The 57671-nt window shown below is 44.7% G+C and carries 45 protein-coding genes (2 of these 45 cut by a window edge); 10 read left to right on the forward strand and 35 right to left on the reverse strand.

Translation table 11 applies throughout. The features are described from left to right. Positions 1-1470: the 3' portion of a histidine kinase N-terminal 7TM domain-containing protein gene (locus ACQKMP_RS07545; RefSeq protein ID WP_427469100.1), read on the forward strand. 96 nt of this gene lie to the left of the window's left edge; only the last 1470 of its 1566 coding nucleotides appear in the window; the start codon falls outside the window, past its left edge; its stop codon occupies positions 1468-1470. A 367-nt stretch (positions 1471-1837) separates the two neighbouring features. On the opposite strand, the gene sigK (ACQKMP_RS07550) is transcribed toward ACQKMP_RS07545, so the two are convergent. From sigK (ACQKMP_RS07550) to ACQKMP_RS07590, 9 genes are all read right to left on the reverse strand, one after another. Next, a complete protein-coding gene (gene sigK, locus ACQKMP_RS07550) occupies positions 1838-2368 on the reverse strand; it encodes an RNA polymerase sporulation sigma factor SigK (RefSeq protein WP_427469101.1) in 531 nt (176 codons plus the stop codon). 137 nt (positions 2369-2505) lie between these two features. Next, entirely contained in the window at positions 2506-8115 is a 5610-nt protein-coding gene (locus ACQKMP_RS07555; protein ID WP_427469102.1) for an S-layer homology domain-containing protein, read from the reverse strand. A 193-nt stretch (positions 8116-8308) separates the two neighbouring features. Beyond that, positions 8309-10588, reverse strand: coding sequence for a GH32 C-terminal domain-containing protein (locus ACQKMP_RS07560; protein WP_427469103.1), 2280 nt, complete (start codon positions 10586-10588; stop codon positions 8309-8311). Positions 10589-10602: 14 nt separating this feature from the next. Then, on the reverse strand, positions 10603-13053 hold the full coding sequence (locus ACQKMP_RS07565; RefSeq protein ID WP_427469104.1) for a PfkB family carbohydrate kinase: 2451 nt from the start codon (positions 13051-13053) through the stop codon (positions 10603-10605). Positions 13054-13081: 28 nt separating this feature from the next. Then, positions 13082-14707: an ABC transporter substrate-binding protein gene (locus tag ACQKMP_RS07570; RefSeq protein ID WP_379422868.1), complete on the reverse strand. Its 1626-nt coding sequence runs from the start codon at positions 14705-14707 to the stop codon at positions 13082-13084. Positions 14708-14813: 106 nt separating this feature from the next. Further along, a complete protein-coding gene (locus ACQKMP_RS07575) occupies positions 14814-15710 on the reverse strand; it encodes a carbohydrate ABC transporter permease (RefSeq protein WP_379422870.1) in 897 nt (298 codons plus the stop codon). Between the two features lie 13 nt (positions 15711-15723). Continuing rightward, positions 15724-16692 carry an ABC transporter permease gene (locus ACQKMP_RS07580; RefSeq protein ID WP_379422872.1) on the reverse strand — a complete coding sequence of 323 codons (969 nt, stop codon included), beginning with the start codon at positions 16690-16692 and terminating at the stop codon, positions 15724-15726. Between the two features lie 223 nt (positions 16693-16915). Then, entirely contained in the window at positions 16916-17884 is a 969-nt protein-coding gene (locus tag ACQKMP_RS07585) for a LacI family DNA-binding transcriptional regulator (protein WP_427469105.1), read from the reverse strand. A 251-nt stretch (positions 17885-18135) separates the two neighbouring features. Next, entirely contained in the window at positions 18136-18858 is a 723-nt protein-coding gene (locus ACQKMP_RS07590) for an NADPH-dependent F420 reductase (RefSeq protein ID WP_379422876.1), read from the reverse strand. 130 nt (positions 18859-18988) lie between these two features. Here ACQKMP_RS07590 and ACQKMP_RS07595 point away from each other — a divergent pair, with 130 nt between their 5' ends. Next, positions 18989-19354: a winged helix-turn-helix transcriptional regulator gene (locus ACQKMP_RS07595; protein ID WP_379423554.1), complete on the forward strand. Its 366-nt coding sequence runs from the start codon at positions 18989-18991 to the stop codon at positions 19352-19354. Between the two features lie 1056 nt (positions 19355-20410). On the opposite strand, the gene sigK (ACQKMP_RS07600) is transcribed toward ACQKMP_RS07595, so the two are convergent. Further along, positions 20411-21112: an RNA polymerase sporulation sigma factor SigK gene (sigK, locus tag ACQKMP_RS07600; RefSeq protein WP_042125228.1), complete on the reverse strand. Its 702-nt coding sequence runs from the start codon at positions 21110-21112 to the stop codon at positions 20411-20413. Between the two features lie 481 nt (positions 21113-21593). Here sigK (ACQKMP_RS07600) and nrdI point away from each other — a divergent pair, with 481 nt between their 5' ends. The 3 genes from nrdI to nrdF are packed head-to-tail and all read left to right on the forward strand — an operon-like array spanning position 21594 to position 25023. Continuing rightward, on the forward strand, positions 21594-21953 hold the full coding sequence (gene nrdI / locus ACQKMP_RS07605) for a class Ib ribonucleoside-diphosphate reductase assembly flavoprotein NrdI (RefSeq protein ID WP_042185827.1): 360 nt from the start codon (positions 21594-21596) through the stop codon (positions 21951-21953). Beyond that, positions 21940-24024, forward strand: coding sequence for a class 1b ribonucleoside-diphosphate reductase subunit alpha (nrdE, locus tag ACQKMP_RS07610; protein ID WP_427469106.1), 2085 nt, complete (start codon positions 21940-21942; stop codon positions 24022-24024). Before nrdI ends, nrdE begins: the two co-directional genes overlap by 14 nt. A 39-nt stretch (positions 24025-24063) precedes the next feature. Continuing rightward, complete coding sequence (nrdF, locus tag ACQKMP_RS07615; RefSeq protein ID WP_042185822.1) at positions 24064-25023, forward strand: class 1b ribonucleoside-diphosphate reductase subunit beta; 960 nt, start codon at positions 24064-24066, stop codon at positions 25021-25023. Between the two features lie 64 nt (positions 25024-25087). On the opposite strand, the gene ACQKMP_RS07620 is transcribed toward nrdF, so the two are convergent. From ACQKMP_RS07620 to ACQKMP_RS07640, 5 genes are all read right to left on the reverse strand, one after another. After that, on the reverse strand, positions 25088-25447 hold the full coding sequence (locus ACQKMP_RS07620) for a hypothetical protein (protein WP_042185820.1): 360 nt from the start codon (positions 25445-25447) through the stop codon (positions 25088-25090). A 467-nt stretch (positions 25448-25914) separates the two neighbouring features. Further along, complete coding sequence (locus ACQKMP_RS07625; protein WP_042185818.1) at positions 25915-26688, reverse strand: SDR family NAD(P)-dependent oxidoreductase; 774 nt, start codon at positions 26686-26688, stop codon at positions 25915-25917. Positions 26689-26990: 302 nt separating this feature from the next. Continuing rightward, positions 26991-27221, reverse strand: a complete 231-nt coding sequence (locus tag ACQKMP_RS07630; RefSeq protein WP_379422882.1) for a hypothetical protein — start codon at positions 27219-27221, stop codon at positions 26991-26993. A 5-nt stretch (positions 27222-27226) separates the two neighbouring features. Beyond that, on the reverse strand, positions 27227-28450 hold the full coding sequence (locus ACQKMP_RS07635) for a Ger(x)C family spore germination protein (protein WP_339245929.1): 1224 nt from the start codon (positions 28448-28450) through the stop codon (positions 27227-27229). Further along, positions 28447-29961, reverse strand: coding sequence for a spore germination protein (locus ACQKMP_RS07640; RefSeq protein ID WP_427469107.1), 1515 nt, complete (start codon positions 29959-29961; stop codon positions 28447-28449). Before ACQKMP_RS07640 ends, ACQKMP_RS07635 begins: the two co-directional genes overlap by 4 nt. A 144-nt stretch (positions 29962-30105) precedes the next feature. On the opposite strand from ACQKMP_RS07640, the gene ACQKMP_RS07645 reads away from it, so the two are divergent. Next, positions 30106-31209, forward strand: coding sequence for a GerAB/ArcD/ProY family transporter (locus ACQKMP_RS07645; protein WP_427469108.1), 1104 nt, complete (start codon positions 30106-30108; stop codon positions 31207-31209). A gap of 79 nt (positions 31210-31288) precedes the next feature. On the opposite strand, the gene ACQKMP_RS07650 is transcribed toward ACQKMP_RS07645, so the two are convergent. Next, positions 31289-31702 (reverse strand): zinc ribbon domain-containing protein, encoded by a 414-nt coding sequence (locus ACQKMP_RS07650; protein WP_076286297.1) that lies wholly within the window; start codon positions 31700-31702, stop codon positions 31289-31291. A gap of 287 nt (positions 31703-31989) precedes the next feature. Here ACQKMP_RS07650 and ACQKMP_RS07655 point away from each other — a divergent pair, with 287 nt between their 5' ends. Further along, on the forward strand, positions 31990-32208 hold the full coding sequence (locus ACQKMP_RS07655) for a PspC domain-containing protein (protein WP_042185808.1): 219 nt from the start codon (positions 31990-31992) through the stop codon (positions 32206-32208). Between the two features lie 47 nt (positions 32209-32255). Beyond that, positions 32256-32933 carry a PspA/IM30 family protein gene (locus ACQKMP_RS07660; protein WP_427469109.1) on the forward strand — a complete coding sequence of 226 codons (678 nt, stop codon included), beginning with the start codon at positions 32256-32258 and terminating at the stop codon, positions 32931-32933. 36 nt (positions 32934-32969) lie between these two features. Here the strand turns inward: ACQKMP_RS07660 and ACQKMP_RS07665 are convergent, their stop codons facing one another. Then, positions 32970-33674 carry a DNA alkylation repair protein gene (locus ACQKMP_RS07665; protein ID WP_076286299.1) on the reverse strand — a complete coding sequence of 235 codons (705 nt, stop codon included), beginning with the start codon at positions 33672-33674 and terminating at the stop codon, positions 32970-32972. A 22-nt stretch (positions 33675-33696) separates the two neighbouring features. Further along, the gene (locus tag ACQKMP_RS07670) at positions 33697-34314 is read right to left on the reverse strand and encodes a DNA-3-methyladenine glycosylase family protein (protein WP_427469110.1); all 618 of its coding nucleotides are present in this window, start codon (positions 34312-34314) and stop codon (positions 33697-33699) included. A 243-nt stretch (positions 34315-34557) separates the two neighbouring features. On the opposite strand from ACQKMP_RS07670, the gene ACQKMP_RS07675 reads away from it, so the two are divergent. Beyond that, positions 34558-35196: a 3'-5' exonuclease gene (locus ACQKMP_RS07675; RefSeq protein ID WP_076286301.1), complete on the forward strand. Its 639-nt coding sequence runs from the start codon at positions 34558-34560 to the stop codon at positions 35194-35196. A 336-nt stretch (positions 35197-35532) separates the two neighbouring features. Here ACQKMP_RS07675 and ACQKMP_RS07680 read toward each other — a convergent pair whose 3' ends face one another. Then, positions 35533-36489, reverse strand: a complete 957-nt coding sequence (locus ACQKMP_RS07680; protein WP_042185798.1) for a 3'-5' exoribonuclease YhaM family protein — start codon at positions 36487-36489, stop codon at positions 35533-35535. A gap of 199 nt (positions 36490-36688) precedes the next feature. Then, the gene (locus ACQKMP_RS07685; protein ID WP_427469111.1) at positions 36689-38980 is read right to left on the reverse strand and encodes an FMN-binding protein; all 2292 of its coding nucleotides are present in this window, start codon (positions 38978-38980) and stop codon (positions 36689-36691) included. A gap of 493 nt (positions 38981-39473) precedes the next feature. On the opposite strand from ACQKMP_RS07685, the gene hemH reads away from it, so the two are divergent. After that, on the forward strand, positions 39474-40487 hold the full coding sequence (gene hemH, locus ACQKMP_RS07690; RefSeq protein ID WP_427469112.1) for a ferrochelatase: 1014 nt from the start codon (positions 39474-39476) through the stop codon (positions 40485-40487). Positions 40488-40579: 92 nt separating this feature from the next. Here hemH and ACQKMP_RS07695 read toward each other — a convergent pair whose 3' ends face one another. The 15 genes from ACQKMP_RS07695 to ACQKMP_RS07765 all read right to left on the reverse strand — a co-directional run. Next, entirely contained in the window at positions 40580-41032 is a 453-nt protein-coding gene (locus tag ACQKMP_RS07695; protein WP_042185792.1) for an IDEAL domain-containing protein, read from the reverse strand. Between the two features lie 322 nt (positions 41033-41354). Continuing rightward, positions 41355-43166 (reverse strand): adenine deaminase, encoded by a 1812-nt coding sequence (gene ade / locus ACQKMP_RS07700; protein ID WP_427469113.1) that lies wholly within the window; start codon positions 43164-43166, stop codon positions 41355-41357. Positions 43167-43403: 237 nt separating this feature from the next. Further along, a complete protein-coding gene (locus tag ACQKMP_RS07705; protein WP_427469114.1) occupies positions 43404-44636 on the reverse strand; it encodes a pyridoxal-phosphate-dependent aminotransferase family protein in 1233 nt (410 codons plus the stop codon). 133 nt (positions 44637-44769) lie between these two features. Continuing rightward, complete coding sequence (locus ACQKMP_RS07710) at positions 44770-46011, reverse strand: M20 family metallo-hydrolase (RefSeq protein WP_427469115.1); 1242 nt, start codon at positions 46009-46011, stop codon at positions 44770-44772. Further along, positions 46008-47402 (reverse strand): allantoinase, encoded by a 1395-nt coding sequence (locus ACQKMP_RS07715; RefSeq protein WP_427469116.1) that lies wholly within the window; start codon positions 47400-47402, stop codon positions 46008-46010. Before ACQKMP_RS07715 ends, ACQKMP_RS07710 begins: the two co-directional genes overlap by 4 nt. Positions 47403-47435: 33 nt before the next feature. Further along, positions 47436-47810 (reverse strand): hydroxyisourate hydrolase, encoded by a 375-nt coding sequence (uraH, locus tag ACQKMP_RS07720; protein ID WP_427469117.1) that lies wholly within the window; start codon positions 47808-47810, stop codon positions 47436-47438. Continuing rightward, positions 47810-48760 carry a factor-independent urate hydroxylase gene (gene pucL / locus ACQKMP_RS07725; protein ID WP_427469118.1) on the reverse strand — a complete coding sequence of 317 codons (951 nt, stop codon included), beginning with the start codon at positions 48758-48760 and terminating at the stop codon, positions 47810-47812. Before pucL ends, uraH begins: the two co-directional genes overlap by 1 nt. Before the next feature lie 35 nt (positions 48761-48795). Then, on the reverse strand, positions 48796-49308 hold the full coding sequence (gene uraD / locus ACQKMP_RS07730) for a 2-oxo-4-hydroxy-4-carboxy-5-ureidoimidazoline decarboxylase (protein ID WP_076286310.1): 513 nt from the start codon (positions 49306-49308) through the stop codon (positions 48796-48798). Between the two features lie 4 nt (positions 49309-49312). Further along, on the reverse strand, positions 49313-49849 hold the full coding sequence (locus ACQKMP_RS07735) for a (2Fe-2S)-binding protein (RefSeq protein ID WP_081383303.1): 537 nt from the start codon (positions 49847-49849) through the stop codon (positions 49313-49315). Further along, positions 49836-52130 carry a xanthine dehydrogenase subunit D gene (gene pucD / locus ACQKMP_RS07740; RefSeq protein WP_427469119.1) on the reverse strand — a complete coding sequence of 765 codons (2295 nt, stop codon included), beginning with the start codon at positions 52128-52130 and terminating at the stop codon, positions 49836-49838. Before pucD ends, ACQKMP_RS07735 begins: the two co-directional genes overlap by 14 nt. 34 nt (positions 52131-52164) lie before the next feature. After that, positions 52165-53064 (reverse strand): FAD binding domain-containing protein, encoded by a 900-nt coding sequence (locus tag ACQKMP_RS07745; RefSeq protein ID WP_427469120.1) that lies wholly within the window; start codon positions 53062-53064, stop codon positions 52165-52167. Positions 53065-53122: 58 nt separating this feature from the next. Further along, positions 53123-54052, reverse strand: coding sequence for an ABC transporter permease (locus ACQKMP_RS07750; protein ID WP_042185778.1), 930 nt, complete (start codon positions 54050-54052; stop codon positions 53123-53125). Between the two features lie 3 nt (positions 54053-54055). Continuing rightward, positions 54056-55198: an ABC transporter permease gene (locus ACQKMP_RS07755; RefSeq protein WP_038569246.1), complete on the reverse strand. Its 1143-nt coding sequence runs from the start codon at positions 55196-55198 to the stop codon at positions 54056-54058. After that, positions 55195-56727, reverse strand: coding sequence for an ABC transporter ATP-binding protein (locus ACQKMP_RS07760; protein WP_042185775.1), 1533 nt, complete (start codon positions 56725-56727; stop codon positions 55195-55197). Before ACQKMP_RS07760 ends, ACQKMP_RS07755 begins: the two co-directional genes overlap by 4 nt. Positions 56728-56836: 109 nt before the next feature. Next, positions 56837-57671, reverse strand: the 3' portion of a protein-coding gene (locus tag ACQKMP_RS07765) for a BMP family ABC transporter substrate-binding protein (protein WP_042185773.1). It continues 326 nt past the right edge of the window; only the last 835 of its 1161 coding nucleotides appear in the window; the start codon falls outside the window, past its right edge — the gene reads right to left on this strand; it ends in the stop codon at positions 56837-56839.

Here is a 57671-nt window from a genome sequence, read left to right on the forward strand (position 1 = left end):
TATACAAATATCGCTAATTTGTTCATGTGGAATACATTAACTTCAATGATTTATTGCTTTGGTTATGCCTTTAGCTTAACATCGACTTCGTTAGAACAGCTTAGATTTTGGAATATTGTACAGTATGCAGGGATGCCATTTTTCCCTCCGTTAGGATTAATGTTTGTCATGCAATATTTGGGTTATAAAATAACGAGAAAAAGAATAATCGTGCTACTTACAATGCCTTGTATTACTTTTCTCATCAATGTAACTAATGAATCCCATCATTTTTACTATAGAATATATGATATCCATTCGGTGCTTGGGGCTCCATATAGTGAGATTGAGTATGGGGCATGGTTTGCCGTACATAATATTTACATTTTCTGTTGTATGTTAGCTGCGCTCTTATTGCTGCTTTCACGCTGGAAGGAAACCGTTAGTGTATATCGATCTCAATTATTTGCCCTCATCTGCGGTCAACTGCTTCCAATAATGACTGCATTTTTATTATTCATAGGAGTGACACCCGATGGTATCGATCCTGTACCCATGGTTATTTGGTTTTCTTCTGTTTTGTACCTTTGGTCTATTACCTCCTCTCGAATGTTATCAATAATGCCAATTGCGAAGGAAACGATCTTTAATAGTATGAACGATGGTGTCATTGTGCTTAATGATACCTATCAATTAATCGAATATAATCAAGCTTGTAAAAGTATGTTTAGTGAATTGGATCGATCAACGTTAGGGCAGCCATTTGATCAAGTTTGGTATATGCTAACGGATCAATCATTCCCTGTTCAATTAGATTCGATCTCAGATAAATTGAATGTTACGATTCATCAAGGTAATTATATATATCAGCTACGTATTTCTATGCTTCAACAATCTAATAATAACCCTGGCTTACTAATTATATTTACGGATATAACAGAGCTACATACATTACAACAAAAGTTAGAGCATCAAGCCTATTATGATGATCTTACACAAATATACAATCGTCGTGCCTTTTTCCAGAAAAGTGAGCAAAGCTTAATGAAAGCAAAGGGTGAATTATCATCCTTTGTGATTATTCTATTTGATATTGATTTTTTCAAAAAAGTGAACGACACTTATGGGCATCAAACCGGAGATCAAATGCTAGTACATGTGGCTCAAATATGTAAGGCTGAGATGGGAGAACATATACTATTTGCTAGATATGGTGGTGAAGAATTTGTACTCGCTTTACCTGGTTATACACTAGCGGAAGGGGAAAACTTCGCTAATTACCTTAGATTTTGCATTGAACAGAAGCCTCTAGTTGAAAATGAAAAATTGGTAACGATCACCTCTAGTTTTGGGGTATCCGTAACGACAGGAGCTGTGGAGGAAACAATCCATCAACTTCTTCATAAAGCTGATGAAGCACTTTATGCTGCCAAAAGAGCTGGTCGAAATCAAGTGCGGGTTTTTAATGAAAAGTACGAATATGTGGAATAGTACAGCAAATTAAAATAGAGGCGTACATCGGAGCCGTGCTTAGTTTAGTAACTTGGTGGATTGAGAGCAAAATGCCTATCAATCAAGAAGAAATATACTTATGAGTGACTGTTTCAACAGGATATAACAGTCAGTTATTCTGATATTGAAGGATCATATGCTAGTGATGCTATTAGGCAATTTACAGAAAGAGGAATTGTAAACGGTATAGGTATGAGAATTACCTGTATTTCGCTCTATAGATGTTACGGTGAACCGTATCATAAGTAGGGTGAACCTTATCTACACAAAAAACGACTCATCCTTAGACAAGTCGCTTTTCAAGTTTTATTATTAATGGATTATTACTGTGTAATTGTCATCAGTCCTACCGCTTCGCCTTATAAAACTCATGATACAACTTCATGAGCGCCCTCTTCTCTATCCGCGAAACATAACTCCGCGAGATCCCCAACTCCTTGGCAATCTCCCGCTGCGTCCTCTCTTCTCCACCTGTATCCAGCCCAAACCTACCCACCACAACTTCTTTCTCTCGGTCATCCAGAATATCAAGATTACGATAAATCTTGCTCTTCTCAGTCTTCAGATCCACTTCCTTGATCACATCATCCGCTTCCGAGCCAAGGATATCGATCAATGTAATCTCGTTACCTTCCTTGTCTGTCCCAATCGGATCGTGGAGGGAAACATCCTTACGTGTTTTCCTCAAAGATCTAAGGTGCATCAGGATTTCGTTTTCAATACAACGAGCAGCAAAAGTGGCCAGCTTTGTGCCTTTGTTTGGACGATAGCTCTCGATGGCTTTAATCAGGCCGATCGTGCCGATGGAGATCAGATCCTCCATGTCTTCCCCAGTATTATCGAATTTTTTGAGGTTGTGGACACAACACGATGTCATTTAGTTAAAGAGTTTTTTGGTGACATCAAAGGCGATTGAGAAAAATAAAAATGTATGTTGATAATACAACAAAGAAAGCCGGAGTCATGGCGAAGGCTGACATCAACTTACTCCCCCGGCTTTCCTTTAGCAGTTATTTATTTGACTTTATCAAGCAATAGCGAGATGACTTGAGCACTTTCTGCACGATTTACATTTTCATGCGGCATGAACAATTGGTTCCCACGGCCGCTGATTAGGCCAAGCTCCTGTACAGCAGCGACTGCATTTGCAGCCCAGACGCTGATCGTATCGGCATCCTTAAAATTACTCATGCGGTTAACTGCAGCGTTCTGTCCTGTATGAAACAGATACGCTTTGTAAATCATGGCCGCCATTTCTTCACGGCTTATGGTTTCCTCCGGCGCAAAAGTATCTATACTTCTTCCGGAAACAATTCCCGCTTCGAATGCTGCAGCGATGGAAGAAGCGTACCACTTCGTGGATCCCACATCCTTGAATGTAGCTGAATTCGATGCTTTTATTCCCAGTGCACTAGTGATCAAGGAAGAGAATTCAGCTCTGCTCACATTTTTCTTCGGTGCAAATGCCGTCTCACTTACACCTAAAATAATTTGCTTCGCAGCCATCTTTTTAATTACTTCATTGGCCCAGTAAGATGAATTAACATCTTCGAACGATTTGTCATAGGTAAGAACGGAAAAATTACTAGAATGGCTCACATTTGCCGTCCATTTATCACCTGAAAAGGTTCCACCGACATACTTCAAGCTGCCGTCATCCGCGATGTAATAAATGCCAGTCAGATCCTGGCGAGAATTCTCCTTTACATTCATCTTGATGGTGACGGGTTTGGAGAATTTTTCAAGCGATAACACCGTTCCATCGGCCTTTACAATAGATAATTTGAAGCCGTAGATTTTTCCGGTTGCAGAAATGTTTGCGTGATTTTTTCGTCCAGTTCGTTCAAGCAGTTCTTTGCTTTGCTCTACAGATAAAGCTTCCAGTTCAAAAGATATTTTCGCTTGTTCAAGCTCGCTGCCCATAACCAGCGCTTGTAATTCCTTCAATATCTCTGCGGGAACTTCGATCTCCACATCTGTGTTTTTAACCTTTAGCGCATTCTTGCCGTCATTTGCTGCCAAGTTTACCGGAAAGAGTGCCTTCCATTCTCCCTTTGCCAACTCGAATGACAAGCTGCGCTGACTATCCGGTTTGCTTGCAGGAATCGCAGACTGACTCGGAGGATCGGTTGGACTAGTGGGATTCGTCGGATTCTGCATCTTAACCGGCACATTAAAATCATCAACATTAATATGTCCGAAGCCTCCTGTAGATTGGTCAACCACCTTGATATAAAGCTCCTGACCAATATACTGTGATGCATCCCAGATCTTCCGTTGATACTCCTCATAATTAGTTGCAGTTTCTTTAAATAGTTCTTTTCCGTCTGATGCCCGGACCAGCGCAACATACAGTTTATCGATATCACGCCCTCCGCTGACTAAGAAGTTGATCTTTCCATTCCCGCCAAGAACAAAATTCTGCGATTTCAGCGTTCCAGTTAAGCTATCACCACCAGCTTGCTCGTTGAAGCCCCACAAATGATAGCCACCCGGAATTTTATGCGACGGATTGAAGTAGATCGTTTCCCAGAAAAATTGGGCATCGGTCACATGAGCATCCTGGAAAGCGTCTCCTTCTGCAGTCCAGCCTGTTAAATCGCCTGTGGCAAAGTCATGGTTAGTCAGTTCCGTAATATCGGTATACACGGAGATATCCCAATTGTCAGGTACATCGACCGGAGCAGCCGGTTCACCCGTCAAGGCATTCATATTCCATACTTCCATCGACTTGACCGTAATATTGTTGTCGGCCCAGACCTGCAACCCCAAGGAATCGTATCTTCCTACGTAGACACGTGTGGTCAGTTTTTTCTTGTTATTGGCAAAGGCTTCGACCACTGAACGGTCCAGGAAGATATGCAACTTCAGGTTCTCTCCGTCCAGATCCACATATCCGCCTTGGATGCCATCCACGCGAACATCCGGATCAATGCTGCTCTTAGTCCGGTCCACATTGAAGGTCCCGTCCATCTTATCATAGTAAATAAGCGTTTCCTCCTGGCCGTTATCGGAGCGTCGCACCTTAAGACCGAATTTCTGGGCTTCACCAGGATTAATTTCCATCACAATCTCCATCATGTCACTTTTGATATTCTGGATCAATTGATTGGCAGTCTGCAAATTTTTGTCTACAAAATCAACTAATTTTGTGCCTCGTAAACTCTGCAATTCTTGAATCGGCTCAATGCGTAATTCATCATGCTCATCCAGACTTAATGATATCGGCAGTGCTAGATTATGAGCCCATCCAGCTTGATATTCAGCCTGAGGCGTTCTTACATTCTGCACCATGGAATAAACAACCGTTCTTCCGTCGGGGGTGACCATACCGCTCTCTGCAGTTAAATAGCCGTCGCCTACATCCATTTTGGAAGGTGCGTCCTGATCAGGTATAAATTTATAGTTATCCCGGTCCCAGGTTCCAATCCAGTAAAAAACTTCAACATCTCTTTGTACATCGTTTGCCGGCGGTACTTGCTCTGGCTTTTCATGTGGATTGATTATGAAGATATACTTTTGTTTGCCCAAACTATCCTTGCCTAACGGCAGGAGTACCGGCAGTTCCCATACCGTGCCAAGCTCTGGGTAAAAGCTTCTGTCACTGACGTATAAAGGTCCTTTATACTCCCAGTTGTACATATCGTCGGATACATATACCAAAGCTGTACCGCTGCTGAAGTCTTTAAGACCGGATGTTACTAGCTGATACCACTTGTCTATTTCTTTGTCATACCAAACAAACGGGTCCCTGAACTCGTTATGAATACCGTTTCCGTTTTGCTCAGTTACAGGTTCAGGATATTTTTTCCATTCTTTCAAGTTAGGGTCTGACAAATCAGCCGGAGTTGCCAGCCCCGTTCTTTGATTCGGCGACAAAGAATCGTTACCGGCGGTATAGAAAAGAACAGGGTTTCCGTTGCGATCATATGCTGCACTGCCTGACCAAGCGCCATCCGGATCAAGGGTACCCGCTTCTGGCGCAAGCGCAGGTCTCACATTTTCCCAATGCACCATATCATCGCTCACCCAATGCCCCCAATGAATTTGATGCCAGTATGGGCCTTGCGGATTATGCTGATAAAATAAATGATATTGGCCGTTATAATAAATCGGTGCGTGAGCCTCATTCATCCAGTTTTGCGGAGGCATCGCATGATATTGCGGACGATGCTGATCACCGTCAAACACACTGGGGTCCTCATCAATATCCTCATTTGGAATTAACGGAACTGTGCCACCGTGAAGCGTCTTTACACTCTCATATTCAGTAAGAATTTCTTGACCTGTGAGTGCTTTGTTCTGCAGTTTAACTTCATCAATAAGTCCACTGAACATATTGTAAGAAAACAGACCTGCCAGCTCTACAGGTTTATTATTTTTTCCGATAACCAGGCTTGCTGTAGATGATGTGATTGGAACATTGAGGGGGGTTGCCTGAGAAGCTACTTCTTCACCGTTCAGGTACAATTTAATCTGTCCATCCTTCTTGTCGAAGGTAGCAGCTATATAATTCCATTTGTATTTCTCGAGCGGATGATCATTAACCCATACTTGAATCCACTGGCCACCAATCCCTACCTGCATGGACCACGTGCCGTGCCGGTACATCCCAAGGGAGAAGCCTTCAGCCTTATCCTGATCAGACTGATTCACAATTGCAGACAGCTTATTGCCGTCTCCCCATTCATAGCTGCGCGGAGCAACCCATGCTTCGATCGTTAGCGCATCGCTTACTGGAATCGTATCCTTTGCATTGACCTCAATATCATTCGAGTATCCATCAAACAGAAGTGCGCCGCCTTTTACACCGCGCTGAGTCCATCTAGGATCCTTGGAGGCCATATACCTTGCGTCGCTAAACACATAATTCACATTATGTTGAACATTTTGCATTTCCTCAAGCGCCTTCTTTCCTGCGCCTTCATCAAATTTCATATGAAAAATGTTACCCGTACCATTTGCTTGAAAAGCATCAACGGAGATACTAGCCTGATCAGATTGATCGACAACCTTGATATAAAGCCTCTTATTATAATATTTTTGCATTTCCCAAGAAATCTTCTCATTGGAACCGACAGCCCCAGTTTTTGCAAGTTGGGCGTTGGTGGTAGCATCATATAACGCGACATAGGCATCCTCCGGATGAACGATATCTACAACGGTGAAAGTAATCGTTCCATTCCCCTGAAGTGTGAAGGCACTGGAAGTTAATGAGCCCTCCCCTTCCTTGCTGGACTTGGCATAGTAGCTGCCTTCTTTGCCGGATCCACCTTCATCTGTCACTTGAAATGCATCTCCCTCAACCGTCCAGCCCTCAAAATTTCCGGTTTCAAAGCCGTGATTGGCAATTTCGGTTGGGATGATGTTATCAGCCATAACCCCTTCTTCCGGTACAATTTCATTAAAGGTATTGAAGGCATCCGCAAATATCACCCCCCAATCCGATTGTGCATGGTCGACGATCTCTACATACAATTTCTTGCCGATATACTTGGATAGGTCAGCTTTATACTGCTCCATATTCGCGAGTCTCAAGCCCTGTGCCGGATCTGGGAACCCGGAATCATTAAATTCGCTGTTGCCGTATCTGGCAATTAAGTTTCCTGTATCCGCATCAATGATGCTGACATATGCCTGATCTGTATGCTTGCCTCCGCCTATTCTGAAGGTTATCCAGCCAGTACCTCCTAACTCAAAGGTGCTGGAACGAAGCACTCCTGTTGCCACTTCGTTGTATTTCCAGCCGTTTAGATGGTAAACGCCTTCCTGATTATACGGAATTTGTTCTGCCCACCAGGTGCTTTCGTCTGATACACTGTCTGGTCCAAACGCCTCACCTTCCACTACGGTCCACCCGGTCAAATCCCCTGTTTCAAAGCTTGGATTCTCGATTTGATATCGCTTGAAATCCGGCTTGATATCAGTGGCAATGATCCCTTCGGCAGGCTCGGAATCATAATACATAAAGAATGCATCTGCAAAAATCAATCCCCAGTCCGAGGTCGCATTATCTACTATCTCCACATAAAGCTTGTGCCCCAAATAATTGGACAGATTCGCCTTGTACTGCTCCATATTGGCAAGCCGCATACCCTGAGCGGGATTCGGAAAGCCTACGTCTGTAAATGCCTTATTTCCATATCTGGCAATCACTTGACCTGTATCCGCTTCCACGATATTTAAGTATACCTTGTCAGGATTTTTTGCACCACCAAGCTTAAAGCTGATCCAACCGCTGCCTCCCAGCTCAAAAGTGCTGGACCGGAGCACTCCTGTAGTAGCCTCGTCATACTTCCAGCCATTTAAATGATAAGTGCCTTCTTGGTTATATGGGATTTGTTCTGCCCACCATGTGTTCTCATCCGATACGCTGTTCTCACCAAACGCTTGACCTTTAACAACCGTCCAGCCAGACATATCCCCGTTTTCAAATCCTGGGTTCTGAATTTGATAGACTGCATCCGAAACGGACGATTTTATGTTTGCTTTTGAAATAGTTTCTTCTACCACTGTAGGACCTGGCTCAGCTGCAACCGAGATACTAGGAGCAACAAGCTGAAGTGCCATAACCCCTATCAGCAATCTGGATATCCAAGGTTTTCTGTCTTTAACTTCTCTCATTCAAAAACCTCCTTCATAATTTTTTATTCATGCCGCTTCGATACCTATTTCGCGATGTCCCTTGTGCAAGGATGAATAGTCAATGATGATGAAGGGAGAGGAATTAATTAAAGCGCTTTCAGTCAGAGGATTGCAAATCTTATTAATCATTCATTCTTTGAGCCAAATGACAAGAAGCGCCAAGGCGCTTCTGTTACCATATGGATTGCATCTCCCATATTTCTAAATTTTTGACAAAGGGTTCTCCATCTCCCCATATCTCTAACCCCAAAGCATCCTTACGGCTTGGATACACCCGGGTCGTCAGGCTTTTCAACCCGTTGGCATAGGCCTCGACCATGGAGCGGTCTAAATAGATGTGCAGCTTCAGATTCTCCCCTTGCAGCTCCAGCTTACCACCTTGAATTCCGCTACACTTTTCACCAGGGTGCAGTGTCGTTTTCGTACGGTCTACTAAGAGATTGGCTTCATTAAAATCATAATAAAGAAGTGTTTCTTCTTCTCTATCCGGTGTACACCGAACTTTGATTCCTAGTTGTGTAGCATTGCAGGGTTCTAGTTCCACTTGAATCTCAAGCATGTCCCCTTGGATATCACTTAGTGACAGATTAGCTTCAGCCAAAGACTTATCCCGAATCGACAGCAGTTTCGTACCTCGCAGGGACTGAAGTTCCTGAATCGGCTCAATTCCCAGTCGTCCGTCTTCCCTCTGATAGACACTTAGAGGCAAACCACCATTATGAGCCCAACCCGATTGATATTCGAGTTCAGCCGTCCGGTCGCCTTGAGCTATGGTAAATATGATCTTTCGTCCAGTCTTCGGATCTACCATTCCACTCGGGCCGGTAAAATGGAAATCACCTACGTCAATCAGTTCCGGCTCCTCTTGATCTGGAATAAATGAAAGATTGAGTTTATCGAGCTGCCCAATCCAATAGAATACCTCGACATCTGCTCCCTTTCCTACTGGACTAACCAATAGGAGATGTTTATGTTGGCCCGCTTTGTCTGTTCCCAGAGGGAGAAGCACAGGAAGCTCCCAAATAGGTCCAAGATAAGGGAACTTTTGAATATCCGCTTGAAAGAATGGCCCTTTATACGTCCAGTTCAGCATATCGGGTGACGCAAACCCTAGCGCTGCTCCACCTTCACCTTCGATCCCCGAACCGACCAGTGCAAACCAACTGTCACCTTCCTTCCAGACAAAAGGATCACGAAAATCTCCGAATGCACCCATGCCCTTCTTCTGTACAATGAGCGGCTCCGGATGTTTGACCCACTGAATCAGATCCGGGTCTTTATCCTGAGAATAAGTGCTCCGGGCAAGAGCAACACTCTGATTTGGTGAAGCACTGTCATTTCCCGCTGTAAAGAATAAGACAGGCAATCCGTCTGCATCATAAGTAGCGCTTCCCGACCAGATTCCGTCCGGTGCCAGCTGATCCTTTTCAGGTGCCAGGGCTACGGGAAGATCACGCCAATGGACCAAATCCTCACTCACCCAATGGCCCCAATGAATATGATAAAAGAATGGTCCTAACGGGTTATGCTGGTAGAACAGATGATACTGGCCCTCAAAATAGATCGGCGCATGAGGTTCATTCATCCAATGTGCGGGTGGAGTAACATGGTACTGCGGTCTGTGTCGATCTCTCAGCAGAGGTGTCCGGTCCAGCTTGATTTCGTCAACATGCAGTTGTGGCTTGACGCCTCCGTGCGTAGAATCTAGCACATGCTGATAAGAAGCGGCTACTTCCTCTGCACTTAAGGCCCGGTTATAAATCTTCAGATCATCAATAATCCCACTGAACATCTGAAGGCTGAACACTTCGATCAGCAAGCTACTGTGATTATTCTTGCCAATGAGTAGATCCGTCTCTGCTGCCTCAGCAAGACGGGAACCGCTCGGCACGTCAGTCGAGGCGATTTCAGTGCCGTTGAGAAACAGTTTAATTTTCCCTTGGGTTCCATCAAATACAGCGTTCACGTATGACCATTCATTCTTGGGCAATTCATAGCCTTCAGGAGACCAAAGCTCCTGCCAGGTTCCTCCTTCTAGCCCAATCTGGAAGGACCAAGAGCCGTGCCGGAACATACCTAGCAGATAACCCTGCTTGCGGTCCATATTGTGACGGTTTACAATAGCAGTCAGCTTACCTTCATGACCTAAGTCATAGGAACGCGGTGCCACCCATACCCCAATACTTAGTGCTGACAAGAATTTTTGATCACAGTTTGTGTCTTCTTCTTTAAACGAATGGGTAATAGAAGTAGAGTAACCATCGAACAGAAGTCCTCTCCCCAATACGCCTTCTCTCCACTGCGGACCCATCCGTTCGGTAAATTCCGCTTGATTAAATACTGACTCAATATCATCACGGATCTTGGATACACTCTCCAGAACACTTGCTCCGGTGCCTTCATCAAAGTCCCAGTGCATCATCAGTCCTTGTTCGCTGTTTATGAGACGCATGCATCATTCCTCCCTTATTTCTGTTCTGAGACAGCATCCGGTATATGAATGGATTTAAGCGTATGGATCTGCAGCGAATCCAATACAACTTGCCCAGATGGAGTACTTACTTCAACTCTATCCATTGGAGCATCAGGGAAGATTTGATCTGTCAATGTAACCAAGCCATGATCTGCATACACTTCAACCGCATTGCGATCCAGCCAGATTTGTAGCTTGATCTTCCCGCCATTCGAGACTAATCTTGCACCATGCTTGCTTGCGAATGAAGGATGGAAATCAGTCACACCTGATTTCGAACGGTCGATGAACAGCCATTGCTGAACAGGATCATATCCGATAACAAGCTCACTCAACCCAGAGGATTTCAGCACTATATGAAGCTCTTCACCGGACCGGATATCGATATCTGCTTCAATTTCCAGCAGATCCTCATTCATTTTCTGTAGGAAAGGTGATGCAGGAGTAACGGTGATTCCATTCCAAACCATTGATTCTTTACGCAACTGCTCTATTTCCCGGACAGGCATCTGGGTAAGCACGACACTCCCGTCCTTGCTGGTCAGGGACAAGGTGCGGGGCAGGGTCATAGCCCCCCTCCAGGAACCGGTAGGCGTCTCATTTGCATACTTCCAGTTACTCATCCATCCAATGATTACGCGACGTCCATCCCGTTCAGGAATATCTGACCAGGTAACTCCCGCATAGTTGTCTCTACCATAATCCAGCCACAGGATATGTTCGGCCGGATTGTCATTAATGAACGTCTTTCCATCGAACTCTCCAATGAAATATTGCGTACGCGACCCTTCTGGACAATTGGGATTATCACCGATGCTGATGATAAGAACCCATTTGGAACGCCCGGTGTCATCCACCGGTAGCTGAAACAAATCTGGACATTCCCAAACGCCGTCATGTGAGCCTTCTTCTCTGCCGAATCTACCAGTCAGTGACCATTCACGCAAATTGTCGGATGCATAGAAACGTACATGATCTCCCGCGACAATAGCCATAATCCACCGCTTACTTTGGGCATGCCAGAACACCTTCGGATCCCGGAAGTCTATCAAATCATTCTCGGCGAGCACCGGATTCCCGTTATACTTTTGCCAGGTTTGGCCTTTATCACTGCTGTAAGCCAGGCTCTGACGCTGGCGCGGTTGCCCCGTCTCCGGATGGGTATCGGCATGCGTAAAGATCGCGACGAGTCCATCTGAATCTTCGAATAAGCCGCTGCTGTTATTCCAATCCACTACACAGCATCCCGAAAAGATCGCTCCATGTTCATCCGGGAATAGAGCAATCGGCGCGTGCTCCCAGTGAATCAGGTCTTCACTTATAGCATGGCCCCAATGCATCGGACCCCATTTATTACTGTAAGGATGATATTGATAGAAAAGATGATAGCTTCCCTCATAATAAACTAATCCGTTCGGATCATTCGCCCAGCTCGTGGGAGGTGAAAAATGAAAACCCGGTCTGAAACGATCGGCATTAACCTGTTTTTTGGACTCGGTTTCTATCATGTGGTTAATCTCATCTGTCGTAGGCATAGACCCAAGAGCCCCTTTCCGTGTTGTAACTAACGCTCCACCGGCATTAGCAAATGTTAGTATGTTTTGCAGATTAGTAAGATCACGCAAAGAACTTCCGGTTTCCAGGATTTTATATAATAAACAGCCAAGAAAAGCATCGCCGGCACCTGTTGTGTCAATGACCTTGACTCTAAACCCCGGTACATATCCATCTTGACCAGCTAAACGGTAATAGCAACCCTTTTCTGCTAATGTGACTACGATTAACGTGATATCAAATTGTTGCTGGATCTCCAGAGAACCTTTTTCAACATCGCTAGTACCAGTTATAAAGGAAAGCTCCTCTTCCGATATTTTCAGGATATCGGCATAATTCATGCCCCAGAAAATATTCTGTATGGCTTCCTCCTTACTTTCCCATAATGCTAACCGGATATTAGGATCAAATGAGAGCAAGACTCCTGCTTCCTTGGCCTTAAGCACTGCCGTCTTTGTTGCCGTGCGGGCAGGCTCATGAGTCATAGACAATGAACCAAAATGTAGAACTTTACAGCTATCAATCCGATCAAGTGGGACATCCTTCGAGTGCAGGAAGGTATCTGCTCCCGGCTTTCGGAAAAAGCTGAATGATCTGTCTCCCTGGTCATCCAGATGAACAAAAGCCAACGTTGTACTCGCTTCATTCGTAAATGAAATTTCCGACACATCAACACCGCTACTTTGCAAGGTACTATGAAGCAAAGAACCGAATTGATCCTCCCCAAGCTTACTAATAAGAGCAGATTTAGCTCCTAACCGGGATAGCGCAGCGGCTACATTAGCTGGAGCGCCTCCTGGGTTGCATTCAAACTGTTCATTCCCCCCAGTAGAACGCCCTGCCGGCGTAAAGTCTATCAATACTTCTCCTATTGCGATAACATCAAGCACAGTTTCTCCCCACCTATTATCTATTTATTTATTTTTTTAGATTTGCGTTATAACGATCCAGACCAGTTTGATAGATCTCCATTAGTTCTTTCAGACCCATTTTGTCCAGTGTCTTCAGATAGCCGTCCCATGCCGCATCAATACCGCCATCAACAATAAATTTTCCTCTTTGGGTATTTACATACTTAATCAATTCAGGCTCAATTTTATTGATTCTATCCAATTCCTCTGGTTCAAAGAAAATACTAGGATAGTTTTCCTTCTCCATATATGGATTGTAATATTGCTCCAAATCGTTAGCACGCTGCTGAGCCCGAGGCTCCATATCTACAATTTTTCCGAATTCATCGAAAGTAATGACACCAGGTGCACCCGATCCCGGAGCAACCTTTTGACGGAATTCACCTGCAGAGGCTCCTTCAGGAAGTGGTAAATTCACCAACTTTCCGGTCTCATCCTTCTTGTACACAATATCCAGCGGACCCCAGTGGATTTGAGCAGCCATATAAGGTTCAAACTGTTGGTCGATCCAACGCATGGTGATTTCCGGATTGCTGTTCGCTTTGGTGATTACAAAAGATCCGCGTCCTGGGCCACCGCCATTAGAGCGCCCTATCGTTTGATTCCCATCCGAACCTTTGAGCGGAGACAACAATACATAATCCTTGGCACGTTCGGTTCCTACAACTTCTTCAACTTCCCACCAAACGTAAGATCCCAGCGTCTCATCTGTTGTTTTACCCTTAGCCAAATACTGTGCTGCATCCTGAGTGAAGGATTCCGGATCAATCAGACCCTGCTTATACCATTTTTCATGGAAATAATTTAAAGCTTCTTTATATTCAGGCTGAGTCGCGGTAAAAATCACCTTCCCGTCACGAACAACACGGTGCTCCAGATTATCTGGAAGACCAAAAGCCCCGAATAGTCCCGCAATATCCATACACCATTGCATGTGCATGAAGCTTAGGGGGATCTCATCCTGCTTCCCATTGCCATTTGGGTCTTGCGTTTTAAAGGCTAGCAGGGCCTCAGTGTATTCATCCAGTGTTTGCGGTACTTTCAGCCCGAGCTTATCCAGCCAACTTTTATTAATGACGTGGAAAAAGGGATTGGTTCCTAGGTTATTTTCTTCAAAAGATGGCAGTCCATAAATGTGTCCATCCGGTGCTGTAATAGAGGATTTGATATCAGGCCGGCGGTCGAGAAGCGCTTTCAAATTAGGTGCATACTGTTCAATTAAATCTTCTAGCGGAATAATGGTTCCATCTTTACCGTAATTAATTAACTCGTAATCAGTGAATCCGGCTGTATAAAAGGCATCAGGTAAATCACCGCTCGCGAGCAGCAGGTTTTTCTTTTCTGTATAATCGGTGTCAGGAATGTTCTCCCAGTTAATCTTTACGTTGGTATCCTTTTCCAGACGTTTGAAAATTTCCATTTCCGAGAATTTAGGTGCTAATGCAGCCTTCGGGGATACCATTCTTAAAGTCACTGCTTCGTTAACAATCGGAAGACCGGTTTTATTAAAAGTTGCTTCCTGATTCTGATTGGCAACTTGATTATTTGATCCGTTACCACTTCCCGAACATCCACTCACTGCAAATGCTCCAGCCAACATTACAATTCCCGCACCTTTAAATAAAGATTTCATTCTACATAACCTCCCCTTATTTTGTCCCACAAGCGAAAATCATATATTGCTTTTCCTCAGTCATCCTCTGATCCTGTGCATTCCCCCCTTCAAAACCCTATCCGCCTCATCCCTTGATCGAGCCGATCATTACACCTTTAACAAAGTACTTTTGTAGGAAAGGATACAAAATGAGCAGCGGCAGACTGGATACCATGATGACACCGTATTTGATCAGTTCTGTAACGCGCATCTTAGCTGCATAGGATTCCACATCGATCATCATTCCCGAACTGACCTGATTCTGAACAAGAATGTTGCGGAGCACCAATTGTAGAGGATACTTGCTCTCATCATTCAGGTAGATCAAAGCGTCGAAGAAACCATTCCAGAAACCGACCACATGATACAGCACCATCACCGCCAAGATGGACTTAGACAAAGGTAGGACAATGCTCCAGAAGAACCTCGTGTTGGAACATCCGTCAATCGATGCTGCTTCCCATAATTCATCCGGGATAGAAGACTGAAAAAAGGTTCTAACAATGATAACGTTGAATACACCACCTGCCCCTGGAATGACTAATGCCCACATCGTATTCAGCAGGTGAAGATCCTTGATCAGCAAATAGGTTGGAATCAGCCCACCGCTAAAAAACATAGTGACTAGTAAAAACCACATAATCACAGACTTCCCGGCCAAATCTCTGCGGGCTAACGGGTAAGCCGCAAACACAGTCACGGCTACTCCGATTAATGTCCCGAAAGTCGCATAAAGAATTGAATTTCCATATCCGATCCATATGGAGGAATCAGCAAATATTCGCTCATAACCATCCAGAGTAAAGCCTTTCGGAAACAGCCAGACCTCACCTGAGTAGATATAATTGGGGTCACTGAATGATGCTACCAGAACAAAATACAAGGGATATAATACAAGCAGCATAATGATGGTCAACAAAAAGTAGTTGATTATGTCAAACCATACATCCCCACTGCTCTTTCGCTTCGTTAATTGGTTCACAATAAGCTCCTCCTTACCACAGACTAGTTTCTGTCATCTTTTTGGCGATCCGGTTAACAGTGAAAATTAGGATAATATTGATTAGTGAATTGAACAGACCGACTGCCGTAGAAAAGCTATATTGAGCCTTCTGAATCCCCATTTCATATACATAAGTCGGGATAATATTGGAGGTGGCATAATTTAAATCACTCTGCATTAGGAATGCCTTTTCAAAACCAATGCTCATAATGTTGCCGAGAGCTAGGATCAGCAGGATAACGATCGTCGGTAAAATGCTTGGAATATCCACATACCATACACGCTTCCATTTACTGGCTCCATCCATAATTGCAGCTTCATGAAGTTCGGGATTGACACCTGCAAGAGCAGCAAGGTAGATAATGGTGGCGAAGCCTGTTTCCTGCCAGATGCCTGACAGTATATACAAAGGTCGGAACCAGCCTGAATCGGCCATAAACAGAATGGGATTTCCTCCGAACAAGGTGATGACGTGATTTACAATTCCGCTATTTGGAGACAGAAAAACATTAAGCATGCCGATTAGCACAACGGTTGATATAAAATGTGGTGCATAGATTACTGTCTGAACAAATTTCTTGTATTTTTTCCCCATCATCTGATTTAGCATAATAGCAATGATGATTGGAGCCGGGAAGCCAAACAACAATGAAAGGAAACTGAGTGAGAGCGTGTTCTTGATAATTGCCCAAAAGTTATAGGTATTGAAAAAGTCTATAAAGTGCTGGAAGCCTACCCATTCACTTCCCCAAATGCCCTGACTTGGCGAAAAATCCTTAAATGCAATCTGCACTCCATACATCGGGTAATACTTAAATACGAGATACAGAATAATAATCGGTAGTAAAAATAGGTACAGTTCATAGTCGCGCTTAAACCTGCTCCAGGATTTACGTTTTGGCTTGATCATGGAACGATTTGCCCCGCTAGTAGTTGAATTCACGCTTAATCTCCCTTTCATATAAAAGCATCCTTTTTTGAAACGTTTCCAATTTAGGTTGTGGATAACCTTAGTGAGTCGATCTATACCAATAAACATCCTAATTTGCTGATGTTTTAACAAATATTATATAAGAGCTATGCATTCCTAATTATTTTTGAAACGTTTCCAATTTTATAAAGAAAAACATCAGTTAATAGATTTCTTACACAGGATGCTCTGAAGTTTTTCGATCCAAATGGGATCAGGTAGTTTCACCTTGCTTGAATATAACAGGAATACGATACACTTGCTTATCTAAAGCTACGCCATCAATCTTGTCATAGAGTAGTTTGATTGACATGCGTGCCATCTCTTCCACCGGCTGCCTGATCGTTGATAAGATAGGATGAAAATAAGGATTATCCTGTATGCCGTCATAACCGATGACCTTAACATCTTCTGGAATACGAATGCCCAGCCTGCGTGCTTTGTCTATGTAGTTGGCAGCCAACATATCAGTAATAGCAAAGACACCATCTACATCTTTATGCTCGTTGAGAAACTCGTTAATATAAGCACTGTCATCCACAATGGGATCAGGTTTCTCGTAGATCACATAATCGATTCCTAAAGATTCCGCTTCATGAATGAATCCTTGTCTCCGGTTCATGGTTTCGCTGAAAACCGAAGTGACGCTTCCCATAAAAGCCGGTTTCCTAGCCCCAGCTTTCACAAGCTCCCTTAAAGCGATACGTCCGCCCTCATAATTATCTGAAGTTACACAGGTAATCTTCTTGTTAAAGTGTCTATCGATGCTTACAATCGGAATATCATTGCTCACATTGTTCTCGATATCGTTGTAAGTGATGCCAACAATACCAGCCACTTTGTTCTGACGGAGCATTTCGAGATAATATAACTCCTTTTCGGGTTTCCCACCGCTATTGCATAACATAAGCTTAAAGCCCTCGCGGTCCAGTTCATCCTCAATGTAGTATGCAAGCTCAGAAAAGAATGGATTCCAAATGCTTGGGAGCAGCAGAGCTACCATCTTGGATTTTTGCATCTTAAAATTCCGGGCCACTTCATTAGGAAAATAATTCAGTTCTTGTATGGCTTCCTCCACTTTTATGCGTGTCTTGGGTTTTACAGCCCCAGAGTTGTTAATGACTCTGGACACGGTTCCAACAGCAACGCCCGCTAAGTTAGCTACATCTTTAATGCTTGTCATTTAACACCCCCGAACTCTCTATAAAAATTATAATAGCACCAAGTTGGAAACGTTTCAATATCTTTTTTTGAAACGTTTCCAACTTGATGTCAAACCAACTATTTGGAGGGAGGATATCCCTAAAAAACATTCTCATTTATCCCTTCAATATATGGACAGCTACCGTACTACTGGCTCTATTAAGCTATCCTGTCTCATTAGTGAAAAAATCAATGTATATTGCTCTTTGCTAGTTCGAAATGCCCCCTGAATTAGGAGTTATATGTTTCTCTGTTTAGCTTCACAATATCTTCATGTGTAAATTCAGTTGAAAAATTTCCTAATACTTTATCCCGTAGGAACGGGGATTTCTCTTTGTTTGCCCTTTTCAAAGCTTCTGTTAGCTCCTCTTTTGTTAGTTCTGTACAGTATGCAGGAGTTCCTGGCTGTTGTCTCCACGAATCACTTAAAGAACCACTATCTATTGGGTCGAAGCCTAGCTCGTTTACTACATCCATAATGATTTGTTTTTGTGATAGATCATTACCAGCAATCGCCATGGCAATGCGATCACTATTACCTTCGAGGGTTCCTTTATTCTCAAGAGTATAAGCTAATTGATTATTGAAAGCTTTGATAATAGGTCTACCTAATTGATTTTCAACCCACACACTTTCAACCTTCCCGGCCTCAATTTCTTCAACTTTATTGTCCCTAAAAGGATAATAATTTGAAGTGTCTACAACAATTACTTCCTTACCAGCTTTATCTACAATACTACGAATGCTTGGCATTGCATGAAAAGGGATAGATACGATCAGAACATCAATATTTTTAATTACATCTTCTACACTCACAGGTGTTCCAGCAATCTCTTTTCCTTCTAAACGTTCAATTCCTCGAGCATCTGCAATTTTGACGTTATGTCTATTCATAAATAGTTTATTAGCTATCGTTGTCCCTATTGGTCCTGCACCTATAATTCCAAATCTCATTATTATTCCTCCAGATTGTGTTTTTAAAATATAGATCATATACTAAGCTCAATACTCTAATTTTTGAAGTAGGCAATAAAAATTGCTGTAGTACACTTTTTCGTACTATAGAGAACATAAAGGTGATATGATGGCTAGAATTTGTAAGGATGGCTATGAATTTGAAAAGGATTTTATTAAAGAAAATAGAGAAGTCTACGGAATTTCTTATACTCAAAGTATTCTATCGGGTCGTTGGAAATGTCTCATCCTTTGGTTTCTAAAATCAAAAGAATATCGTTACAATGAAATTAAAGCTTTTTTATGGGATATTTCACAAGGCTCACTTACAAAACAACTTCGAGAGCTAGAAGCTGATGGTTTAATTGAACGTAATGTGTTTCCAGAGGTACCTCCACGCGTCGAATATTCATTAACACCAAAAGGAAAGGAATTTATTCCCATACTTGATTTGATGGGGGATTTAGGGAATAAATACGGAGAAAAAATAGAATAATAAGCCTGAATAAACTGCAGACCTTGTATCCATAAAATTTCTGATGTAACGTAAAAGAGTCGAATTCTTATAAGCAAAGAATTCGACTCTTTTACGTATATATTTTTCCAACATGTTGGCATTTCAATCATAAGCGTGATGGAATAAGCATTTATTAGCTGTATAAAAAACAATATCTTTCAAATAAATATTTTGAGTAAAGCGGGTATAAATCCTTATTAAACTAACTCTCACTGAGAACAATTGCATCACATAGTCAATATAATTCACCTCACACAGGGATTCCTCTGTATTAAGGAATACGCAGTTGTATTTCATAACCAGTAATCTAGCCATCGCTTGTCGCATTTATAAAGCCAATTGGGTGTATTAAATATTTTTAACATGTTAACCACCCTCTCTATTTCGAAAAAGGCGATAGCTTACTTATTCATATTCAATCTTCTAATTCAAGACTTATTTCAGATTTGACTTTATTCGATTTTTCAAATGATCTATAAAGATTTGTTTAGGTTCAGATGGATCATTTTTTTGTTAACGGCTTTATGAATTGAATCTATTTCTTTAGCAAAATTGTAAACATTGGGGCCAACCCCCAACTTCTCTTTAATGGTTTTTGATGAGAATTTTCATAGCCTTATCTTTCTCATAGCAAATCCAGACATCATTTAAAGTATTCTTCTGAACACCACTTTATCTTTATTTTTCTACTTTTTCCATGGATTTTAAATAGCTGATTTAAAACAAAAATACGTTGAACTATATCTTCGGCTATAAAAAATTGTCTCTTGCAATAATTTATTTGTGTCTGATATGGACCTTGATATTTCTCATTTTTTTCATATACATGTAACAGTTGAACATGGAGATCATAAATTTCTTAGTATCTCATTGTAGCACTCCTCTAATAGCTAGAAAGTTATTAAACTTCTTGTTCTTATGTACTATTTAAGTAACTTTCCCAACATGATAATGAAAAAGCAACTTTTCCGTAGAAAAGTCGCTTATACACCATCAAGCTTCTGCCGATCTAAATTAATTTACTCTATCTTGAATTTACCGCTTCGCCTTATAAAACTCATGATACAGCTTCATCAGCGCCCTTTTCTCTATCCTTGAAACATAACTCCGCGAAATCCCAAGCTCCTTGGCAATCTCCCGCTGCGTCCTCTCTTCTCCACCTGTATCCAGCCCAAACCTACCCACCACAACTTCTTTCTCTCGGTCATCCAGAATATCAAGATTACGATAAATCTTGCTCTTCTCGATCTTCAGATCGACCTCTTTAATGACATCATCAGCTTCAGAACCAAGGATATCGATTAGCGTGATTTCATTACCTTCCTTGTCTGTCCCAATCGGATCGTGCAGAGATACGTCTTTCCGCGTTTTCTTCAAGGATCTTAGGTGCATCAGGATTTCGTTTTCAATACAACGTGCAGCAAAAGTGGCCAGCTTTGTCCCTTTGTTCGGACGGTAGCTCTCGATAGCCTTAATCAGGCCGATCGTGCCGATGGAGATGAGATCCTCCATGTCTTCCCCAGTATTATCGAATTTTTTTACTATATGGGCGACAAGTCTCAAATTGTGCTCGATAAGCAAATTTCGGGCTTTAGCATCCCCTTCAGCCATCATGCCTAAGTATTTGCTTTCCTCCTGCTCCGAGAGCGGCTGTGGAAATGCGTTGTTCCTTACGTAGGATACCAGCAACGTCAGTTCTTTGATTAGCAACGCGATCGTACTTAAGAATCCAGGCAACTTGGCGACACCTCCCGCACTTGTACAATGAAACCGATCTGTTAGACTTACGGGTTCATGGTCATCTTATTGTATGTAGGTAGATGCCTAGAAGTGCATGTACGGGGGAAATTGTACAAACCCTTTATTAGTCTCACCGCTTTAGCTTCATTAATGATCTCATCCATCTGCTCCCAGTTCTGCTCAACGGAGCGACGCTAATTAGTCATGATAAAAATGATGCAGCAAGATCCAGAACGAAAAACAGTACAGCTGCCTTAGCAAACCGCTCCAGCCTGCGTATTTTCGGGATATCAACACTTTAATAGAGCGTTTACTAGACCAGTTTCCAACTAGTTAGGAAGCACTTTTCATGTTGACTTTTCAACATATAGTGATTAAAATAAACAACGCACACTAAATATAGTATGCATATGATTTTCCAGTATTTATAGCTTATCTATTCAATCTTTACAGTAATATATACAGGGGGAGAGACTCCATGCTAGTCGCATACGATTCAAAAACCGGAAACGTCAAACGCTTCATTGGTAAGCTTAAGCTGCCAGCAGTGCAGATTGAAGAGCATATGACCATTGACGAGCCCTATGTGCTTATTACATATACCACCGGCTTTGGACAGATTCCAGAGAAGGTGTCTACTTTCTTGAAGAACAATTATTCCAATTTGAAAGGCATCGCCGCCAGCGGCAACAAGAACTGGGGCGAGCTGTTCGCGCATAGCGCAGACTTGATTGCAGATCGGTACAATGTACCAGTTATCGGTAAATTTGAGCTGTCGGGCACATTTGGTGATGTGGAACGAATTAAACAGGAGGTGAGCCGAGTTGCGGCATATTGAACTAAACAACATGTTGATGAAGAGAGACGAAAGTGGTTTCTTTCAATTGGATAAAGACCTTGAGGCAGTAGCCGAATTTATGCGGGATGTAGAACGGCGGAGCTTGGTTTTTGAGAATACAAAAGCCAAGGTTGATTATATGATTGAACAGGATTTCTACGAAAATTTTTACGAACAGTACAGCTTGGCTGAGATTGAAGATGTCTACCAAATTACCCATTTCTACAACTTCAGCTTTCCATCCTATATGGCTGCTTCGAAGTTCTATACGGATTACGCTGTAAAAAGCAATGACCGCAAGCAATATCTGGAGCATTATCCGGACCGTGTGGCGGCAGTTGCCCTTCACCTAGGGCGCGGGAACGCCGCTACTGCTGGCATGCTTGCCCGTTCGATGATGGAGCAGCGTCTGCAGCCAGCGACCCCAACCTTCTTAAACGCCGGCAAGAGTCGTCGCGGTGAGCTTGTCTCCTGCTTCCTTATCGAAATGGACGACTCGCTTAATTCGATCAACTATGTGCTCAATACCTGCATGCAGCTCTCGAAGATCGGCGGTGGCGTGGCTGTCAACCTGTCCAAGCTTCGTTCCCGCGGTGAGACAATCAAAGGTGTCGAGGATGCGGCTAAGGGCATTATACCTGTGCTCAAGCTGATGGAGGACGGCTTCTCCTATGCTGACCAGATGGGTCAACGTAAAGGTTCTGGAGCCGCCTACTACAATATTTTTGGATGGGATGTTCTTGAATTTCTCGACAGTAAGAAGATCAACGCCGACGAAAAAACAAGACTCAAAACCCTGTCCATCGGCCTGATCATTCCGAATCACTTCTATAAGCTGGCGAAGGACAATGAACCGCTCCATGTATTTGCCCCTTACAGTGTGTACAAGGCTTATGGCACGCATCTTGATGACATGGATTTGGATGATATGTACGATAAGCTGCTAGCCGATCCACGTGTCAAAAAGAGAAAGGCCATGAGCGCACGGGATATGCTGACCAAAATCGCCATGATCCAGCTGGAATCTGGCTATCCATATATTATGAACAAGAGCAACGCTAATGCGGCCCATGCCCTGAAAAATGTCGGACAGATCAAAATGTCCAACCTCTGCACAGAAATCTTCCAGCTGCAGGAGACCTCAGAAATTGCTGACTACGGACAGGAAGATACCATTCGCCGTGATGTAAGCTGCAATCTGGCTTCCTTGAACATTGTCAACGTGATGGAGCATGGCAAAATCCGTGAATCGGTACATGAAGGCATGATCGCCTTGACTGCAGTCAGCGATATGACCAGCATCTCTAATGCCCCAGGCGTAGCCAAAGCTAACAAAGAGATGCACTCCGTCGGTCTCGGCGTCATGAATCTGCACGGCTATCTGGCCAAGAACAAGATCGCTTATGAAAGCGAACAGGCTCGCGATTTTGCCCGGACCTTCTTCATGACCATGAACTACCATTCACTGGAGAAAAGCATGGAGATCGCTGCTGCAACCGGCCGGTCTTTCCATGGTTTTGAGGCTTCTGATTATGCTACAGGAGCTTATTTTGAGCGTTACCTGACTACGGATTACCGCCCTGTAACGCCAAGGGTACAAGAGCTGTTCGGAGATATTTTCATCCCATCCCCTGCGGACTGGGAACAACTGCGGGATGCAGTAAAAGCAAATGGCTTGTACCATGCTTACCGTTTAGCAATTGCGCCAACAGCCAGCATTTCCTATATTCAAAATGCTACTTCAAGCGTTATGCCTATTGTAGAGCAGATTGAGACACGGACTTATGCTAATTCGACGACTTACTATCCGATGCCGTACCTGCGTCCAGACAATGTATTTTTCTATAAATCGGCTTACCAAATGGATCAGTTCAAGGTGATCGATTTGATCGCGGAAATTCAGCCCCATATCGACCAGGGCATCTCGACCGTTCTGCATGTTAACAGTGATGTTTCCACCAGAGAACTGGCCCGCTCCTACCTGTATGCGGCGCATAAAGGCTTGAAGTCGCTGTATTACACCCGGACCAAAAAGCTGTCCGTCGAGGAATGCCTCACCTGCTCGATCTAACTGGAAGGCTATAGCCGCAGAAAAGGAGATTGCCATATTATGACCGCTATCCAAGCCGTTAACTGGAACCGTCCCGACGACGATTTCTCATTGATGTTCTGGAATCAGAACATTATGCAATTCTGGACGGACGATGAAATCCCATTATCCGATGATAAAATGTCCTGGCTCACGCTCAGTGAGCAAGAAAAGGACTCCTATATGAAGGTACTCGGCGGACTCACACTGCTGGATACGATTCAAGGCGGAGTAGGTATGCCGCAGATTATGGAGCATGTCGAAGGTCTTCAGCGCAAGGCTGTGCTTGGCTTTATGGGCATGATGGAACAGATTCACGCCAAATCGTACAGTAGCATTTTCACCACTTTGTCCTCCACAGAGGAGATTGACAGTGTGTTCCGCTGGGTTGAAGAGAACCCTTATCTGCAGTTCAAGGCAGAGACCATATCACAATATTACAAAAAAATAGATTCACCCAAAGATCTGTACCTTGCCATGGCAGCCTCAGTGCTGCTCGAGAGCTACTTGTTCTACAGTGGCTTCTTCTACCCGCTTTATCTAGCTGGCCAAGGCAAAATGACATGCAGCGGTGAGATCATCGACCTTATTCTGCGGGATGAGAGCATCCATGGCGTATATGTCGGTGTGCTGGCGCAGGAGATCTTTGACGGGCTACCAGATGACGAGCAGCGTGAGCTACACCAGAAGCTGGTAGACCTCCTTAGACTGCTACATGAGAATGAAGAACGTTATACCGAGCAGATCTACGCTCCCATCGGACTGGTGGACGAGGTCAAGACCTTCCTTAGATACAATGCTAACAAAGCCATGATGAATCTGGGGCATGATCCGCTATTCGACGAGGAAGAGATCAACCCGATTGTTCAGAATGGCATCAGTACCCACACCAAGCAGCATGATTTCTTCTCGAAAAAAGGTAACGGATACGTCCGGGCGCTTAACGTGGAACCGCTGAAAGATGAAGATTTTCAATTTTAAATATAGATAAAGCAAAAAAGTGCGGAGAAAATTCTCCGCACTTTTTGCTAACTGTAAGATTAGATTATTGCAAGCTTTTCAGGTATGTTCTAGCTTCTTCGTAGGTATCGTAAGCATCTGCAAAATCTCTACCAAAAATACGTTTCAATTGCATCTTCCAAATTGGGTTTTTAGTTACATAAGCCCATCCTGCTTGACCAGCTTCACTCGCCATAGCACCTGTAGGGGCTAGCATAGCTGCAACCTCAGGAGTAAGTACACTTTTAGAATCAGTTACATCAGTTGTTCCTGTAAATTTAGGTTTAACAAGCTTCATGATATTTTCAAAATCTTTCAGGTATCCTGGAACATCTTCAGCTGAAAAATCAATAGATACTACATCGATATGGTTCTCATTTTGGTTGTACTTAATTGTGTATGACATAATTATTTTTCCTCCAAGTTTTAACGTTATTTTTTTAATAATAGAGATGAAATGTATGTAGCTTCACAGACAAAAAATACCCGCCCCATGCTTTTTCAGGGCGACGACATCTACTTCCTGTATCGTTTTTATAACAACACCCTTTCTAGAATATTAACTAATACATATTACCTATATTATTATCGACAAATTTCTTTTTTTATTTATATTAAAATACAAATTTCTACAAATTCCAACATATCCATGGTCATATTTTCCTTAATTCATTCATTTTTGTGTATCTACTGTCTCTTGCAGCCATTCATTTTGCCAACATACGAAGAATCTATTTTTTTAGACAACTAAAAAAGGCTCTGCGTGCGACTTCCGATTCCAATCCAGTCATCCTTCAGGTTTTTGGAATCAGAATACGCCGCAAAGCCTTTAATAATATATATTAGTTGTTATATAAGTAAATCAATCCGTGATTACTTTGTTGCGGAATAGCCCCCGTCAATCACATGTGCTGTACCTGTAATAAACGAAGCCTCATCACTTAGTAGGAAGCATGCAAACGCAGCTACTTCCTCAGGCGTACCGTATCTACCCAGAGCCGTTCCAGAAGCGATAAGAGATTGAAGCATCTCTACATCATCAGACAACAGCTTTTCATATCTGTTCATGGTTGGTGTAGGGATAGGTCCTGGGCAAAGGGCATTTACTCTAATGTTACGGTGACCCACTTCTTTGGCAACCGATTTAGTCATCCCCACAATAGCATGTTTACTTGCTGAATAAGCTGCATCATTGGCCATCCCGATAAAAATACCATGCAAAGAGGAGCAGTTTAGAACGGAAGCTCCAGATTTCATATGAGGTAATGTATAATGCAACATGTAGAATTGGCTAGTGAGATTTGTCTGAATCACTTTTTGAAACAACAACGGATCATAGTCTATAACATCCGTATTGTCTCCTGTAATTGCTGAGTTATTATATAGGCAATCAATTTTTCCATAAGCCGCTAATGTTTGATCTACGATATTTTTGCAGTCTGCTTCGAGAGAAACATCTGACCGAACAAACATCGCTTCCCCACCTAGAGCCTTAATTTCCTCAACTGTGTTAGCGCCGGCATCTGATCGATTGGCAACTACTACAATACCGCCCTCTCTTGCTACTCTTAAGGCTGTAGCTTTTCCGATTCCGGTACCTGCACCTGTAATAATAACTACTTTGTTCTCAAATCTGTTGCTACTCATATGCGCACCACTTTCTTATGTCTTTTTCAGGAGGAGGATTCGAACCTCATAGACCCTAATATCGCCTGATGCAATATGGATTGGAACATTTTTGCAGAAAAATCGACAAAATTATCCTCTATATGACAACTTTATTGTATTTAATTGTATATAGCAATGAATATTTTAATCTGTTTTTACAACAATTGAGAATTTGGTTTTGATCGTCATAAAAAAATACCCCTTAGAATTTCATCAGATAAACCAGAAGTTTTATCCGATGCTTATTCTAAGGGGTTTGATAATTTGTAAATCCGTCGTTGTTAATGAAACCACACTCCAAATAAATTATTTATTGGCTTATAGATAAGAATAATCAGAAACAGAGGACTCGGAATGTTCAATTTTAACAACGCACATACGGTCGCGCCAAGTCCCAAAATCCAAAATATAAAATATACGCTAAGATCACGTACTCGGCGCTTTCGCATTAATTTAGGCAAATCAAGTGCCATACAACCTAAAGCAAGCGCCAAAAAAAACAATAACACCATTAGACTCACTCCTTGATTTTTTCAAGAAAAGAATTATCAGTTAGACCTACGCGGTTAATAACTACTGAGGCACTATAATGGATGGGCAATGATTTAAGGTAATCGTCGCCCTTTTTTTGCTGTAGCTTTGTCCAAGCTTTAGGACTGGCATGGTAGATCGATTGTCCAAATCCCATAATATCAACATTGAAGCGATTAGTTACTTGCTCCACAGTGTTTTGCATCCGCTCTATAATCCGTTCCTCTGTTTCCTTTTCCAAACGTTTTATGGTGCTTTCCGATTCCAAATTTTCTGTACTTTGCACTTCTTCAATGTTGCAAAGCGTCTTAACGTCAAGGTAAATATGCGGCTCCCCATCAATAATTTTCACTTTGCGTTTGGTTGAAGCCTGGATCGCTTCGATAACAATAGGCTTTCCGTCTTCCCCTGCTATCGCGCCAGAATGTGAGGTTACCTTATCATTGATATAATTGTAACCAATCGTTTCACCCTCGTTTAGCCAACCGATCAGTTTGTCTTTTTTGAACACAGCTACAGTATGGTATTCCAATCTCGCCTTAGGCATTGTTCGCTCTACATTGCTTTTATCTCCCCCCTCTTTGGGATCTCCCATAACTTCCACTCCGGTCAGTACAGGATGTTCACCTTCAGCCAATAAATTTTCAATAAAATCATCCAGCGTGACAGCGACTGTTTTTGCTGAATCTTTATAAGAATTATCTAGGGAACTAAATAATTTGTTCGCTGGTAATTTATCCATAGGTGTAAGGACATTCAAGACATCGCTGGCGGTTGTATCTCTGGCAACCATGACGTAGAAATCCATTCGAGCTTCCCGACTTCTTTTAAATACGTCGAGTATCTCGCCCACTCCGGAGCGTGCAAGTTCCTCTCCAATCACTAACACCCGGATATGACCAAGATAACTCGTCCTGGAACTATCCAAATTCAACATACGTTGTGCATCATAAAACGTAGGTACCGTAAATTTATAAACAACCACTGGGACTCCAGTGCCTCCCCCTCCTCCATTCGATTGTGAGGAAATCGCAGATGGAATAACGACTTGCATCGAAACTGTATAACCAGTTTCAGCCTTGTCGATCCCTATCCCCAGAACAAAGGCTACTTCATTTAGCTCCTTTCTTTCCCAACAACCATTTAGCACTAAAGTAAATTGGAGAGCTATCATCAATCGGAGAGCGCCTCTAACTAATTTTTTATTCATTGTGTCGATTCCTCATCACTGGATGTGCTTTGACGAAATAGGTTCTGCGTCTTGTTCTCAGCAGGTCTTGTCTTTAAAAAAGGCCACGGAAAGCGAAAGATAGAGTCTTTTAAGTCTTTTGAATTATAAGGTCCGAGCGGACTCATATAAGGCATTCCGAAAGAACGCAAACTCGACAAATGCAGTACGATGATAAAAATACCGAATAGAATTCCATATAATCCGATAAATCCGGCCAAAGCTATAAGCACAAAACGGATCATCCGCGCAGCTATTGACATTCCTGTCTCCGGAATAACAAAGCTAGAAATGGCTGTAAGCGATACAATAATGACCATTGCAGATGAAATAAAACCCGCTGCAACCGCTGCTTGTCCAATCACCAACGTTCCGACAATGGAAATTGCCTGTCCAATATTTTTAGGTATCCGCACCCCGGCCTCCCGCAAAATCTCATAAGTCATTTCCATGATCAGCGCCTCGACAAAAGCAGGAAAAGGGACACTTTCCCGCTGGGCAGCTAAACTAATTACAAGATTGGTCGGTATCATCTCCTGATGATACGTAGTAATCGCAACATACAATGAAGGTGCAAGCAAAGTGATAAAAAACGAAATAAAACGAACTAATCTCAGCAATGTTCCAATATCGGCCCTTTGGTAATAATCCTCAGCAGACTGAAAAAATGCTACAAAAAATGTGGGTACCAAAAGTACAAAAGGAGTTCCATCAACAATAATGGCCACTTTTCCTTCCAAAATACCTGCTGCAATCGTATCTGGACGATCACTGTTGTATACGGTAGGAAATGGTGTAAATACCGTCTCTTGAATAAATTCTTCAATATATCCACTCTCGAGAATACTGTCCGTATCAATTTTATTCAGACGGCGTTTAACTTCTTGCACCAACTCCTTATTCGCGATGTTGCTTAGATACATAATGGATACGCTGGTTTGAGTTACCCTTCCGATCTGAACGGTTTCCAGCCATAAATGGCTATCTTTTATTTTCCGCCGAACCAGTGCCGTATTCGTCCGTAAATTCTCAGTGAATCCTTCCATTGGACCTCGAACAACCGATTGGGAACTGGGCTCCCCTACATTGCGATCTTCCCAGCCTGGTAAGCCGATCCGGAGAGTGGTGGATGTCCCATCGAGTAGCAGCATTACACTACCGGACAGCAATTCGTGTACGAATTGGCTGTAATCAACGATAACGGTTAGATCACCGGCTATTAATATCTGTTTCTTAATAATCTCAATCTTCTGCTCGGGCTCAAGCTTTCCCAGCTGTTCATAAGGAATATGTTCCTGCAAAGAATACAAAATTGAATTATGCAATACCTGAGTATCCACAAGACCATCTATGTAAATCAAAGAAATATTAGTATTTTCTTCTATCTGCAACTCTTTTATCACTACATCAGAACTTCCGCCCAGCAATCCGTTCAACTGATCAATATTGGTTTTCAATCGGTTTGATAGTGTACCCGTCTCCGAACTTTTCACGATGTAGCCTCCACTTCACTTAGATTAATGAGTATAGTTTGATGTTAATTTTGATAATTATTCCTTTCTGATTAAAATTCGGAATGGCATAATTCTGGTAACTACAACCATACTAAAACTAGTCCAATAAATTTGAGGGGGTATATGAGTTTGGAGAAAGATCGAATTAGTACCAATCAAATGATTATACTCGGGCTATTCACATTTATTGGGGATATGGCGCTTGTGTATCCAGCGTTAATGATATCAGGAGCGAAACAAGATGCATGGATTGCTGCTTTGATTAGTATTCCCTTGGGCCTAGCGACCATAAAACTGTTGCTCTGTTTAGCAGACATTGAACCAAACAAGAATATTATCGAGCTTAGCCTACAAATTCTAGGAAAATGGGCCGGAACTGCTGTAGCCTTGTTCTATCTAGTGTTCTTCCTGATTGCCGCTTCCACTTACATAAGAGAAATTGAAGATTTCATGTGTACACAGATTTACGAGAAAACACCCGGTGGGGTTATCCGTTTCATGGCCATTTTCCTACTGGTATATGGTGTACGACTGGGTCTGGAAACATTGGGACGGGCAGCTCAGCTTTTTTTCCCTTTGTTTGCAATTTTTTTGATCGGTCTGCTGCTTCTGCTGACTCCCGATGTCAAAATGGAACGTTTATACCCCATTATGAACACACCAGCACCGGACATGCTCCATACTTTGATGTATGGTGTTTTTTATCCTTTTGGTGAATTATGCGTGTTTCTTATGGTATATCCTTATGCTCAGAAGAATAGCAAAACAAGCCGGGACATTTTCATAGCCCTGATCATCGGAGCTCTGGGACTTAACCTCATCTTATTTTTTTCCCTTACCGTTCTTGGTGTTTACGCTTCTGAACATCAATTTTATGCCGCATATATTCTTGCTCAAAAAATTAATATTGCTAATTCTCTACAACGTATCGAAGCGCTTATGGCTACAGCATGGATTATCAGCACGTACTTTAAAACAGCCATTTATTACTATGCTTTAACATTAGGTACAGCCCAATTATTTAAACTCAAAAGCCACCGTCCTCTGATCCTACCCACTGGATTTTTGTTATTTGGTATGTCACAACTGATTGCCAAAGACATCATTTTTTATGTAAAGGAAATCCCCACCTACTGGGTAGATTGGGATTTCACCTGTGCATTTGTTCTGCCGCTTATGTTGCTAATTGTGTATTATTTAAAAAAACGTTTTGCTGCCAAGGTTTAAACGACTTCTCTCCTAAAAATAAAAAAAGGACAGCTATTAAGCTGTCCTTTTGTTCATGAATTTCTTACATGCAGTAGCTTTATTCCTTCTTATCCAAAGTAATCGACGATGGTGTTACATCACGAATTGGCTCTTGAGCCACTTCAAAAGTTGATCCGCAACTCGGACAAAAGCGAGCCTCGATTGCCACATTGCCACCGCATGCTTTACACTGCTTCACATCGGACAACCCCGCAATTTGCTGCAGATTGACCTCAATCTCCGATTTCAGTTCAAGAATACGGGAAATATTCTTCTCGATCTGCTCACTCGGCAATGGTCCTGCTCCTTGTGTTACAGCTTCAAACAACAGTTTACCCATTACCTGATACTGCTGGTCAATGTCATTCTGCTTGCTGTTGTTCTGTAATTTCAAACGATTGATCTCCACCACTGTCTTTGCTTTATTGCCAGCCTCGCTCACGCCTGCCTTTACCTTGTTAAAAAAGCTCATATTCAGCCCCCTATTCCGTAGTAGTCATATATAAGCATATTTCGACACCACCACAAGTATTCCTCTCTTTATTGTACCTAACTTCAACCGGGATTTGTAGTTCATCCACAATCATGAACTTATTTCCCCCGCCTTCCTGCGGGAACGAACCTCGACTCAGGTCTGGTATATAAAACCGCCTTCAGGCCGTTTTGCCGCATTCAGAAAGGCTATACAATGAGTACATAAGCAAGCGGGTTGCAAGATTTAAACACAATTACCCCCATAAGAGAGGATGACAATAATAAATGAAAAAATTATATCGTTCCAGAAGTGACCAAAAGATTAGTGGTGTATGCGGAGGTCTTGCCAGTTGGTCAGGCATCGATGCCACAATTCTCCGTCTCGTAACGGTTGCTGCAGCACTTTTCAGCTTCGGTACCGTACTTATCTTTTACTTTATCGCCAGCATCATCGTCCCTAAAGAACCTTTTGGCAGCTTTTCGGATGGACATGATTTCTATTAACAGATCGTCCTTTCATACCAATCAAACATACTAAGGAGAGATATAATATGAGTTTATTTAAAAGAATTTCCACCCTTACTAAAGCTGCCCTACACGAAGGTCTGAACAAATTAGAAAACCCAGTGCTACTGACGGGTCAGTATCTACGCGATCTTGAGAACGAAATAGCTACGGCAGAACGCAATGAACGTGATTTAAAAGTTACAGCGAGTGTATTGGAACGCCGTAAGCAAGAATATACTCAGCTGATAGAGCAAAGCGAAGCTGAAGCCGTTCAGGCGGTTGAGCAAGGAAATGAAGAAAGAGCACGCCTTGCACTCATGGCCAAGCTGCGGTATACAGAACAGCTGGATGAGAGTATCAATACTCAGGCACAAACTCAGCAATCCCTGGCAGAGCTGGAGATCAACATCGCTAGAGCTAAAGAAGAGCGCGAACATCTTAAAGCGAAAAGAACTGAGCTTATCGCTCGTGCTCAGCAAGCTACAGAAACACTAAGCTCAGCTCCTCATAGTAACAGTGTAAAAGGACCGAATGTGGGTACCGCTTCACGTGGCTTCGAACGAATGGAAGAGAAAATTTTCGAGTGGGAAGCATTTGCGGAAAACTCCAAGTATAAATCCAACTCAGGCACAGGCTCGTCCATTGACCCCAACCTACGTAGTGCTGTTGATGATGAAATTGAACGTATCCGCAACCGGAAAATCAATACCGACAAAAAATAAATATAATAACAGGTCCCTTATTTCTCAGCTACTGAGCTATATAAGGGGCTTGTTTTTTCTATTCCTCTTCATCCCGCGAATCATTTTTTTCGATTCCGGATCTACTCGGTAAGACTCTGTGATTTTCTGTAAAGCTTTGTTATAGGTGAAATCATCTAAAGTGTTAGTTCTCAAATAATCTATCGTAGCCGCAGGCAGCTTCACATAACACATCGATAGCGCCCAAGAAACCGCCATTTTCACATAATACCCCTCATGTCTGACCTTATCGAGTAGTTGTAGAATCCGACTGATGTACGCTTCTTCAATAAAGAAATTAAGCATCATTACTACCGCAAATCGAATCTCATATTCTTTGTCAGATAACAGATACGGCACTATAAAGTCCCACATCTGCTCTTTATTCTTCAAGGTAAACTTCAGCCCTGTGCAAAAGCTATCACATACCGACCAGTTATCGATTTTAGGAATAAAGTCCGCAATATAATGCAGAATTTCTTCAGGATCTGCCTTCACATAACCAAGTACCATACCTTGCAGCATTACCTCTTCAAAAAAATCAGAGTCGGCGTGCTCCAAATAGGCTCTCCAGTCACCCTTTGCAATGGTTTTGGCGAGTTTACGCAGCTCCGGTAGCCTGACTCCTATCACATTATCGATCGTCGGAAGTAAAGCCGCAGAAAACTTCTGGTAATCCGCATCTGCCAACTCCACTAGCTGTTCCTTTATTGTTTTGTCCACTATATTGCTCCCTACGTATTAATTATTGAAATGAAATCTCCCATAAATATATGGAAGCTACCGAACCGTGTGGTGAGTACCTGAGACGGTATTGTTCGAATTGCTTTTTGGTAAGCGTATCAAGCCCATACAGCTTCATCATGCCGCGACGAATGGCGATATCCCCCCAACTAACTACATCTGGGCGCTCCATACAATTGATTAGCATCATCTCTGCTGTCCACATACCGATGCCTTTTAACTTCATGAGTCTTTGAATAACCTCTTGATCGGACAATCCATATAATTCCTCCACCTTAAACTCCCCATCAGCAATCAGCTTTGAAATGTCATGAATGCAAACTGCCTTTTTCATCGTCATGCCGCAACCCTGAATCTCATCCGCCGTGTGTATTGCTAGCTGCTGCGGAGTTATTTCTCTGAATTGAACCTGCATTCTTGTCCAGATAGTTCGAACCGCTTTGACTGATATTAGCTGACCTACTATGGCATAGATAAGTGCAGTGAAAAGATCCGGAATAATCACACGTTCCACTTTCCCCATTCGCGCCATCGCCACACCTAGCACTGGGTCCACACTTCCGAGGTAATCGATTTCTGCTTGCCCATATTCAAAAAATTTAGTGATTACAGCTCCCAAAGTATTTCCTCCCGTATCTGAGCTTAACAATAATATACAACATCTATTTTGCAGTGTACGGATTCTTGAATAGGATAGCAAGATAACGAAACTTGAAAAAGCCACAACACTTCTACTCGGGTAGATGGTTATGGCGGGAATTCATATTTTTACTCAACTACTATATGTAACTTGTACTAGATTGTATTTATCATTTTACTACTTTAATATGAATGTATATATGATAGATGAGGAGCTTTACGAATGGACTTTATAGCAATTGACTTTGAAACGGCGAATTCCAGTCGATCCAGCGCCTGTGCTTTGGGACTTGTGGAAGTTAAAGATGGCGTAATCACGGCAGAACATTCTTGGCTGATCGATCCGCAACAGCGGTTTGACGGCATGAACATTTCGATACATGGCATCACCCCCTCCATGGTAATCGGTCAGCCTACTTTCCACGAATTGTGGCCCACCGTTGAACCTTTGCTGCACGGACGAATCGTTGTAGCGCACAATGCCGCTTTTGATATGAGTGTACTGCGGTATTGCCTCGATGGGATGTCCATAAGCTATCCGAGCTTTCAATACTTATGTACTTATTTACTAGGCAAAAAAATGCTGCCCGAGCTTCCCTCTCATAAACTTAATGTAGTCTCCGAGCATTTCGGCATTGAGCTGAAGCACCATGACGCTCTCGATGACGCGCGCGCAGCTGCCTTGGTTCTATTAATGCTTATGGAGCGAGAATCACACCTTGACCCGCTTTTGCTCTCCAGCAGCCAAGGATATACTAGCGGAACAATGTTTGCTGGTGGATACACTCCTTTTTCTGCTCGAAAGAGTAAACCTGCTAAGAAACCTGTGAACAATCAAAGAACGAAAAACTTCTATTTGTAAGAAACTATTAAGTTATTTAGCAAAAAACACCCAACAGGCTCATTACAGCTGGTTGGGTGTTTTGCATAGATGGAGGAATATAGCATACAAGTCGATTCATTCACTACGAAGAAATCTAACCTTGCTGGTCATTATAGGGAATTTATTCCTATAATTCATAAGGTTCGGGTGTAAATGAAGCATTTCATAAAAATTATAAGGAGAAATTCCGTATAATGACTTCAAATAGACCCTTATCGTGCTAATTATAGGGAAGAATTCCGTATATTTTTTATCATCGATCAGTGAACATCCTATCGGTTCATCCAGATCACCAACCAAGATCAACACAACACGCTAGATCTTCATCCGATAGACTGCTTTATTCTCCAGTCCTCTAATGAATGGCGTCCATTCTTCGGTTTCTGGTGTGGTATCCAGAGCATCCTCCACCATTTGCAGCTTCGCATCCATCGCATCAATATGATGCAGCGCTACGGCCTCAGCCGTTTGCGGCTGAACAGGACTGCCCCATTCGCCCAGGTTATGGTGTGATAATACGAGATGCTGTAACGCCAGAACCTTCTCCGAATTCAAATCAATGTCTAAGCGGATGGCCGCTTCTGTAATCCAGTTAGATGCCATCGAGATATGACCAATCAACTTCCCCTGAACGCTATATTCTGAGACAATACCGAGCTGAGAGATCATCTCCTCCGGCTTCGCGATATCATGCAGAATAATTCCAGCCTTCATTAAATCTGGATTCAGGAACGGACGCTGCTTGCACAAAAAATCCCCGATCTCCAGCATGCGAACCATATGATAAGCAAGTCCGGCAAAATAAGCGTGGTGATGCGTTTTGGCAGCCGGATAATGCATCAATTTCTCTTCCACTTTGCTTACACAAAAGGAGACAATCGAGGCAATCTCCGGATCTGTGATGCTTGCCATAACCCCTTTAATCGTATGAATAAGGTCTACAGGACGAATAGGAGCGGAGCGAATAAAATCCGTTAGCGCAACGCCATCCTCATCGTTCACCAATCTGATTTTGGTTACTTTGATTTGCAATTTCTCACGATAAGTGTGCGCAATCCCGCGAACCTTCACCAGTGCCATAGGAAAAAAGGTTTCTTTATCGGTTGTACTGGCATCCCAATATTTCGCAGACAATTGTCCACTGGAATCCCCCAAGACTAGGTCGAAATAATCCTTTGGAGGAGTACCGTTCGTTTGTTTGATCGCTAGCTCTCTTAAGAGATAAAAGCCAACAAATTCATCCTGTGGAGCGAGCTGTTTAATTTGTGTCATGTTGAAGCCTCCTATTAATAACAGGCTTTGTACCTGCTCTCTATATTAAACTTTAGACACTCACGTCCAAAATCCCTTTAAATCACTATACGATCTATTTTCATTTTTATGTACAGGTAGATAAAGGAGGTTACTCCACAGGCCATAATATGGCTCTAGAATAACCCCCTTTATAGATTAACTATTGATTGAAAATTGCTTATTTACCAGCGGATTCAAGCGCTGATTTAATAGCTTCTACCACTTTAGCAGATACTTCTTTCTCAGCATCATTATTTCCGAAGGCTGCTGCGCGATATCCATACTTGTGTAAGCTATAGCCCGTTGAAGTCGACTCAATCTCGCTCTTCACAGCCAGCTCAGCGTCAGTCAACTGGTTGACCGTTCTTGTACTTCCGTTTTTATCTAAATAGTAAACGAGCATTTTAACAGGAACACCATGTTCTACATACGTCATAACATTTACAAGCTTATCAGCACTTACACCAATGAAGATTCCATCGAAGTAAGCCGCTTTGTTAGCTTCAACAATTTCAGCTTTCCCGTATGCTCTATCCACCGCAGTCTTGAGAGCTACACTACTACTAGTTGCACCGGAAACAGCATCTACATCTTGCACAGCTTCTCTAGTACCTGCTGCAAGGAAGCTAGAAGTCAATTGCGGAATTGCTTTTACCACCTCTGGGTAAGCAGCTTTGCCTCTATCCACAAGATTCATTCCTACACGATACAAAGCAACATTTACGATCTTACCGTTACGCAGTGTAACGTCTGCTCTGTTTGTTCCTTTATCATAGGCATCACCAAATGCAGTGAAGGTTCCGTCTTTATAGGTTCCTTGAACTTTGGATGCGTTAGTCAAAGCATCAGTCAGAGCAGCTTTGGCAGCTGCGGATAGCTCTTCTTGACCTGTGATATCGGACATTTGCACACCTTTTTCAAGTAATCCTGAAGTAAGTGTACCCACCAGCGATTTTTGTTCTGCACTTAGTTTGTCATCAGCGATCAGCTTGCCATCAGCTCCGAACAAGCTTAATTTAATGTTTGTAACTGCATCTGAAGCAACATCAATAAGCAGTAATACTTTAGATTGGTTATCTACACCTGCGAATTTTCCGTCAAAATATTTAACTTCATCTGGAACTTTCAGTGCTTTTTCGAAAGCTCTTTCTACGGCTTGGTTCCAACCGTGACTGCTTTCTGTAGCGCCAGAAATTCCATCTACTTTCTCATCATAGTTAGCGAAGTAAGATCCATTAGCAAGCAACTTAGCTGTCATCGGAGCATTAGCTTTTACAACTTCTGCATAAGCCGTTGCACCTCTGTCAATGAGGTTGTTCCCAAGTCTGAACAGCTTCACATCCACTAGCTTACCGTTGCGGATCACGATGTCAGCTCTTTCAACACCAACACTTCTTGCAGTCCCATAAGAGGAATAGAATCCGTCTACATAAGCAGAAGTATTATTAATCTTTGCATTCTGCTCAGCATCCCAAAAAGCATTAATCGCAGCCTTAAAGTCGGCTTCGAGTCCTGCAACAGGCTCTGCAGCTGTTCCTTTAGCCAGCAATGCTGGTGTTATAGCTGCAACTGCTGCGGATTGCTCAGCTGTGTAGGCCTTCTCATCCACGAAATCACCAGCACTGTTCAGCGGGTACACTTTAACAGCTGTGAGCTTATTGGATTCGTAGGTTGCAAATACTGCATATTTACCTGTAGGATCTATGCCCATATGAACACCATCAAAGTAAACTGCATCTGTATCTTTCACTGTTAGAGCTCTTTCAAACGCTCTGTCTACAGACAATTTCCATCCATTACTAGAGCGTGTTGCTCCGGAAACAGCATCTACTGCAGCTGCTCCATCTCTTGTCTTGCCAATCAATTTATTCGTCATCAATCCATAAGCTTGCCATAAAGCGCTATAATTGTTACGAGCATCTCTGTCGATCAGCTTAGAGCTGGTTCTCAGGAGATCGATGCTAGTAATTTTCCCATCTTTAATTTCGATCTTAGCGCCTTCGGTACCTTTGGAGTAAGCATCGCCATACGCTACGTACACTCCATCTTGATATACATTTTCCTTAACTGTAACCGGCAACGCTGTAGGCACAGGCTTAACAGTCGCTGCTGGAACTACTGTAGCCGCTGGAGCAGCGGTTGCTTTTGGCGTTGTAGCAGGTTTTGTCGTTGCTGCTGGTGCCGCTGTTGCCTTTGGTGTTGCTATTGGTTTTACCGTTGCTTTCGGTGTTTCTACTGGTTTTGCTGTTGGCTTTGGTGTTGCTACTGGTTTTGCTGTTGCTTTTGGTGTTGCTACTGGTTTTGCTGTTGCTGCTGGTTTTGCTGTTGGTTTAGCTGCTGGTGCATCCGCTTCTTCAGAAGCTGCGGATACTGCATCCACCTTCAAGTTCAAAGCAGGCACATTAAGTGTGTAAGCAAATGGCGCTAACAATATTGCCGCGCTAACCGTTAAAGAAATTAGTTTTTTCAATAAAATTCTCCTTTACCAAGTCCCCAGTGATATATAGCTTTTCTTAACCAAACTTACCTTTGACGGCGCCCCTTCTCTTCTTATGAAGCATTACATCTCTCTTCATAAGAACCCATCCCCCCTCTCATGCCTATGCGCGAACCATCACTTTCCAAAAAAATAATGCCTTAAATCTATTCATTCCTTTTTACAATAAACCGCATCAAAGGTGAAATAATTCACATATAATATCAGAAAAAAATGAAGGCGCTTTTTTTAATCAATTTCTGGTTTGATACTACCAAACTTTTCCGCAATTCCTCTGTATCTAAAATCACATACCCTATAAGAAACATCACTATTTGCTCATAAATGTGATTTTTCATTATTTTTCCCAAACAAATACACCCACTTCCTATTCCAAAAGTAGATAACGTGATCTCGATTATTGTGTATCCAAGAATAGATATGTTATTTTAGAACGATCTCTAACATGGGAAAGGAGTTCAAAGTTTTGAACAAACAGCCACCTATTGGAGTTATTCTCGCCCAAATTGGCACACCTACTGCACCTACTGCAAAGGCGGTACGTCCTTATCTGAAACGTTTTTTATCCGACCGCCGAATCATAGATTATTCACCAATGCTCTGGCAGCCTTTGCTGCGAGGCGTTATTCTGCGTACACGTCCTCGGCGGTCGGCTGAGCTGTACAGACAAATCTGGACAACAGAAGGATCACCTTTACTCTTCCACTCATTAGCTCAGCGATCTGGTTTGCAAGCGCTTCTAGGTTCTCGGTATCAAGTAGAGCTTGGCTTAGCATATAGCGAACCAACTATGGAACAAGCGATGAGCGCATTGGAAGCTAACGGAGTCACACGCATCATCATTGTGCCGCTATTCCCGCAATATTCGTCCACTACGACGGCATCTGTCTTCGATCAAGCGAGTTTTGCTGCACTAGGACGCCAAAGCTCCACTGGACCGGTAACAAAGCGCCTTATTCCTGCTCTCAGATTTATGGATGCTTATTATAATGAACCCGGTTATATTTCAGCCATGAAGTCGCATTTACTGCAGCAAATAGAACTTATGAGCTCTAATCCTGATTTTTTCGTACTGACCTTTCACGGGATCCCCAAACGATATGCAGATACAGGCGATCCCTATCCGGAGCAATGTATGGAAACTGCGCGTCTTCTCGCTTCAGCTATGAATTGGGAGCCTGAACGCTGGCAGCTTACTTTTCAATCACGCTTCGGACGCGAAGAATGGGTAGGTCCCTCTACAGCAGATGTTTTGGGAAAGCTAGCGGGACGTGGAATTCATAAACCTTTGATTTTCTCACCGGGACTTGTAACGGATTGTCTGGAAACGCTGCACGAGCTAGCCATAGAAGGGCGCGAGCAATTTGAGGCTGGAGGAGGACATGCTGAAGACTTCACTGCAATCCCCTGCTTAAATAATCATGAGGACTGGCTTCATTTTTTAGCTCAGCATGTTGAACGAAATGCCATGGGCTGGTAATACAAAAAAAACCGTCTTGTCCGCAGATATTCTCTGAAGAGATAAGACGGTTTGTTATGTCCGTTCATAAGATCTAAGGGTCACTAAGATGCTTATGCTGTAAGCTGCTTATATTTAGTAGTGAGTTCATGGAACCATTGCTTGTCCTGTAAGGTCAACGCAAAATCGATCAGCTCGGCAATCTCACTCGGCTGCAAATCAGCTGAATCATTAAAAGATACTTCAGCGGTTGCAGTGGCTTCTCCATTCCCATCCTCTGCATAATCATAAGAGAAGCATATCTTGATATCACTTTCCAGAAATTCGTTACGCAGGAAATATAACACCTCACACATTAGCACAGGTCTAACATGATCATCAAAGACACATTCCATAACCTTCGCCCAGTACTGCTGATTGCTGAGGTGTAGCTTATCATTGGTTAAGAGATATTTCTCACCCTGAAAATCAGTGACAAATCTCAGCTCAAGCGGCTTCATTTTAAAAATAGTAGCAATTTGCTTCATGCTAATATTCAGAATGTCTTGCGTTTCTAGTCTGATCATCTCTCATGCACCTCGTCCCTCTTAGTTGGGTTACCTGAAACCTGATGATATCTATAATTTCATTAAATGCCAATAATGTAAAATTAACTCTATCCAATCACTTTAATTTTTATCTAATTTAACATTATTATCGTCAACTGACTACGCTTTGTTAATATTTTTTCATTAATTCCACAGAAAAATGTTTCAATCTTTGTCCATCTGTTTAATATTTATATTTAAAAACTTAGTCTTTCTTATTTTCACAACAAAAAACTGTTCTGAATGGTCATCATCGACCTCAAAACAGTCTTTTGCCTAGTTATTATTCAGTTAACTTTACTTAAACAAACAATGGCACTAACTGTATTCCTTCAGGCGAGATCCGAACAAGTCCTTTATCCGTGATGCGTAGCGTCGGGATAACCGCCAATGCAAGCAGCGATAAAGTCATAAATGCGTAGTTCAAAGTACAGCCAGCATCATATAGCGCTTTGCTGATCGCAGCTGATTTTGCAGCAGCAATTTCGAAGGGTTCCGTGGACATTAGACCTGCAATAGCCAACGGGAATAATGTTTCTCCATTGGATGTGATCATGCAAACACCACCCTGGGCATCCGCCACCGCATTTGCAGCTTTAGCCATTAACTCATCATCATTACCGATAACGAGTACATTATGACTATCGTGAGCAACCGTCATTGCAATGGCAGCCGGCTCATTAAATCCAATGCCTTCGACAACGGCCACTGATTTATTGCCTGTACCTTTATGACGTTCGAGCACTGCGATTTTGCACAAACCTTCTATAGCATTTACATCCAGTTGCCCCTCCACTACAGGTATCGAAACCATACGCTCAATAGTCTCCACATGATTTTCTCTTACTTTAATAACTCTTGTAGTAAGTTCACCTGTTTGAATTGGAGCAGCAATGATGAAATCTTCTGAAGTAGGACGCTGTGGCAAATGAACCGAAGCCAACACTTCCTCCGGATAGGCGAATTTAGCAAGCTCTGCCGTCATTACCCCGTTCTCCGCAACTACTACACCTGCGGCAATTGTCAGCACTACATTAATATCCGCCAAATTCCCGTCTAAAAGGATGATATCTGCAAAAGAACCCGGAGTAATAGATCCGATATCCCGCGCTAAACCAAAGCGTTCAGCAGTATTAATGGTGGCCATTTGGATAGCTGTTATAGGCTTAACACCTTGAGCAATAGCATCACGCAGGACGAAATTCATATGCCCTTCATCTCGTAAGGATTCCGAACTACGGTCATCCGTTACCAGCATCATTCGGCGTGTATCAATGCCGTATTCTGTATGGGCCGTAATTGTTTTAGCCACATCATGCCAAGCGGAACCCCGGCGCATTTTGGCATACATCCCCAGTCTAACGCGCTCAATCACATCGTCTGCCGTCACACACTCATGATCGCCAGTCACACCTGCCGCAGCATACACGGGCAATCTCCAGTCGCTGGAAGGCCATGTGAAATGACCATCTACAAATCTGCCTGCCCGCAGCGTAGCTTGAATTTCGCCAAGCATTTTCTCATCGCCATAAACAACGCCAGGAAAATTCATCACTTCACCCAGCGCAATCACATCGGGTCCCCAAGTAAAGGCTTCTGCCACTTCTTCTGGTCCAATAGAAGCTCCCGTTGTCTCGAATTCCGCACCTGCCGCAGGCACACAAGAAGCCACCTGCATGTAAGCCGCTAACGGTGTTCCCCGCATCTCATCGAGCATCAATTGAATCCCCTTCAGCCCGAATACATTAGCAATCTCATGAGCATCAAAGAAACCACCTGTTGTACCCAGCGGCAGAACCGCACGGGAGAATTCAGTAACGGTCAGCTGTGTGCTCTCAATATGACAATGGCCATCGAGTAGTCCCGGAGCTATATACTTACCGTTCGCCTCAATGACCTGCGTTCCTTCACCAATCATATGTGTCACATCTTTACCAACATAAGCGATACGTCCACCTTGTATACCAACAGACATTCCTTCTAAAATTTCACCAGAGCATACATTAACCAGCTTTCCACCTGTAATTACTAGTGTTGCCGGTTTATCTCCTCTTGCCGTAGCCACAAGCTCAGGTACACAATCTGCTAAAGGCTTTCTTGTAAAAGTTGTCATTTTCATCTCTCCCCCGTTAGTATCCAAGTGCGTTCTTGATGTAGTGAATAGATTCATAATAATAGAGGATTGCTTAACCATCGGCTGTGTTGATATCATAGTTGGCAAATCTGATATTGTACGAAAAAACGGCTCCGTCATCCCTGTAGATGATAGCCGTTTTCTTAATCCAAAGATTGTCCAACACTCCGGACATGCCCCTGGTATGAACTCACCCGCCAGCATCTATTCCAACGATTATCTTACGTTTTCCTCATATACGTCAAGTGCCGCTTGAACACCAAGTCCGTAAAAAACTTCAAATCCGTGTCGCAGCAACGCTGCTTCCAAAGCTCCAAGCAAACGCAGCACATTATTCGTACGGCAGCTAAAGCCCATCGTGCCAATGCGCCAAATCTTTCCTTTCAGAGGTCCAAAGGAGCTGGCAATTTCAATGCCGAACCGCTCCAGCAGCAGCGTGCGTACAGATTCCCCGTCTATGCCCTCAGGAATCAGCACACAGGTAACAACGGTAAGTTTGCAGGAGGGCTCCCCGTAAAGTTCAAGCCCCATCGCTGTTAATCCAGCTATAAGTGCCTTTTCATGGAGCTGATGTCTGGCGAATCTGGCATCCATTCCTTCTTCAAGCGCAAGTCGCAAGCCCTCCCGAAGTGCATAGAGCATAGAGGTCATCTCTGTATGATGATTGAGACGTTGCGGGCTCCAATAATCCTGAAGCATGCCAAGATCGAAATAGTTGCTGCGGACAAAAGACAACTCACCAGGCTGAACATCGCTGATTCTAATCCCACGTTCTACTCGTTTACGGGACATAAGCTTAGCCTCAGCGCGGTCATTATATGTTATTGGTGCCATACCGGAGGGGACGGACAGGCATTTCTGTGTACCTCCTACGACCGCATCCAGCATCCAAGCATCCGTTTCGACAGGAATGCCCCCAAGAGTTGCAACTGCGTCAACTATGAAAAGAGCATCCATTCGGCGGCAGGCTCTGCCAATTTCCGCGAGTGGCTGCACCCGTCCTGTAGAGGTCTCACCGTGCACCATCGCTACCACATTTGGCTTAAAAGTCTCCATAGCCGCTATCACTTCCTCCGGTTCAAACACACTTCCCCATGGCTTTTCCAGAACGAATACCTCAGCGCCACAACGTTCGGCAATCTCATGAAGCAGGTGTCCGAAGCGGCCAAAGATCGGAATCAGCACACGTTCCTCCGGCAGGATTAAGCTGACCATCACCGCCTCAATACCAGCGCGAGAGGTCCCATCTATAGGGTAAGCCCATGCATTTCGGGTAGCGAACAGCTCCCGCAGCATCTCCATCGTTTCATTCATCATCTGGGTGAACTCTGGATCAAACTGACCCAGCACCGGAAAAGACATCGCCCGCAGGACACGCGGATCAACCTCCACCGGACCCGGAGTCATAATGCAGCGCAGGGATGGCGACAAATCTTCGTAACGCTTCATGATGATCCTCCCTTCAAGTAGAAACGGCTAAGCCGTCCTTTTAGGGACGGGCTCCGTTTCAGCGAGAAATATAAGGATAAAGTATAGAGTAAAACATATACTTCCTTATATTTTAAAGTTCGACGAACTCTTTTTAATAAGCTAACTCATATAACATCGCAGTCAGAACCTCAAGCCCAGCCGCAAGCTGCTCGGGGGATGTATACTCTTCCGGTGAATGGCTGATACCCGCACGACTGGGTACAAAAATCATCGCAGTAGGGCAACGCGGCGCAAACAGCTGGGCGTCATGTCCCGCTCCACTTACCATCATGCGGTACGTCTTCCCCTGTTGGCGGCAGATATTTTCCAGCATTGCAGATAGCTTCGTATCCATAGGCGCAGGGACTGTGTGGAGCACGGATGTAACCTCAAGAGTCACCCCACGTTTAACGGCAATTTCATTACATTCCGCAAGAAGCTTCTCACAGAAACGTTCCAGTTCGTCCTCTTCACTATGGCGGATATCTAATGTAAAAAGAACCTCACCCGGGATCACATTTGGCGTATTCGGATACACCTCAAACTTACCCGAGGTTGCTACAAGAGGTTCACCAGCCGTTTTAGCAGCACTTTCAAGCACGTACAGCATTTCAACCGCACTAGCCAGTGCATCCTGCCGCATAAACATCGGTGTCGCGCCCGCATGATTAGCAATACCACTGACCTTGACCATATAGCGTCTCTGTCCAACAATCCCCTGAACTACGCCTATCTGCGTATCTGTTTTCTCCAGAATAATTCCCTGCTCAATGTGCAGCTCTACAAAAGCGCCAATATCATTTCTGGCTCCATTCTCATCTGTTACACCTTGCAAAAAGCTGGATTCCGTCATTGCTACCTGTAATGTCACTCCCTCTGCATCTATACAGGTCTCGGCCTCGCTTCCGTCATACCTTTCCGTGACATGGCCCGAACCCCAATAAGCAAGCGGAAATCGGCTCCCCTCTTCTTCACAAAAAGATACGACCTCAAGCGTCCGCTGCGGCTGGCCAAAGTTCCTCTGCAAATCTTGAAGCGCAATCATAGCCGCAGCGATCCCATACGCACCATCATATTTTCCGCCATTGACTACAGTATCAATATGCGATCCGGTTAAAATAACCTTTTGCTGCGGATCGCGTCCACTCAATCGTCCATATACATTGCCAACCTTGTCTATGGAAACTTCTAAGCCGAGCCCAGCCATTTTTTCCTGCAAAAAAATCTGCGCCCGGCTCCATTCCTCCGTATATAGCAGTCTAGTAACTCCTAGCCCAGGTGTGCTGAATGCACCCAGCTCCTCCAGCAGCTCGAGCAGTTTCTGAGTCGACGCTTGAACTCTGGAATCATTCATAGGCTGTACTGCTCCTTCCTAATCCGCAGCCACTGTCCACCATCATCGGCAATTACTCCTTCTTCAGAGGTATAGACCACCCGCCCACGACATATCGTAGCAGCTACCTTGCAGGAAAGAGTTCTTCCGAGGTATGGACTGTGCTTGTGGCGATATAATAAATCCTCCGCAGTCAGCGTATAGGTTGTGCTTGGATTCAGCAGAACTAGATCGGCATCTAGACCTAGAGCTATAGCGCCTTTGCGATGCTCTATTCCAAAACGTTTTGCGGGTTGCCCTGCAAGCAGACTGGAAATTAATGTAACAGGCAACCCCCGCACATTCACGCCTTCATGGAACATAAGCTCCAGACTGCTCTGCGCACCCGAGATCCCACCCCAAGCTGCAAAAAAAGACAAGTCCGGCTTTACCTTCAATTCCGTTGGACAGGGGGAATGATCCGAAGCGATCAGATCGATTTTGCCGTGGGCTAGCATCTCCCATAACTTCTCCTGCTCCACCGCACTTCGCAGCGGAGGCGCACACTTCGCCACAGGTCCTAAAGCCTCCATATCATTTTCAGTGAGGACCAGATAATGTGGACAGGTTTCAGACGAAACGTCCAGACCTCGAAGCTTAGCTTCATAGATTTTCTCAATGGCAGCAGCCGTGCTAATATGAACAAAATGCAACCGGCAGCCCGTACGTTCACTGTACAGCAGCGCCCTGGACACTGCCTCCAGCTCTGCTTCAGCTGGGCGGCAAGCCGCAAAATCACTTGCGCTGGTTCTGCCATTTCGCACTGCATCAGCGGTCAACACCGCCGTGATAGCCTCACTTTCTGCATGAAGCGCCAGAATCCCGCCCAGAGAAGCGATTCGCTGCATCCCTTGATAGAGTGTATCCTCATCCACTTCACGGAATCTGCCTTCGCCCTCCCCTCCAGGATTGGAGAGAAAGGCTTTAAACCCAGTGACGCCAGCGGCTGCCAAAACTTCTAAATCATCCAGATTGCCGGGAACGAGCCCACCCCACAGCACATAATCAACGGCAGAGTTTCCAGCCGCAGCATCTACCTTTTGACGAAGCGCAGCCTCGTTCACAGTAGGTGGATTGCCGTTAAGCGGCATATCTGCATAGGTTGTGCAGCCGCCAGCTGCCAGCGCCGCAGAACCGCTGCGAAAGCCTTCCCAATGTCCAAACTTTGGTTCATTAAAGTGGACATGCATATCAATCATACCGGGGAGCACATAGAACCCATCTGCGTCGATGACTTTGGTTAGCGGTGCAAGCGAAAGTTCCTCTCCAAGTGCGACAATCTTACCCTCTGATACTGCAATATCCAGCTTGAGTACCTGATGGGGCAGCACTACATTCCCGTTCTTAATTACAAGTTCATAGGATTCCTTCATGAGCTGCCACCTCCTAAGGTCATCAACTTTCTCCTAACTTCCCCGATACGTACTATATCCACCAGGAGCTACTAGCAAAGGTACATGGTAGTGTTGCATGGAGCTCTCTATATGAAAGCGAATAGGTATCTGTTCTAGAAAAAAAGACATCTCACGTTGAGTATCTGCTGACGCTTTGGCATCAGCTCTACGATAGTAATCGCCGACCATAAACAGCAGCTCGTAACATCCAGCCTCCATCTCGTTTCCCTCGAGCAGAGGGGCATCCAGCCTCCCGTCACTGTTCGTGACCTCTTCACACAGGAGCTTGCTCACCCCATCCGTAAGCTTCCAGAGCTGAAGCGTCAGACCTGTAGCAGGAATCCCCCGCGACAGATCCAGCACATGGGTGGTAAGACGCCCGCTCATTACGCTGTCTCTCCGGCCAGATCTGCACGGCTGACAGAAAAGCCCTGAAAACCATAGGGTGGACGAGGTTCGGTGAAGACTCCACCTTTAGTTTCTTCAGGCTCAACAATGGTTTCCCAAGTCCGGTTATTGGACTCAAATGAAACGGTAGCCAGCTGTGGAAAACGGGACAATACGCGCAGCCCAATTTGATAAATCAACGATTGGATTGATGGACTGTTCAGCTCATGAAAAGCGCTATGGGCGATATCGCGAACCTGCTCCGCAGCCACATATTGGCCTTGATCTCCATCCAAAGCATGCTCCACATCATTGTAGGTCCAGTTAATATTCAGAAAAATATAAAGCGGACGGTCAAAGCTTTCTGGCAATGTCGTATATTCATCCCGGACAAATCCATAAAACGAGCTTCCGCTCACTTTAATCAGCTGCAAATCCTTCAACCGGCATTCATGCGCGACAATCTCAGTCCCATTTTCCCCACGTTTTACTGTCAGCGAAGCCGAATAGGATTCATTATTGGAGTGACGCAGCACTAAATGACTCTGCCTAAGCCCCTCGTCCCCAGGCACCATTACCTGTTCAAAAGGCAATCGGTCTGCGGAAACTGAAACTGCGGTGACATGATCGTATTTATCGAGAAAACGGCTGCTTAGAAGCTGCAGTAGCCCCTCCGTTGTGCTTCCAGTGTAGTCCGCGGTATTGCGCAGGATAAAATTTTTCATAGAATCGGTAGCAACGACCATGGAATTATCCCCCTCTGAAAAAGAAGGAAGAAACGCTTCACCCGTGACCGCGAATGTAATATTATGTGCGAATATAATGTTGTCGCAGCCCGTGAAGGAAGATTCGGGAACGGGGGTAACGGCCAGCGGTTTAGCATAGGTACGATAAGTTAGCACATCACTTTTTCCATAAAACATTGTACGTCCGTTAATTGGTTCCAGCATGGCTGACACCCTCCCCGTTTATGATGAATGAATAATTAAATAATTAAATCACTTAGGCGAAATCTCGTAATTGTACCGACTTCAGAAAAGGCTTGAACCCATTCCTCCTGAGGGGAACGCTCAACTCGCACTCCAATGGCGCTGATAATGTCATCTTTGTTTTTGCCACGAACAGCTAGAATAAAAGGGAAATGAAATTTGTCCGTATACTTTCGATTCAGATCATTTAATAGATTGAACTCTTCCGTTGTTAACCGATCCAGTCCAGCTCCCTGCTGCTCAGAGGCAGATAAAGCCGTAACTTGAAGCCTAGTCGCCAAATCCGGGTGAGCTTTTAATAGTCCCTCCATTCGGCTCCGGTCAGCACTCAGTACGGTCTGCATCATTGTGCTATGCAAATGCTCTAAAGAATGGAACGGAATCTGCTTATAAGCCTCCTCTGCTACCCACGGTGAATGTTCAAAAATGCCGCCTAGATGCTTCACAAAATCCGTTATACTCATGGCATTTATCTCTTCCAACGCAAACCTGCCTTCAGAAACGACCATCCACTCAACCTCCAATAGCTTTGTTAACAGCTCGTAAAATGCCACCGTACCCCGTACAGCGACAAATGTTACCCGATAAAGCTTCTTCCACTTCAGCCTGAGTAGGATGCGGGTTCTCTTCCAGCAGAGCAACCACCGAGATAACCATCCCTGGTGTACAATAACCGCATTGGAACCCCCCCTCTTCTAAAAAAGCCCGCTGAACGGGATGCAGGCCTACTTCACTAAGACCCTCAATCGTTGTAATTTCCGCACCTGAGCATTGATAGGCCATGACCAGACATGAATTCACTGGACGTCCATCCACCAGCACCATACATGCCCCGCAGCGGCCAATCTCACAAGAACGTTTTGTGCCGGTCAGCTCCAAATCTTCACGTATGACCTTTAAAAGCCGGCGGGAGGGTGGAATCTCCGTGGATATCGCTTTGCCATTAAGATTGCAATTAAAGGTGAACCTCTCTTCTGCAAAGGCTTCCTCAGACGATAAGGGGGCAAGGTTATCTTCATCTAGATTCGCATCTGAATTATGGCTCGACATGGATGTTCACCACCTTTTGTGGAATAAACGGTGTAGACTGCAGCCATTCGGGATCAATGGGCAGTTTGGTTATCCGCTTCCCTACAGCCTGAAATATGGCCGACACGACTGCCGGAGCTAAATTGACGGAACCCACCTCTCCAATGCCGCGAGGACCGTACGTGTCATGATCCGGCAAATCCTCTATCGGCTGCACCTGAATGCTGCCATTCATGTCGGCAATGGTCGGCACCAAATAGGTGTCTAAATTTTTGGTGACATAGCTGCCGCCCGACATCACAGCATCCTCTGACAAGGTGAAGCCTACCGCCATACTGCTGCCACCTTCGATCTGCCCGAGATAACCTTGCGGATTAGCCACCGGCCCCGCCGCTACCGCATGATATTGATCCAGTACACGAACACGTCCTGTAAGCAGATTAACTTCCACACGGACTGCGATTGCAGAATAGGTGTATAGGAAATGTGCCCCCACTCTTTTAAAGGGTGTGGTTGGATAAGTAAATTTTGTATTACAGACAATGGGTTCTGAAATACGCTGTGCCAAGTCCTTGTAAGTCAGAAGCAGACCGCCGTCTTTTAGCCAAATGCCGCCAGGGCCGAGCTTCATTTCAGCGCTATCCAGCTTTGGCATTATCGTCGCAGCTGCCTGGAGCATACGAGCGGTGAAGTCTGGACGCAGCCGTTTCAAGGCCATCCACATCATGCTTGTTGATCGCGAAGCCGTACTAGATCCGCTATCGGGCACAACATCCGTATCGCCAATGACGATACTTAGATCCTCTGCTGCGAAGCCAAACTGTTCAATCAGCATTTGTTCCATGGTTGCGATTAACCCCTGACCAAACTCCTCGTAACCAAACACCGCCTCAATCTTGCCATCTAGCGTCAAAGAGAGCCGGCCACCTGCCGGATCGGGAATACCATAGCCAAGTCCTGCACCATGCATAGCTATAGCAGCACCCGTTCCAGTTACGATCCAAGGTTCCACAACACCTGAATCACTGTCTGTAGATGCGGCCTCAGTCATAAGAGGCGAACCCGCCAGCGCTTCCCACACCTGAAAGGCACCATCGGTCTGAGCAATTTCCTGACCCAGTGGCCCCAGATCTCCATATTTACGCAAATTGCGGCGGCGCATTTCCCACGGATCGATCTGCAATCGCTCAGCCAATCGATCGATTTGTCCCTCCAAAGCAAAAATCGCCTGATTGCCGCCAAAACCGCGAAATTCACCAGATACACCGTTATTGGTATATACAGCAAAACCCTTCACATCCACATGATCGATGATATAGGGGCCCATCACATGTTCTGTCGCAAAGTTGAGCACCTCCGCCCCCAGTGTTGCATAAGCTCCCGTATCCGAAATAATTCTGACCTGATGTGCCCTGATGATTCCTTCGGGGTCGCAGCCAGTCTTCATGGTGATTTTCATGGGATGGCGTTTTAGTCCTGCACGTACCGATTCAGCTCTCGAATTATGCAGTCTTACCGGACGGTGTGTCCGCAAGGCCAGCAGTGCTCCATACGGCTGTACATTCAGCTCGTCTTTTCCTCCAAAGGACCCGCCGATAGGACTCGAGATGACGCGAATATCTTCTTGAGGAATAGCCAGGATTCTGGATAGCTGCAGGCGATCCATCAACCCATGTTGTGTAGCTGAATATACGGTAAGCCGTCCGTTATCCTCTGGGATAAACAGTCCACCTTCAGTCTCCATATAGGTGTGCATTTGGCGTGGTGTATAGTAAGTCTCCTCTACCACATGACAGCAATCCGTAAATACCGTTTCCGGCTCCCCTTTCCGATATTCCGTATGATGAAGCACGTTTCCCTCGGCATGCAGCAGAATTGCGTCCTTTTTCATCGCCTCTTCCGGATTCTCGAGTAAGGGTAGAAGCTCATAATCCACTTCGATAAGAGATAAGGCGTATTCCGCAATTTCGTCCGTCTCTGCCGCGACTGCCGCAATCGCATCGCCAGTGTAACGCACACGGTCGCTGCAAAATACCGGTTGATGCGGCAAAGCTATGCCAAAGCCGTTAAGTCCGGGCACATCCTCATAAGTAATTACAGCGTGTACACCAGGGACTTCAACGGCCTTCTCAATGCGTATGGACAAAATACGAGCATGTGCCTGCTCACTGCGGAGCACGCGGCCGATCAACATTCCTTCTGCCCTCCTGTCAGTCAAATACTGCAGCTTACCGGATACCTTGCCCTCTCCATCGGGTCGTGTACGCCAGCGGCTACCGCTGGATTCCTTATTCAGCAGCATTTTCCCTCTCTCCTTTCGTCGGGTTATTCACCTCTTAACTCCGTATATTCATAGCCTTCCACAGCTCAGATACAACCAAATTCCCAGCAGTCTTTTTCTTGTAAAGTTCTGTTGCAAAGGGATCATTATACGTCTCAAAGCTGTTCTCAACCCCTTCATATAAAGAAGCCAACAGCTCCTCTGTATACCTCACACCTTCAAGCATAACTTCAGCTCTACTTAGTCGCTGCGGCCGCCCAGAGCCCCCACCTGTGGCGATACGCACCTCACGGAAACGGAGTTCCTCATCGATTGATGCTGAGATTGCTACCGTTACAAGTGAAGGGGTGAACGCTTCCCTGCGGCCAACCTTACGAAAAATTTCTAGCCTATCCGTTAACGGACTCTCTAAGCGAGTAGGTGAGATGCGAATCTCAGCCACAAGATCTGCCGCAGGTTTTATCCCGCTCCAGTGATTGTTTAGCCACTCTATCAAAGGTAGTGCCGTCATAAATTTGCCGTCAAAGGAGATTAACTCCGCGTCATAGACCAGTAACGCAGGTAGAATATCTCCGAAGCCAGAAGCGATATTGCCCCCCAGCGTGGCAAGATTACGCACCGACGGAGCCGCTATGCAACGTGCAGCCTCTTGCAGCGCAGGAGCCACGGCCTGCAAATGCTCATTACTGCGGCACTGGGAGAGTGGAACAAGAGCGCCCAGAGATAAGTGAAATTCCGTTAAGGTAATGTCGCCGAGATTTGTGATTTGCCGAAGATCAATCAGCTGTTTGGGCATATGATCCGTTCCATTTTCCCACCCTGTTCTCAGTAATGTTCCTCCTGCGACATATCGGGAACTGTCTCCAAACGCCGTTTTTCTCTCCCAAGCTTCGTGCAGGCTGCGGGGTTGAATTACTTCAGGTAGCCTTCCATCCTCTTCCCGTATAACTCCCATACACTCCGCCTCCCTTTTTGAGTACCAGATTGCCGCTTCCCTTCTCGTATAGCCTGCCTTAAAACCTTTGTTCCCGAATATAAGGAACTCCCAGTGCCTCCGGTGTGCCGGATGGTTTGTTGCGATTGCGGTACCCCAGGTACATCAGGACCAGAATGGTCACAAGGTACGGAATCATTTTGAGAAAATAGGGCGGAACTGCACTACCCAGCAATTGAATGCGGAAGCCAAGTGAATCCAATGCCCCAAAAAAGTAAGCGCAGAACAAGGCGCGCAGCGGATTCCATCTGGCAAAAATCACTAGCCCTACCGCAATCCAGCCTCGACCGGCTGTCAGCCCTTCATTCCAGGTTGGCGCGTAGGCCAATACCATATCCGCTCCGGCCAGGCCGATGAGAGCAGCACCGGTGATCACATAGCTGTAGCGGATAAGCTGCACACGGATCCCCATCACATCTGCGGTAGCCGGACTGTCTCCGACTGCCCGCAAATGCAGGCCCCATGAAGTGCGGTGAATTAGCAGATGCAAAGCAAGCACTAGCAGCAGGCTGAACCAGGTTAGGTAATCCATGTTGCCGAATATTTTTCCGATGAACGGTACATTTTCCAGCCAAGCCAGATGCAGCTTAGGGGAGGTTCCCGGCAAAGGAATGCCGCTGATCGGTTTACCAAGATAAGCGCTCAACCCACTGCCGAACAAGGTCATCGCAAGACCGGACATCGTTTGATTCGCCCGCAAGGTCACACAGAGAAAAGAATGCAGCAAACCAAGCACAGCCGTTACAGCTACGGTAGCCAGCAGAGCCAGCAACAGGTTTCCGGAGCGAATATACACGATACAAGTGGTGACCGCTCCCATCAGCATCAGACCTTCAGCCCCAAGCTGTATAATGCCGGCTCGTTCATTTAGAATGCCTCCCAGCGTAGCCAGCAGCAGCGGGGTCCCTGCGGAAATAGCGGCAATAAGTAGCTGTGTTGTAAAATCCATCGCCTATCTCCCCCCTTTCAGCTGAACCCGGCTACGACGAATGCGGAAACGATAGATCATATCGCCAGCAATCAAGAAAAACAGGATGGAGCCCTGCAGCATTTCTGATATCGATGAGGGCAGCCCGATGGTTTGAACACTATATCCTCCAACAATTAAGCCACCGAATAAAATAGAAGTAACGATTAGACCGAGTGGATTCAATTTGGCCAGCCAAGCCACAATAATGGCGGTGTATCCATACCCCGGTGAAATGCCCTGCATCAGCTTGTGTGTAACACCGGAGACCTCCGCCATGCCAGCGATCCCGGCGAGCCCCCCACTGATCAGCATGACGATAATAATATGGCGCTTGATAGGAATCCCCGCGTATCTGGCTGCAACAGGATTGGCCCCAATCAGACGGAGCTCGTAACCCCACTTGGTAAAACGAATCATTAAGTAATAAATCACAACGGCGATAAGTCCAAATAACAATCCAATATGCAATCTTGTACTTCCGAGAACAGGCAGCGACTGAGCCGCAGTAAACATAGGTGATCCCGGGAAATTAAATCCTTTAGGATCTTTCCAGGGTCCGAATACCACGTAATCGAGCGCCAATAGGGCAACATAATTCAGCATTAATGAAGTGATTAGCTCATTCACTCCAAAATGCGTCCGCGGAATAGCTGTCAGCAGTCCCCAAAGCGCACCCGCGGCAATCCCGAACAGCAGCATTAAGCTCAGGGACCAGAATGAAGGTAAGTCAGGAAAATAAATCGTGACGGCTGTGGCCGCCATAGCCCCAACGGTTAACTGGCCTTCTGCTCCAATATTCCATACCGAAATGCGGTAAGCCACAGCAATCCCAAGCCCACATAGGAGTAGCGGGATCGCTTTAACCATCGTTTCCGTGAGCCCATACGCAGTGCCAAATGCGCCACGGAACATTTTTTCATAGACCAGCACCGGATTCATGCCATTCGCCGCAATAAATAGGGCACACAACAATAGCGCTAAAATTATAGACACAATAGGTGTCCACCAAGGAGAACGGATGCGGCTGGCATCGTATTCGAAACGTAGAGAGAATCGTTTTCCGGAGTGGGAGGGGAGGGGTTCCAGTACTGCTGCTGCGGTATTTCTTCCATTCTCCAGGCTCATACGGCGCTCTCCTCTCTATTATGAATACCAGCCATTAGTAGTCCGATGCTCTCTCGATTCGCTTCCTCATGTGTACTCTCACCAATAATTGAGCCGTTATAGATCACTAGAATCCGGTCGGACAACTGAAGCAATTCATCTAAATCCTCCGAAATTAACAACACGCCACTACCTGAACCACGCAGCTCCATAAGAAGGTCGTGAACACCAGCCGTGGCACCTACATCCAGCCCTTGTGTCGGATGAACGGCGACCATCAGCTTCGGCCGATGACTGATCTCACGTGCAAAGAGCAGCTTCTGCTGATTACCACCTGACAACTGTTGTACTGGCGTCTCGAGCTCAGGTGTCTTGACGTTAAAGCGCTGGACCAGCTCCTGTGACCACAAACGGTTCTTCGCGGACTTCAAGAAACCAAATTTGGAGTGCTCCTCTGAGCGGTAAGACTTAAACAAAAGATTATCCACCGATCCGAGGCGTCCAGCTAAACCGCTCTTCATCCGGTTCTCCGGCACGTGGGAGATTCCTGAATCAATTGCCCCTCTAACCGAAGCCGATTCCACCGTCTTTCCATCAAACGTGATTTCACCACTTTTCCAGCCTCTAAGACCTGTTAACACTTCAGCCAGTTCCTTTTGCCCGTTGCCAGCTACCCCAGCTACGCCTACAATCTCCCCTTTACATACGTTCAGAGAGAAGTGATCCAGTGCTTTTCGCCCGTGATCGGCATATACGTCCACATCTTTCACTTCTAATAAAGAATCCCCTTCAGTGGCTTCCCGTTCTTGACGGGTGATGGTTACTTCCTTGCCCACCATCAGACGAGCCAGCTCCAGTTCATCTGTATCTGCAGTGGTCAGTGTGGCGATCATTTTCCCTTTGCGCATGACGGAAATCCGATCGGAGGACGCCATAACCTCTTTCATTTTATGAGTAGTCATAATGACCGTTTTTCCTGCCTGCTTCATGACCCGCAGCGTTTCAAATAGCTGTTCCACCTCTCCCGGGGTCAATACAGAGGTTGGTTCATCCAGAATAATAATGTCAGCCCCGCGATACAGCGTCTTAACGATTTCAACACGCTGCTGCTCACCCACGGACAACTGCCAGATCGGGCGATCCACCGGGAAATTCAGTCCAAACCGTTCCGCTAATGCCTCTATCTCCTCGCATTTGTTCTTCATCCACTTACGGCCGCGCCAGAAAGACGACTTTTCGCCAAGCACGATATTTTCTGCTGCTGTGAGGCTTTGCACCAGCCTAAAGTTCTGAAACACCATACCTACACCCAGCTGCGCAGCATCTTTAGGAGAACGGATCTGAGCACCTTTCCCATGAATGAAGATTTCTCCTTCATCTGCTCTGTACACCCCTGACAGCATGCTCATCACCGTGCTCTTCCCGGCCCCATTCTCCCCAAGCAACGCATGAATCTCACCCGCATTTGCCGAAAAGTCGACTTGATCACTGGCGGTTACCGAGCCGAATTTTTTCACAATCCCCCGCATTTCAACTGAAGTTCCCCGCATGGCCTGAACCCCTCCTTCCTTCAAGTTGTAGTACGGGTGGGGAAGTTTCCGCTTAACGGAACCCGCCCCACCCATAGATTGTGCACATCTTATTCCCTATTTTTAAACATTATTGCGGGATAGTTCCTTCCACACCTTTTACGAGCCAGTTCATGCCCAACACTTCCTCCAAGGTCAGCTTCTGACCCTCCTGAACCTTCACATTCCCTTGATTATCTGAGATCGGACCTGTGAAAACCTCAAGCTCACCACTGATAATTTTGGCTTTGGCGTCTTCGACAAGCTTTTTCACATCATCTGGGATCTTGTTCCCGAAAGGAGCCAGCTCCACCATACCGTCAGCCATATCACCGGAATATTGCTCGCTCTTCCAGGTTCCATCCATAACTGCCTGCACAGCTTTTACGTAATACGGCCCCCAATTCCATACCGGGTTCGTCAAATAATTGTCCGGAGCGTATTTGCTCATATCCGAGTCATTTCCCCCGGCAAAAGCCCCTCGTTCAGCAGCAGCCTGCAGGGTTGCAGGTGAATCCTGATAGGCCAAAAGCACATCCGCACCCTTATCCAGCAAGCTGATTGCCGCTTGACGTTCAGTCGTCGGGTCATACCATGTATTCGTCCACACCACATTCACCTTTACATCAGGATTGACACTTTGTGCCCCAAGGGTGTAAGCATTCAAGTTATAAATCACTTCGCTGATCGGAAAAGCGCCCACATAACCCAGCTGATTGTTTTTGGTCATTTTTCCTGCCGCAATGCCGCTCAGATAGCTGGCCTGATAGTTTTTCCCGAAGTAGGTTCCCATGTTCTCTGCGGTTTTGTAACCCGATGCATGCAGGAACTTCACGTTGGGAAATTTGCCCGCTACATTTAATGTAAAATCCATATATCCGAAGCTCGTTGTAAACACGATGTCGTGTGATTGCGCAAGCTCTGTG

The organism is Paenibacillus sp. NPDC101420, assembly GCF_050277435.1.
In the GTDB taxonomy this organism is placed as follows: domain Bacteria; phylum Bacillota; class Bacilli; order Paenibacillales; family Paenibacillaceae; genus Paenibacillus_AQ.

Bases quoted from the DNA above. Each gene is read 5' to 3' on its own strand.
- sigK (WP_427469101.1), bottom strand. From the start codon at position 2,368: ATGACATCGTGTTGTGTCCACAACCTCAAAAAATTCGATAATACTGGG.
- ACQKMP_RS07555 (WP_427469102.1), bottom strand. From the start codon at position 8,115: ATGAGAGAAGTTAAAGACAGAAAACCTTGGATATCCAGATTGCTGATA.
- ACQKMP_RS07560 (WP_427469103.1), bottom strand. From the start codon at position 10,588: ATGCGTCTCATAAACAGCGAACAAGGACTGATGATGCACTGGGACTTT.
- ACQKMP_RS07570 (WP_379422868.1), bottom strand. From the start codon at position 14,707: ATGAAATCTTTATTTAAAGGTGCGGGAATTGTAATGTTGGCTGGAGCA.
- ACQKMP_RS07580 (WP_379422872.1), bottom strand. From the start codon at position 16,692: ATGAAAGGGAGATTAAGCGTGAATTCAACTACTAGCGGGGCAAATCGT.
- ACQKMP_RS07585 (WP_427469105.1), bottom strand. From the start codon at position 17,884: ATGACAAGCATTAAAGATGTAGCTAACTTAGCGGGCGTTGCTGTTGGA.
- ACQKMP_RS07590 (WP_379422876.1), bottom strand. From the start codon at position 18,858: ATGAGATTTGGAATTATAGGTGCAGGACCAATAGGGACAACGATAGCT.
- ACQKMP_RS07595 (WP_379423554.1), top strand. From the start codon at position 18,989: ATGGCTAGAATTTGTAAGGATGGCTATGAATTTGAAAAGGATTTTATT.
- nrdI (WP_042185827.1), top strand. From the start codon at position 21,594: ATGCTAGTCGCATACGATTCAAAAACCGGAAACGTCAAACGCTTCATT.
- nrdF (WP_042185822.1), top strand. From the start codon at position 24,064: ATGACCGCTATCCAAGCCGTTAACTGGAACCGTCCCGACGACGATTTC.
- ACQKMP_RS07620 (WP_042185820.1), bottom strand. From the start codon at position 25,447: ATGTCATACACAATTAAGTACAACCAAAATGAGAACCATATCGATGTA.
- ACQKMP_RS07625 (WP_042185818.1), bottom strand. From the start codon at position 26,688: ATGAGTAGCAACAGATTTGAGAACAAAGTAGTTATTATTACAGGTGCA.
- ACQKMP_RS07630 (WP_379422882.1), bottom strand. From the start codon at position 27,221: ATGGTGTTATTGTTTTTTTTGGCGCTTGCTTTAGGTTGTATGGCACTT.
- ACQKMP_RS07635 (WP_339245929.1), bottom strand. From the start codon at position 28,450: ATGAATAAAAAATTAGTTAGAGGCGCTCTCCGATTGATGATAGCTCTC.
- ACQKMP_RS07645 (WP_427469108.1), top strand. From the start codon at position 30,106: ATGAGTTTGGAGAAAGATCGAATTAGTACCAATCAAATGATTATACTC.
- ACQKMP_RS07650 (WP_076286297.1), bottom strand. From the start codon at position 31,702: ATGAGCTTTTTTAACAAGGTAAAGGCAGGCGTGAGCGAGGCTGGCAAT.
- ACQKMP_RS07655 (WP_042185808.1), top strand. From the start codon at position 31,990: ATGAAAAAATTATATCGTTCCAGAAGTGACCAAAAGATTAGTGGTGTA.
- ACQKMP_RS07660 (WP_427469109.1), top strand. From the start codon at position 32,256: ATGAGTTTATTTAAAAGAATTTCCACCCTTACTAAAGCTGCCCTACAC.
- ACQKMP_RS07675 (WP_076286301.1), top strand. From the start codon at position 34,558: ATGGACTTTATAGCAATTGACTTTGAAACGGCGAATTCCAGTCGATCC.
- ACQKMP_RS07680 (WP_042185798.1), bottom strand. From the start codon at position 36,489: ATGACACAAATTAAACAGCTCGCTCCACAGGATGAATTTGTTGGCTTT.
- ACQKMP_RS07695 (WP_042185792.1), bottom strand. From the start codon at position 41,032: ATGATCAGACTAGAAACGCAAGACATTCTGAATATTAGCATGAAGCAA.
- ade (WP_427469113.1), bottom strand. From the start codon at position 43,166: ATGACAACTTTTACAAGAAAGCCTTTAGCAGATTGTGTACCTGAGCTT.
- ACQKMP_RS07705 (WP_427469114.1), bottom strand. From the start codon at position 44,636: ATGAAGCGTTACGAAGATTTGTCGCCATCCCTGCGCTGCATTATGACT.
- ACQKMP_RS07710 (WP_427469115.1), bottom strand. From the start codon at position 46,011: ATGAATGATTCCAGAGTTCAAGCGTCGACTCAGAAACTGCTCGAGCTG.
- ACQKMP_RS07715 (WP_427469116.1), bottom strand. From the start codon at position 47,402: ATGAAGGAATCCTATGAACTTGTAATTAAGAACGGGAATGTAGTGCTG.
- uraH (WP_427469117.1), bottom strand. From the start codon at position 47,810: ATGAGCGGGCGTCTTACCACCCATGTGCTGGATCTGTCGCGGGGGATT.
- pucL (WP_427469118.1), bottom strand. From the start codon at position 48,760: ATGCTGGAACCAATTAACGGACGTACAATGTTTTATGGAAAAAGTGAT.
- uraD (WP_076286310.1), bottom strand. From the start codon at position 49,308: ATGGTCGTTTCTGAAGGCAGGTTTGCGTTGGAAGAGATAAATGCCATG.
- ACQKMP_RS07735 (WP_081383303.1), bottom strand. From the start codon at position 49,849: ATGTCGAGCCATAATTCAGATGCGAATCTAGATGAAGATAACCTTGCC.
- pucD (WP_427469119.1), bottom strand. From the start codon at position 52,130: ATGCTGCTGAATAAGGAATCCAGCGGTAGCCGCTGGCGTACACGACCC.
- ACQKMP_RS07745 (WP_427469120.1), bottom strand. From the start codon at position 53,064: ATGGGAGTTATACGGGAAGAGGATGGAAGGCTACCTGAAGTAATTCAA.
- ACQKMP_RS07750 (WP_042185778.1), bottom strand. From the start codon at position 54,052: ATGGATTTTACAACACAGCTACTTATTGCCGCTATTTCCGCAGGGACC.
- ACQKMP_RS07755 (WP_038569246.1), bottom strand. From the start codon at position 55,198: ATGAGCCTGGAGAATGGAAGAAATACCGCAGCAGCAGTACTGGAACCC.
- ACQKMP_RS07760 (WP_042185775.1), bottom strand. From the start codon at position 56,727: ATGCGGGGAACTTCAGTTGAAATGCGGGGGATTGTGAAAAAATTCGGC.